Annotated in this window: 44 protein-coding genes; 10 read left to right on the plus strand and 34 right to left on the minus strand. The window is 65.9% G+C overall.

From position 1 onward, the window contains the following. Together CQZ88_RS31080 and CQZ88_RS14440 are read right to left on the minus strand one after the other, a co-directional pair. A partial coding sequence (locus CQZ88_RS31080) for a helix-turn-helix domain-containing protein (RefSeq protein WP_258008604.1) occupies positions 1 to 186 on the minus strand: 186 nt, incomplete at its 3' end. A gap of 73 nt (positions 187 to 259) precedes the next feature. Next, a complete protein-coding gene (locus tag CQZ88_RS14440; RefSeq protein WP_102799934.1) occupies positions 260 to 1,483 on the minus strand; it encodes a cytochrome P450 in 1,224 nt (407 codons plus the stop codon). A gap of 86 nt (positions 1,484 to 1,569) precedes the next feature. Between CQZ88_RS14440 and CQZ88_RS14445 the strand changes: the two genes are divergently transcribed. Next, complete coding sequence (locus CQZ88_RS14445; RefSeq protein WP_050034675.1) at positions 1,570 to 2,163, plus strand: TetR/AcrR family transcriptional regulator; 594 nt, start codon at positions 1,570 to 1,572, stop codon at positions 2,161 to 2,163. A 50-nt stretch (positions 2,164 to 2,213) separates the two neighbouring features. On the opposite strand, the gene CQZ88_RS14450 is transcribed toward CQZ88_RS14445, so the two are convergent. From CQZ88_RS14450 to CQZ88_RS14470, 5 genes are all read right to left on the minus strand, one after another. Further along, positions 2,214 to 2,870 (minus strand): TetR/AcrR family transcriptional regulator, encoded by a 657-nt coding sequence (locus CQZ88_RS14450; protein ID WP_006936256.1) that lies wholly within the window; start codon positions 2,868 to 2,870, stop codon positions 2,214 to 2,216. A 114-nt stretch (positions 2,871 to 2,984) separates the two neighbouring features. Continuing rightward, positions 2,985 to 3,827: an enoyl-CoA hydratase-related protein gene (locus CQZ88_RS14455; protein WP_029541682.1), complete on the minus strand. Its 843-nt coding sequence runs from the start codon at positions 3,825 to 3,827 to the stop codon at positions 2,985 to 2,987. 28 nt (positions 3,828 to 3,855) lie between these two features. Then, complete coding sequence (locus CQZ88_RS14460) at positions 3,856 to 5,373, minus strand: class I adenylate-forming enzyme family protein (RefSeq protein ID WP_102799935.1); 1,518 nt, start codon at positions 5,371 to 5,373, stop codon at positions 3,856 to 3,858. Positions 5,374 to 5,497: 124 nt separating this feature from the next. Then, entirely contained in the window at positions 5,498 to 6,874 is a 1,377-nt protein-coding gene (locus CQZ88_RS14465) for an MFS transporter (RefSeq protein WP_239010500.1), read from the minus strand. Between the two features lie 71 nt (positions 6,875 to 6,945). Next, complete coding sequence (locus CQZ88_RS14470) at positions 6,946 to 7,908, minus strand: PDR/VanB family oxidoreductase (RefSeq protein ID WP_102799936.1); 963 nt, start codon at positions 7,906 to 7,908, stop codon at positions 6,946 to 6,948. Positions 7,909 to 8,020: 112 nt separating this feature from the next. Between CQZ88_RS14470 and CQZ88_RS14475 the strand changes: the two genes are divergently transcribed. The 3 genes from CQZ88_RS14475 to CQZ88_RS14485 all read left to right on the plus strand — a co-directional run bounded on the left by CQZ88_RS14475 (position 8,021) and on the right by CQZ88_RS14485 (position 10,448). Further along, positions 8,021 to 8,812, plus strand: a complete 792-nt coding sequence (locus CQZ88_RS14475; protein WP_029541674.1) for an SDR family NAD(P)-dependent oxidoreductase — start codon at positions 8,021 to 8,023, stop codon at positions 8,810 to 8,812. Positions 8,813 to 8,835: 23 nt separating this feature from the next. Further along, positions 8,836 to 9,699: an alpha/beta fold hydrolase gene (locus CQZ88_RS14480; protein ID WP_006936263.1), complete on the plus strand. Its 864-nt coding sequence runs from the start codon at positions 8,836 to 8,838 to the stop codon at positions 9,697 to 9,699. Between the two features lie 86 nt (positions 9,700 to 9,785). After that, positions 9,786 to 10,448 (plus strand): TetR family transcriptional regulator, encoded by a 663-nt coding sequence (locus tag CQZ88_RS14485; RefSeq protein ID WP_044475956.1) that lies wholly within the window; start codon positions 9,786 to 9,788, stop codon positions 10,446 to 10,448. Positions 10,449 to 10,544: 96 nt separating this feature from the next. Here the strand turns inward: CQZ88_RS14485 and CQZ88_RS14490 are convergent, their stop codons facing one another. The 3 genes from CQZ88_RS14490 to CQZ88_RS14500 form a co-directional block, all read right to left on the minus strand. After that, on the minus strand, positions 10,545 to 12,041 hold the full coding sequence (locus CQZ88_RS14490) for an aldehyde dehydrogenase (protein ID WP_072634461.1): 1,497 nt from the start codon (positions 12,039 to 12,041) through the stop codon (positions 10,545 to 10,547). A 19-nt stretch (positions 12,042 to 12,060) separates the two neighbouring features. After that, the gene (locus CQZ88_RS14495; protein ID WP_006936270.1) at positions 12,061 to 12,885 is read right to left on the minus strand and encodes a mycofactocin-coupled SDR family oxidoreductase; all 825 of its coding nucleotides are present in this window, start codon (positions 12,883 to 12,885) and stop codon (positions 12,061 to 12,063) included. Positions 12,886 to 13,011: 126 nt separating this feature from the next. After that, positions 13,012 to 14,046 carry a GNAT family N-acetyltransferase gene (locus CQZ88_RS14500; RefSeq protein WP_102799937.1) on the minus strand — a complete coding sequence of 345 codons (1,035 nt, stop codon included), beginning with the start codon at positions 14,044 to 14,046 and terminating at the stop codon, positions 13,012 to 13,014. Between the two features lie 164 nt (positions 14,047 to 14,210). Here CQZ88_RS14500 and CQZ88_RS14505 point away from each other — a divergent pair, with 164 nt between their 5' ends. Both CQZ88_RS14505 and CQZ88_RS14510 read left to right on the plus strand, forming a co-directional pair. After that, a complete protein-coding gene (locus CQZ88_RS14505) occupies positions 14,211 to 15,380 on the plus strand; it encodes an aromatic ring-hydroxylating dioxygenase subunit alpha (RefSeq protein WP_102799938.1) in 1,170 nt (389 codons plus the stop codon). A gap of 52 nt (positions 15,381 to 15,432) precedes the next feature. Continuing rightward, positions 15,433 to 16,584: an acyl-CoA dehydrogenase family protein gene (locus CQZ88_RS14510; protein ID WP_029541658.1), complete on the plus strand. Its 1,152-nt coding sequence runs from the start codon at positions 15,433 to 15,435 to the stop codon at positions 16,582 to 16,584. Between the two features lie 52 nt (positions 16,585 to 16,636). On the opposite strand, the gene CQZ88_RS14515 is transcribed toward CQZ88_RS14510, so the two are convergent. The 16 genes from CQZ88_RS14515 to CQZ88_RS14590 all read right to left on the minus strand — a co-directional run bounded on the left by CQZ88_RS14515 (position 16,637) and on the right by CQZ88_RS14590 (position 31,390). Then, the gene (locus CQZ88_RS14515) at positions 16,637 to 17,896 is read right to left on the minus strand and encodes a cytochrome P450 (protein ID WP_102799939.1); all 1,260 of its coding nucleotides are present in this window, start codon (positions 17,894 to 17,896) and stop codon (positions 16,637 to 16,639) included. Between the two features lie 20 nt (positions 17,897 to 17,916). Then, entirely contained in the window at positions 17,917 to 19,140 is a 1,224-nt protein-coding gene (locus tag CQZ88_RS14520; protein ID WP_006936278.1) for a cytochrome P450, read from the minus strand. Positions 19,141 to 19,180: 40 nt separating this feature from the next. Further along, positions 19,181 to 19,414 carry a ferredoxin gene (locus tag CQZ88_RS14525; protein ID WP_006936280.1) on the minus strand — a complete coding sequence of 78 codons (234 nt, stop codon included), beginning with the start codon at positions 19,412 to 19,414 and terminating at the stop codon, positions 19,181 to 19,183. Positions 19,415 to 19,416: 2 nt separating this feature from the next. Continuing rightward, entirely contained in the window at positions 19,417 to 20,298 is an 882-nt protein-coding gene (locus CQZ88_RS14530; protein ID WP_029541648.1) for an SDR family NAD(P)-dependent oxidoreductase, read from the minus strand. Between the two features lie 254 nt (positions 20,299 to 20,552). Beyond that, on the minus strand, positions 20,553 to 20,705 hold the full coding sequence (locus tag CQZ88_RS14535; RefSeq protein WP_373867490.1) for a DUF1059 domain-containing protein: 153 nt from the start codon (positions 20,703 to 20,705) through the stop codon (positions 20,553 to 20,555). Between the two features lie 274 nt (positions 20,706 to 20,979). Beyond that, entirely contained in the window at positions 20,980 to 22,329 is a 1,350-nt protein-coding gene (locus CQZ88_RS14540; RefSeq protein WP_102799940.1) for an MFS transporter, read from the minus strand. Between the two features lie 236 nt (positions 22,330 to 22,565). After that, on the minus strand, positions 22,566 to 23,756 hold the full coding sequence (locus tag CQZ88_RS14545; protein WP_029541646.1) for an SRPBCC family protein: 1,191 nt from the start codon (positions 23,754 to 23,756) through the stop codon (positions 22,566 to 22,568). A gap of 47 nt (positions 23,757 to 23,803) precedes the next feature. After that, complete coding sequence (locus CQZ88_RS14550; protein WP_102799941.1) at positions 23,804 to 25,219, minus strand: aldehyde dehydrogenase family protein; 1,416 nt, start codon at positions 25,217 to 25,219, stop codon at positions 23,804 to 23,806. A 93-nt stretch (positions 25,220 to 25,312) separates the two neighbouring features. After that, a complete protein-coding gene (locus CQZ88_RS14555; protein ID WP_043799821.1) occupies positions 25,313 to 25,975 on the minus strand; it encodes a TetR/AcrR family transcriptional regulator in 663 nt (220 codons plus the stop codon). After that, positions 25,975 to 26,511: a flavin reductase family protein gene (locus tag CQZ88_RS14560; RefSeq protein ID WP_102799942.1), complete on the minus strand. Its 537-nt coding sequence runs from the start codon at positions 26,509 to 26,511 to the stop codon at positions 25,975 to 25,977. Before CQZ88_RS14560 ends, CQZ88_RS14555 begins: the two co-directional genes overlap by 1 nt. A gap of 70 nt (positions 26,512 to 26,581) precedes the next feature. After that, positions 26,582 to 27,076: a lipocalin-like domain-containing protein gene (locus CQZ88_RS14565; RefSeq protein WP_102799943.1), complete on the minus strand. Its 495-nt coding sequence runs from the start codon at positions 27,074 to 27,076 to the stop codon at positions 26,582 to 26,584. Positions 27,077 to 27,094: 18 nt separating this feature from the next. Continuing rightward, entirely contained in the window at positions 27,095 to 28,270 is a 1,176-nt protein-coding gene (locus CQZ88_RS14570) for a transporter (RefSeq protein ID WP_102799944.1), read from the minus strand. Continuing rightward, positions 28,267 to 28,749, minus strand: a complete 483-nt coding sequence (locus tag CQZ88_RS14575; RefSeq protein WP_029541633.1) for a Zn-ribbon domain-containing OB-fold protein — start codon at positions 28,747 to 28,749, stop codon at positions 28,267 to 28,269. The genes CQZ88_RS14570 and CQZ88_RS14575 overlap by 4 nt, the downstream gene beginning before the upstream one ends. A 75-nt stretch (positions 28,750 to 28,824) precedes the next feature. Next, entirely contained in the window at positions 28,825 to 29,637 is an 813-nt protein-coding gene (locus tag CQZ88_RS14580) for a mycofactocin-coupled SDR family oxidoreductase (protein WP_006936302.1), read from the minus strand. 51 nt (positions 29,638 to 29,688) lie between these two features. Next, complete coding sequence (locus CQZ88_RS14585) at positions 29,689 to 30,912, minus strand: LLM class flavin-dependent oxidoreductase (protein WP_006936303.1); 1,224 nt, start codon at positions 30,910 to 30,912, stop codon at positions 29,689 to 29,691. Position 30,913: 1 nt separating this feature from the next. Further along, complete coding sequence (locus tag CQZ88_RS14590) at positions 30,914 to 31,390, minus strand: cupin domain-containing protein (protein WP_006936304.1); 477 nt, start codon at positions 31,388 to 31,390, stop codon at positions 30,914 to 30,916. A gap of 418 nt (positions 31,391 to 31,808) precedes the next feature. On the opposite strand from CQZ88_RS14590, the gene CQZ88_RS14595 reads away from it, so the two are divergent. Next, complete coding sequence (locus CQZ88_RS14595) at positions 31,809 to 33,047, plus strand: cytochrome P450 (RefSeq protein WP_050034668.1); 1,239 nt, start codon at positions 31,809 to 31,811, stop codon at positions 33,045 to 33,047. 82 nt (positions 33,048 to 33,129) lie between these two features. Here CQZ88_RS14595 and CQZ88_RS14600 read toward each other — a convergent pair whose 3' ends face one another. The 8 genes from CQZ88_RS14600 to CQZ88_RS14635 form a co-directional block, all read right to left on the minus strand. After that, positions 33,130 to 35,556: a CaiB/BaiF CoA-transferase family protein gene (locus CQZ88_RS14600; RefSeq protein ID WP_102799946.1), complete on the minus strand. Its 2,427-nt coding sequence runs from the start codon at positions 35,554 to 35,556 to the stop codon at positions 33,130 to 33,132. A gap of 44 nt (positions 35,557 to 35,600) precedes the next feature. After that, the gene (locus CQZ88_RS14605) at positions 35,601 to 37,061 is read right to left on the minus strand and encodes an aldehyde dehydrogenase (protein WP_065922960.1); all 1,461 of its coding nucleotides are present in this window, start codon (positions 37,059 to 37,061) and stop codon (positions 35,601 to 35,603) included. A 23-nt stretch (positions 37,062 to 37,084) separates the two neighbouring features. Then, positions 37,085 to 38,278, minus strand: coding sequence for a hypothetical protein (locus CQZ88_RS14610; RefSeq protein WP_006936315.1), 1,194 nt, complete (start codon positions 38,276 to 38,278; stop codon positions 37,085 to 37,087). Then, positions 38,275 to 38,730 carry a Zn-ribbon domain-containing OB-fold protein gene (locus CQZ88_RS14615; RefSeq protein ID WP_006936317.1) on the minus strand — a complete coding sequence of 152 codons (456 nt, stop codon included), beginning with the start codon at positions 38,728 to 38,730 and terminating at the stop codon, positions 38,275 to 38,277. Before CQZ88_RS14615 ends, CQZ88_RS14610 begins: the two co-directional genes overlap by 4 nt. Beyond that, the gene (locus CQZ88_RS14620; RefSeq protein WP_029541620.1) at positions 38,727 to 39,044 is read right to left on the minus strand and encodes a hypothetical protein; all 318 of its coding nucleotides are present in this window, start codon (positions 39,042 to 39,044) and stop codon (positions 38,727 to 38,729) included. The genes CQZ88_RS14615 and CQZ88_RS14620 overlap by 4 nt, the downstream gene beginning before the upstream one ends. 77 nt (positions 39,045 to 39,121) lie before the next feature. Next, the gene (locus CQZ88_RS14625) at positions 39,122 to 40,609 is read right to left on the minus strand and encodes an acetyl-CoA acetyltransferase (RefSeq protein WP_006936321.1); all 1,488 of its coding nucleotides are present in this window, start codon (positions 40,607 to 40,609) and stop codon (positions 39,122 to 39,124) included. Continuing rightward, entirely contained in the window at positions 40,606 to 41,643 is a 1,038-nt protein-coding gene (locus CQZ88_RS14630; protein WP_050034664.1) for an LLM class F420-dependent oxidoreductase, read from the minus strand. Before CQZ88_RS14630 ends, CQZ88_RS14625 begins: the two co-directional genes overlap by 4 nt. Positions 41,644 to 41,691: 48 nt before the next feature. Further along, the gene (locus CQZ88_RS14635; protein ID WP_006936325.1) at positions 41,692 to 42,507 is read right to left on the minus strand and encodes an enoyl-CoA hydratase/isomerase family protein; all 816 of its coding nucleotides are present in this window, start codon (positions 42,505 to 42,507) and stop codon (positions 41,692 to 41,694) included. Positions 42,508 to 42,603: 96 nt separating this feature from the next. Between CQZ88_RS14635 and CQZ88_RS14640 the strand changes: the two genes are divergently transcribed. From CQZ88_RS14640 to CQZ88_RS14650, 3 genes are all read left to right on the plus strand, one after another. After that, positions 42,604 to 43,482: a glucose 1-dehydrogenase gene (locus CQZ88_RS14640; RefSeq protein WP_029541613.1), complete on the plus strand. Its 879-nt coding sequence runs from the start codon at positions 42,604 to 42,606 to the stop codon at positions 43,480 to 43,482. After that, positions 43,479 to 45,620 (plus strand): molybdopterin-dependent oxidoreductase, encoded by a 2,142-nt coding sequence (locus CQZ88_RS14645; RefSeq protein WP_102799947.1) that lies wholly within the window; start codon positions 43,479 to 43,481, stop codon positions 45,618 to 45,620. The genes CQZ88_RS14640 and CQZ88_RS14645 overlap by 4 nt, the downstream gene beginning before the upstream one ends. An 84-nt stretch (positions 45,621 to 45,704) precedes the next feature. Next, positions 45,705 to 47,066, plus strand: a complete 1,362-nt coding sequence (locus tag CQZ88_RS14650) for an MFS transporter (protein ID WP_029541610.1) — start codon at positions 45,705 to 45,707, stop codon at positions 47,064 to 47,066. Positions 47,067 to 47,093 lie beyond the last annotated feature (27 nt).

Consider the following 47,093-nt stretch of genomic DNA (forward strand, 5'->3'; position numbering starts at 1 on the left):
GTGCTCCTTGGACGAGAAGTAGGTGTAGGCGGTGGCCGGTGCGACACCGGCCCGAGCGGCGACGTTGCGTACGGTCAGTCCTGCGAACCCCTCTTCCCGCAGGACCTCGACGGCAGCGCGCGTCAGACGGTCCACGGTGTCGGCCTGCTTCTCGGTGAGACGGCGGCGGGTGGATTCGAGATTCACATTTCTGGACACGTGTCTGGACATTACTACGGTCGCCTGTCCGAGGCAATGGTCCCACCCACCCGAATTCGCTTCAGACCTTCGGATACACCCGTACGGGCATGGATTTGATGCCGTTGATGAAGTTCGAGCGCAGCCGCCGGACCGGCCCTGCGGGCTCGATGCGCTCGATCCGGCGCGCCAGGGTCTCGAACAGGATGCGCAGTTCCAGGCGCGCCAGGTGGGCGCCCAGGCAGAAGTGCACCCCGGTGCCCCCGAACGCCACGTGCGGGTTGTGGGTCCGGCCGATGTCGAAGACGTGCGGGTCCTCGAAGACGTCCTCGTCCCGGTTCGCGCTCGGGTAGTAGACCACCACCTTGTCCCCCGCCTCGACGGGCTGGTCACCGATCGTCGCCGGACACGTCGGCGTGCGGCGGAACCCGATCACCGGGGTGACCCAGCGGAGGATCTCCTCGACCGCGCCGGCGGCGAGTTCCGGCTCGGCCTGCAGGCGGCGCCACTGATCCGGATGGTCGATGAAGGCCTGCATGCCGCCGGCGGTGGCGTTGCGCGTCGTCTCGTTCCCGGCCACCACCAGCAGCACGAAGAACATGTCGAACTCCATCTCGGTCAGCGTGTCACCGTTCTCGTCCGGCCGGACGAGCCGGGAGACGATGTCGTCGCGCGGCTCCACCCTGCGCGCCGCGGCGATCTCGTTGGCGTACAAGAAGATCTCCGCGGCGGCGAGTTCCCCGTCGGCCTGGGTGTTGCCGTACTCCGGGTCGTCGAACCCGATCATCCGGTTGGACCAGTCGTAGAGCCTGCCGACGTCCTCCGTGGGTGCGCCGAGCAGGGCGGCGATCACCTCGAGCGGAAGCGGGGCGGCGGCCACCGGCACGAAGTCGACGACCGCGCCGTTGCGGCCCCGCTCGATCAGATCGTCGACGATGCGGTTGCAGATGTCCCGGATGCGCCCTTCGAGCGTCCGGACCATCCGGGGCGTGAAGCCGCGGCTGACGAGCTGGCGCAGCCGGGTGTGCGCGGGCGGATCGAGGTTGACGAGCATCGCCGCCTGCTTGAGGCGGGTCTCGCCGTCGAACTCGTCGATCTGGGTCGTGCCGAGCGCCGACGAGAACGTCGCGCTGTCGCGGGAGACCGCGGTGACGTCCGCATGGCGCGTCACCGCCCAGTAGCCGGGTCCGTCCTCCTCGTCCTGCCGGTAGACCGGGCAGCCGTGCCGCAGCTCGGCGAAGAAGTCGTGGGGTACCCCCTCGGTGTAGAGATCGGGGTTCTTCAGGTCGATACGTGATGCCGTCACGGGACCACCTCGCACTTGTTTACGAATGATCGTCGTTTATAAGCTACACACATTCGTTTGAAATGGAAGACCCGTAGGATGGGCGGATGGAAACCGAGAAGAAGAGGCCGATGCGCCGTCGAAACCTCAGCCGCGAGAAGGTGATCGAGGCGGCACTGGAGGCGGTGGACGAGTCGGGCTGGGAGCAGCTGACAATGAGCACCCTCGCCGGCCGCCTCGGCATCGTCACCGCCTCGCTCTACAACCACGTCCGTGGTCTCGACGACGTCCGCGGCGAGATCCAGGTGCGGACGATGGCCGACCTCGGTGAGCGGCTGCGCGAGGTGGCGATGGGGCGCAGCGGGCCGGAGGGCCTGCGCACCCTGATCGATGCGCATCGTGCGTGGGCCGCCGAGCATCCGCACCGCTACCAGACGCTGACGACGGAACCGATCGAGCGCAGCGCCCTGATCGCGGCGGCCCTCGACGCGAACAGGGCGCTCCGCTCGATGCTCGCCTCCTGCGGGGTGCCGGAGGAGGACACGCTCGAGGCCGCGGTGAGCCTGTTCACCGCGATGCACGGGTTCGCCACGATCGTGCGCAGCGGCTTCCTCGGCGACGAACTCGACCTCGACCGCATCTACGAGAACGTGGTCGCGGGAGCCTTCGCGGCGGCGGGGGTGACTCCGCTGCCGCGCTGAGCCATTACCCGGTTCGGCGTCCGGGGTCTACCACTCCGTACCCGCGATCTTCAGTGGGTCGGAGTAGCAGCTGCCCCACCGGACCGCAGCTGTTCTGCCGCCTCCTCCGTCACGATTCCCGGAAGCAGGAAGTTGGTGAGCATCCGTCTGTTTTCCGGGTCCCCCTCGGAGCCGAAATCCATCCGCCCGACCAGGATGAGCTGCACCAGCGCGATCCACTGGCAGATCTCCTCGTCGGTGAGGCCTTCGCGGATCTCACCTCGTTCGCGGGCCTCGTCGAGCAGCGGCGCCCACATCTCCTGGGTCAGCCGGACCGCCAGTCCGGTGCTGCCGATCAGAGCCGTCGCCATGTCCATGTGTTCGGGACTGACGATCAAGCGGACGATCGGATCGTGGCGACCACGGTCGACGAGAAAGATCAGGCCGTCGACGATCTGCTCCGCGAACGTCGTCCGTTCCCTCAGGAACGCACGAGCCTTGTCGAACAGCCGGCGCGACCGCAACTCGATCAAGGCCGTGATCAGCGTGTCACGGTCACCGAAGTAGCGGTAGACGGTCGGCCGCGAAACGCCGGCCTCCTTGGCGATGTCGTCCATCGTGGTCTTCGAGAGCCCGTACCGCTGGAACATCGACTCGGCAGCCTTCAGTATCTGCCCTCGCGCCACCTCTGCGTTCTCACTGAGGACGTTCGCCCGCCGTCGCGCCATGTCGCACCCCCGAACTCGTCCTCACCGACTCCTACGGGCAATGATACAAGTAATGACCATTGTCAAGCATCGGGCCCGCGACTGTGGCACGGAGCGTCCGACGCGGCACCAGTGTCACTCGAACAGATCCGGCAGTCCATCCGAGACGCGATCAGGAAACTTCGGATCACGTTTTTCGAGGAAGGCGTCGACACCTTCGCGCACGTCGTCGGAGGAGCCCCGGACATAGATGCCGATCGACTCGGCGCGGTGCGCAACCTCGGGTTCCGACGCGCCGAGCATCCGCCACATCAGCTGACGGGTCAGTGCCGCCGATACCGGCGACGTGCCCGAAACCAGTTCCCGGGCGACCTCGAGTGCGCGATCCAGTACCTGATCGGCGGGCACGACCTCACGTACCAGACCCCGGTCGAGAGCTTCGGTGACCGGCACCATCTTCCCGCCGACCGTCCATTCGACGGCGGTGGAGATTCCGACCGCCCGCGGGAGGAACCACGTCGAGCATGCCTCCGGCACCAAGCCGCGGCGAGTGAACACGAAACCGAACTTGGCCGTATCCGAGGCGATGCGGATGTCGGCCGGAAGCGTCATCGTGACGCCGACGCCTGCTGCAGGCCCGTTGATCGCCGCGATCACCGGCTTCAGGGAACGGTAGATCCGCAGCGTCACCTGACCACCCGTGTCGGCGGGGGCTCCACCGGTCTCCGGATCGTCGCCGAGGACGAACGTGTCGCCGCCTGCGGCGAGATCGGCGCCCGCGCAGAACGCGCGGCCGGTTCCGGTGAGCACAACCGCGCGTACTTCGTCGTCGGTGTCGGTCTCGTCGAAGATCTCGATGAGCCGGTAGCACATCGCATTGGTGAACGCGTTGAGCCGATCGGGACGGTTCAAGCGCACGACGGCGATCTCTCCGTGCCGCTCGAGGATCACCGCGTCGTCGGTTCCGGTCCGAGCCACGAGGGCTCCTTTCTGCGCGACGGGTGCGTCAGCGCACCTTGTCGAATCGTTCGGAGACGTCCCGGTACTCGGACCGGATCGCCGTCTTCGACAGCTTGCCACTGGGGAGCCGGGGCAGCGGCTCGTCCCGGATCACGACGTAGCGCGGAACCTTGTAGTCGGCGACCAAACGGTCGCAGTATTCCACGATCGTTGCCGCGTCGACCCCGTCCTTCACAGTGACGATCGCCGCGGGCGTCTCGCCGAAACGCTCGTCGGACGCGGCAATGACCGCGACCTCCTCGACACCCGGGATCCCACTGATGACACGCTCGATCTCGACGGGCGAGACGTTGATGCCGCCGGTGATGATGAGGTCCTTGAGGCGGTCGACGAACTTGACGCGCCCGCCCTCGTCGAGGGTGCCCAGGTCCCCGCTGTGCAGCCAGCCGTCGCGCAACGCGGACGCCGTCGACTCCAGATCGTTCCAGTAGCCGGGGGTCACGCCGGGTCCCCGCAGCAGGATCTCCCCCTCTTCGCCGGGCTCTGCGTCGGTGCCGTCGGTGCGGACCACCTTCGTCTCGGTGAAGATCGAGCCGGACCCGCAGGTGTCGGGGTGGTCGAAGGCTTCGGAGACGAGAGTCGCAGTCGCGACCCCGCCGGCTTCGGTCATGCCGTAGATCTGACGCAGCGCGACGCCCTTGTCGGCCCACCGCTTCAACAGGGCCGGTGCGACTGCCGCGCCGCCGACGATCGCGGTGCGCAGCGACGACAGGTCGGCCTTCTCGAATTCGGGCGACCGCGAGATCGCTTCGAAGATCAGCGGAACCCCGAACAGAGCCTGCACCTTGTGCTCACCGAGCAGTGCCGCGGCACGACCGGGATCGAGTTCCTTCTCGATGATGAGCGTGCCACCGAGCACCGTGGACATGACCAGCCCCCACACGAGGCCCGGGGTGAACACGAGCGGCAACACCAGCAGCGACGTGGAACCCGGACGGAAGCCTTCCTCGGTGAGGGTGGCCTCGAACACGATGTTGAGCAGAGTCCGATTGGTGCAGATGACGCCCTTCGACAACCCCGTGGAGCCACTGGTGAACAGAAGTGCTGTGGGGTCGTCGGGCGCGAGGTCGACGCGGAAGTCGTCGCGCTCCCCTTCCCGCAGCGCCGCGATGTCGGTGAACCCGAACGTGTCGAAGGGATCGCCGAGGTCACGCGCCTGGGCGACCGTTGCGGAGAACTGTTCCGGCGCGATGACCAGGACGGCACCCGCGTCATCGACGACCTTGCGTAGTTCCGCCGGCTTGAACCGGGGATTCAGCGGGACGAGCACCGCACCGGCCTTGAGTACGCCGAGTGCCACCACGGGCCACGTCACCGAATTCGGGCCGAGCACTCCGACACGCTCACCCGGCTTGATGCCCCGGTCGACGATCTCACGAGCGACGCGGCTGGACCAGTCCTGGAGTTCACGGTAGGTCAGAGCCTCACCGGCAACGATGATCGCGTTCTGTTCCCCCTTGGTCTTCGCCCACCAATACAGGGCCGAGCCGACGGTGGCAGCCATGTGTCCCTTGCCTTCCTTGACCGAGAGAATACGAATCTGTTTTGTGTACAAGAATTTTCAGCGCGAGAGGAGCGCGGGTCCTCATATCGCGTACACCTCAGGCTATAGGCTCACTCATGAGACGTCAATCAAATTTTGTAAATTGCAAAGGGCGGCTCGCACCGGCGACGAACCCGGCGGCAAGCGCGGCCACACCGCCGATCACGAATGCGGCCACAAACGCACGCTCGGAGGGAATGTCGGCACCCGCGATCGTGATCGTCGCGAGGAGCATCCCCACCAGCGCGCTCGCCAGCGAACTGCCGAATGTCCGTGCGATGGCGTTGATGCCGTTCGCAACACCGGTGTCGTGCAGCGACACATGCTCGACGAGCATTGCCGGCAGGGCGCCGTAGGCAACGCTGACGAAAACATTGAGGACCGCCACCGCAACGATCACCTGCCACGGGCGGTCGTGGGCGAACCCGACAAATGCGAACCCACACACGCCGATAGCGCACGCCACCATCAGCACCCGCTCGGCGCGGAACCTCCGCACGAGAAACCCGCTCACCGCAGCCGCGGAGATGCCGACAACCTGCCCGGGCAGCAGGTACAGCAGGCTCGTCTCGAGCACCGAAGCACCGAACCCGTACCCCGCTTCCTCCGGGGCGGCCTGCACGAACACGGCTGTGGCCAGGAACTGCACGAACATCGCGATTCCCACGAGGAACGCGGCAAGGTGGGCGGGCGCCACCGCACGTGCGGTCAGGAGGGCTGGGGCCACCAGCGGCGCATCGGATCGCCGCTCGTGCCGGTACCAGGCGGCAAGCACGAGCACACCCGCGACGACACAACCGATCGTCGGCACGGACACCCAGCCCCACGTCCCGCCCTGCGCGAGCGCCAGAAGCAGTGCGGACAGGCCGACCGCGAGCCCGACCGCACCCCAGAGATCGGATCCGGATCCGGTCCCGGAACCGGGCGAACCGGGAACGACCGCCCACGCAAGTGCAGCTGCAATCACCGCGAGCGCCACCAGCAGCCAGAACACGCGACGATAGTCGTCGCCGTCGCTGTACAGCAGTCCGGCGGCGATCATTCCCGCACCGCCGCCGACGCTCATCGTTCCCGACATGATGCCGAGCGCCGCCGTGAGCCGATACGGCCCGAGAGCGCTGCGCAGCACAGCGACGCCGATCGGAAACAGCGCGAACGACGTCCCCTGCAGCGCTCGCCCGGCGATGAGTACCGGCAACGAGTCCCACGCGACACACAGCAACGAACCGACGAGCACCACTCCCAGGATGCCCAGCAGCACTTTTCGTGGTCCACGTCGGTCGGCGAGCCTGCCCAGCAGCGGCGTACAGACTGTGGCCGTCAGAAGATTCCCGGTGACGATCCATCCCACCGCATTCGTACCCACCCCGAGCTGCGCCGCGATATCGGGCATCAGCGGCACGACGGCGGTCTGCATGACCGAGGTGATCATCACGACGAAGCAGAGCGCCGGGATCAGCACACCGGGCGAGACGGCAGGTGTGCGCACACGCGTTCGCGCAGTGGCGAGACGGAGGGTCACCATGGGCCGATCTACAGATCCAGAGTGAGCTTGGGGGTGCAGCTGCGGGATACGCAGATCATCATGCAGTCGTTCTCCGCCTGCTCGTCCTCGGTGAGGACGGAGTCGCGATGATCCGGAATTCCTTCCAGCACAGTGGCTTCGCACGTACCGCAGGTTCCCTCGCGGCACGAGAACGGCGAATCGACGCCCGAGCGGAGCACCGCGTCGAGCAGTGTTTCGCCCGAGTCGACAGTGATCGTCTTGCCCGATTGCCGGAGTTCCACCTCGAATGCCCCGTCGACGGCGTCGGCCGGCCGCTCCTTCGCGGCGAACCGTTCGACGTGCAAGGTGACACCCGAGCGGTTGCGGCACTCGTTCTCGATGGCGTGCAGCAGTGGTTCCGGCCCGCAGCAGTAGACACCGGTGCCGTACCCGAGGGCGTCGAGCGCTGCCGCCAGGTCGAGGAGCCCGCATTCGTCCTGAGGCCGGAGCTCGACCCGGCCGGGATACCGGGCGACGAGGTCGTCCGCGAAAGCCATGCTCGCGCGGGTACGTCCGCCGTACAGGAGCCTCCAGTCGGCGCCGGCCGCGTCGGCCGCCCGCACCATCGGAAGTATCGGCGTGATGCCGATTCCGCCCGCGACGAAGAGATACGACTGCGCGGGCTCGAGGCTGAAGTTGTTGCGGGGGCCGGCGATGCTGACGAGGTCGCCGACCTGCAGCGAGTCGTGGATCCACCGCGATCCGCCGCGTCCGTTCTCCTCACGGAGGACCGCCACAGTCAGGCAGGTGTCGTCGGCCGGGTCGCCGCACAGCGAGTACTGCCGGACCGTCGACTCGTCGATGATGACGTCGATGTGCGATCCGGGTTCCCATGCGGGGACGGTCCCCCCGTCGGGATCGGCGAACCGCACCGCCACGACGCCGTCTGCAAGTGCGTCCTTGCCGATCACCTGCATCTTGCCCTGCTCCACATCGGTGCTTCCGGCCATCAGCGTTTCCGTTCCCCTGGACATCACCTACGCTCTAATCTTAAGTAATTAGTTTTAAGGGACGCAAGGCCCGCAGACGAACCTCATGACACGCAGCACCGGGAGCAGCCACATGACCTCGACAGATACCGCACACGACACCGGCTCGATCCTCGACCTCTTCAGGCTCGACGGGTCCGTCGCCGTCGTCACGGGCGCCGGCAGCGGCCTCGGAGCAGGGTTCGCGCGCGCCCTCGCGGAGGCCGGGGCGGACGTGGTGATCGCCGCACGCCGTCGCGAGAAGCTGGACGCCGTCGGCCCCACGATCGAGGCCACCGGCCGACGCTGCCTCATCGTCCCCACCGACGTCACCGACCCCGAGCAGTGCGACGCCCTCGCCCGGGCCACGGTCGCCGAGTTCGGTCGGCTCGACATCCTGATCAACAACGCCGGCGTCACCCATTCCGCACCCGCGACGCGCGAGCGACCCGAGGATTTCCGTTCCGTGCTGGACGTGAATCTGCTCGGCGCGTATTGGGCAGCGCAAGCATGCGGACGCGTGATGAAGCCGGGCTCGAGCATCGTCAACATCGCGAGCATGCTCGGGCTGGTCAAGTCGGTGCTCCCCCAGGCCGCCTACGCCGCGAGCAAGGCCGGTCTCGTCGGCCTCACCCGCGATCTGTCCCATCAGTGGTCGCAGCGAAAAGGGATCCGTGTGAACGCGATCGCGCCGGGTTTCGTCGAGACCGACCTGATCGCCGAGATGTCGTCGGATACCCTCGAGGAGTTCCTGCGCGGCTGCTCGCTCGGTCGCACCGCCACGCAGCGCGAGATCGACGCCGCCGTCGTGTTCCTCGCCAGCCGTGCTTCCGGCTACATCACCGGGTCGACGCTCGCCGTCGACGGTGGGACTTCCGGACACTGACTCCGACGACGAAGGGCGAAACGATGACGATCTCCAGCACCGTGACCACACTTCGGGGCGACGGCGTTTCCCTGGTCGCCGATGTCTGGGAGCCCGCGTCCGAGCGGAAGGGGACCGTCCTGCTGTTGCACGGCGGCGGGCAGACGAGGCACTCGTGGCAGCGCACCGGAATCCGCCTCTCGGAACAAGGATGGCGCTCATACGCGATCGACGCGCGCGGGCACGGCCACAGCGGATGGGCCGACGACGGCGACTACAGCTCCGACGCACACGCGCGCGACATCTGCACGATCGTCGACGAACTCGGTGAGCCACCGGTGCTCGTGGGAGCGTCGATGGGCGGTATGGCCGCACTCGTCGCCGAAGGAGACAATCCGGGGCTCTCCCGCGCGCTGGTGCTGGTGGATATCACCCCGAAGGCCGAACCCGAGGGGTTGGCCAAGATCACCGGATTCATGCGCGCGGGACTGGCGGGCTTCGACAGCCTGCACGACGCGCTCGACGCCGTGATCGCGTACAACCCGCACCGGAGCCGTCCGCCGCGGGTGGAGGGGTTGCGTAAGAACATGCGCGAGCGAGACGGTCGCTGGTACTGGCACTGGGATCCGCGGATGCTGTCGCATCGGACGAACCTTCCGGATGCTGCCGCGGAGCGCGAGGAGCGGGCCCGGGCCGCGGCGCGCGCCGTCGCGGTTCCGACCCTCCTGATTCGTGGTGCCCAGTCCGACGTCGTCAGCATCGAAGGTGCGCGCGAACTCCTGGAACTGATCCCCGGGGCGCGGTACATCGACGTGGGCGGTGCCGGGCACATGGTGGGCGGCGACGACAACGACGTGTTGAGCCGCGGCCTGGTCGAGTTCCTCGACGAGGCCGTCCTCACGGCGTAACCACCGGCCGGACCGGAACAGATAGCATCTATAGGTCACCCGCCGGGCAGACCCGCCCGGTGGACCGCACGAGCTGAAAGTAGATGATGGCCCGACCCTCGAAGCCTCTCATCAGTCGCGCGTCCGCGGTGGCGGCTTCCATCGAGATCATCGACTCCGAGGGACTCGATGCCTTCAGCCTGCCGCGGCTGGCGAAGCACCTCGGGGTACGGGCGCCCTCCCTCTACCACCACTTCGCCGACAAGTCGGAGATCCTCCAGGCTGTCGCGCGACAGATTGCCGGCGCCGGCACCCTGCCACGCCGCAGGCCCGGCCCGGACTGGCCCGAGTACTTCGTGACGCTGAGCATGAATCTGCGTCAGTCGATCCTCAAGCACCGCAATGCCGCGCCGATCCTGCTCCAGTATCTTCCGCGTGATCTGCTGATCGGCACCTACGAGGACACTGCCCGATTCCTGGAGGAGTCCGGCGTGCCGGCCCGCCTGCACGTCCAGATTCTCGACGGCATGGAGCGTTTGACGCTGGGCGCAGTGCTCACCGAGGCGATGCGCAAGCCGAGTACGAAGAACACGATCTTCCCGAACGTCGACCCGGAGTCGCAGCCGCTGCTGGCGCGGGCTCTCGCCGAGAACGAGATGACCTCCCGGCAGTTGTTCGAGGAGATGATCCGCAGCTTCCTCCACGGCGTGGTGCGCAACGCTCAGGTAGAGATCGCGGACAAGAGCCAACTGAGCGTGTCGACCCACTGAGCGTGTCGGCCCACTGACCTGTTCGGCAGTCGTACGACCACCCACGACGCAACGACGACGCCCCGCGGATCGAATCGCGGGGCGTCGTCGTCGGTCCTACCGGGCCGGAGCGGGCATGTGGACGGTCTTGATCTCGAAGAACTCCTCGAGACCTTCGAGGCCGCCCTCACGGCCCACGCCGGACTGCTTATAGCCGCCGAACGGCAGGGTGAAGTCCATCGTCGCGGTATTCACGCTGATGGTGCCGGTGCGGATGCGCCGCGCAACCTCGAACCCGTGGTCGATGTCCTCCGTGTACACCGCACCCGACAGCCCGTACATCGAGTTGTTGGCGATCGCGATGGCGTCCTCTTCGTCTTCGTAGGTGATCACCGAGATGACCGGACCGAAGACCTCTTCCTGCGCGATCCGGGAGTCGGGGTCGACGTTGTCGAGCAGTGTCGGTGCGACGAAGAAGCCCTTGTCGAATCCCTCCGGTCGACCGCCGCCGAGCACGACCCTCGCGCCGTCCTCCTTCGCGATGTCGATGTATCCCAGGACGCGATCCTGCTGACGCTTCGACGCGAGCGGGCCGAGGAAATTGGTCGGCTCCCACGGGTTGCCGATCGGCAACGCGCCGTACGCGGCCTTCAGGACCTCGAGCACCTCGTCGTGACGCTTGCGGGAGACGAGCACGCGCGAGAGGGCGATGCACGCCTGACCGGACTGCATGCAGCCCCCCATGGGGAGCGTCTGCACCACGTGGTTGATGTCGGCGTCGTCGAGGATGATCGCCGCGGACTTGCCGCCGAGTTCGAGCGAGACACGCGCGATGCGCTCGCCGGCCAGCGACATGATGCGCCGGCCCGCCGCGGTGCTGCCGGTGAAGGTGACGTGGTCGACGTCGGGGTTGGTCACGAGCGTCTCCGACACCTCGCGGTCGGCGCACAGCACGCTGACGACCCCCTCGGGAATGCGACCTTCCGCGACCAGCTCGGCGATGATGTCCGCGAACACCGACGGCGAGAGCGGTGCCTCCGGTGCGGTCTTGAGCACGACCGAGCAGCCCGCGGCCAGCGCCGGGGCGAGCTTGAACGCGATCGTGCCGACCGGGCCGTTCCACGGGATGATCGCGGCAACGACGCCCGTCGGTTCCTTCACGATGCGCGAGACACCGCCCGCTGCGCGCGGACGCTCCTCGGTGGTCTCGAACGTGCGGGCCACCGCGGCCACCGCACGGAACAACCCGCCGACCATCTCCTGGGTCGGCCGGCTGACGCTCACAGGCACGCCGACCTCGATGACCCCGATCGGGGTGAGCTCGTCCACCCGCCGTTCGAGGCGGTCGGCGATGGCGTCGACGACATCGGCGCGCTCTGCCATGCTGCGAGACGACCACTCGCCCTTGTCGAACGATTCACGCGCTGCGGCAACCGCTTTGGCGACGTCTTCGACCGTGGCGGTGCGCACCCGCGCGACCTTCTCCTCGGTGAACGAGTCGACGACGTCGACCCATTCGCCGCCGGTCGAATCGACCCAGCGGCCGCCGATGAAAACCTGTTCTCGGTCGGCGATCGACGGGGTGGTACCCGTCGAGGCTTCGGTGGTGGTCATATGTGAAAGCTCCTTCGCTTCAGCGGATGTTGTAGCCGGCGTCGACCGGGAACGTGACACCGGTGACGTAACGAGCCTCGTCGGAGGCGAGGTAGACGATCGCGTTGCTGATGTCGACGGCCTCGATCAATTCGACCGGCATCGGGTTCTTGTACGACTCGTCGGCGGCAACCTCGGGATGGGAGTTGACGAACTCGCCGTACTCCGCGTTCGCCACCATAGGCGTGTTCACGCCGGTCGGGTGCACAGTGTTCACCCGAATGCTGTGCGGGGCAAGCTGTTTCGCGTAGATCCGCATGAGACCGACAACACCGTGCTTGGCGGCGCTGTACCCGACCTGACCGGGGAGGGTGTTCAGCCCGATGCTCGTCAGGCCGGCCGCAGAACTCGTGATGATGATCGACCCGCCCTCCCCCCGTTCGACGAGGTGCGGCACCGTCACCTCGAGCACGTGCCATACCCCGGTGAGCATGGTGTCGATTGCGTCGTGCCATGCCTGGCGCTGTTCACCGGGACCGATCACCGGCATGATGCCGGCGTTCGGCAGCACGATGTCGACCTTGCCGAACTGTGCGATGCCCGCGTCGTAGGCCCGCTGGACATCCTCGATGTTGCGGACGTCTCCAATGGACGCGACGATCGAGCCTCCGGCCTCCTTGACCAGCCGCTCGGTCTCGGCAAGGTCGTCGCTGGTCGCCATCGGATAGAAGACCGTGGGGATCTGGTCGCAGATGTCCATCGCGATGACGGATGCCCCCTCTTCGGCGAGCCGGACGGCGTGCGAGCGCCCCTGGCCTCGCGCCGCACCGGTGATGAAAGCGACCTTGCCTTCGAGTCGACCCATGAGTGTTCTCCTCCGATTGCACGCCCCAGCTCCGGGCGGGCAAGCGCCCGTGCGTGGGAACGTAGTGAAGTTGGGGACCCACACATCAGTGTGAGGCGCACCACAGACGGTAGTTGCCTAAACCCTTTAGGTCAACGTCGGACAAGATTCGTCGCTCGTCTCACCCGGGCGGACTCGGAAGCTGGGCGCCTCGGCCCACTCGCCGACCTGGTAGCAGGAATGTTCCCCCTCCTGCTCGAATGCCATCAACCGGCACGTGCGCACCGCCCCCGCGTCGTCCGGGTCGATACGAATCAGGGCGATCTGGGCCCCCGCGTCGCGCAGCGCCCCGAGTGCCATCGTGAGGAGCGTCATCCCGAGGCCCGCCCCGCGGGCGGTCTCCGTGAGCACGAGCGCCCGGACCGACGCCGCATCCAACTCGAGGTGGGTGGACAGCGCCGGATCGGACCACACGAACCCCACCTTCGCTCCCGAAGAGTCGGTTGCGACCAGCACATTGCCGGAACCGAGGCGGATCTCGTCGGCGAGGCGCTCGCGTTGCGCGGGTACGAGCGACGCCGCGTCCAGCACCTCGTCGATCGCCCGCGACACCGCCGGATCACCGAGCGGACGCGCCTCGCCCGTCGTGATGCCCTCGGGCGCCGCGACCTCGTCGAGCGGGATCGCGAACGGGCCGGACAGGTGGCGGAACAACGTCCACAGCCTGCCCACCGCCGGGATGCCGAACCGTCGCGCGAGACGTTCGGACGCGGGGTGCGTGCTGTACGCCCAGCAGCGCAGAGCCACCGCACCGGTGCGCTCCCAGCCGCCGTCCGCTGTCGTGCCCAGGCCGATCTCCTCGACCAGCATCGTGGCCACACCGCGCGACCGGTAGTCCGGATGGACGACGAACTGCACGGTACCCAGCCCCTCGCCGTCCACCTGCAGGTGCAGGTACGCCACAATCACCAGCGGCGCGTCGTCGCGCGCGCTCAGGTCCTTGCGCGCCTTGATCGGCAGATGGGAGACGCGGACGCCGTCGCGACTCGTCGAGGTCACATCACCGGGGTGGATCCGCGAGAACCCGGCTTCCTCGTCGTACTCGGCGGCCGCGGCGACAAGAGCCAGCACCTCGTCCCGATCGCCGGAATCCAGTTCCGAACACCACTGATACGAGATCATCCTGTTCGCTCCTCATCTGCGGGTCAGTTCTCATAAATCTAATGCCGATCGGTATAGGGCCGCAACGGCCGAAGCGCCACCCGCAACCGGTCCGGGGTTTACACTTAAAACTACTTGAGTTAGATTTAGCGTCATCGATCCGAACCACCGCCTGGAGGGCAGCCATGACAGAGGTCGGAATTCCCCGCGAGGAACGCATTCGCCGCGCTCTCGACCATCTGCGCAACGACACCACCGACGAATTCGAGCACGTCACGTGGTTTGAACCCGTCGAGTTCACCGATCCGGAGATCGCCAAGCTCGAACGCGAGCGTGTCTTCGGCCGGGTTCCGTCGATCATCATCCACGGCTCCGAGATCCCCCGCGCGGGCGATTTCGTCACCCTCCAGTTGCCGCGGAACAATGTCATCGTCGTCCGTCAGCGCGACGGCAGCGTCAAAACCCTGGTGAACCAATGTCGTCACCGCGGCGCGATGGTCGAGAAGGAGGAGAAGGGCCGTTGCCGCCTGTTCTCCTGCCCGTACCATCGCTGGTCCTACGACACCGACGGCGCGCTGCGCACCATCACCCGCGACAACACGTTCGGTGACGCCGACCGTTCCGAACGGAACCTCGTGCAACTCCCGACCGAGGAACGTCACGGATTCGTCTGGGTTGTCGACGACGCCGACGCCACCATCGATGTCGCAGACTGGCTCGGCCCCGAAATGGACTCGATCATGGGGGCATACGGCATGGACAAAATGGTGACTACCCGAGTTCAGCGCTTCGACGAGCCCGTCAACTGGAAGCTGATGCAGGACGCGTTCCTCGACGGCTACCACATCCAGTACGCGCACCCGAACACCGCCGCCAAGCACATCCACACCAACGTCATGGCCTTCGAGGACTTCGGACATCACTGCCGGTTCCTCAATCTCCGCAAGACCATCGACCGGTGGATCGAGGAAGACCCCGGCGATCGCAGCCTCGCCGAGCACGTGACGGAAAGCCACCTGGTGGGTCCCAACAGCACCCTGCTCAAGCAGCCCGACCATTTCCAGCTGCTCACCTTCCGCCCCCACCGGAGCGATCCGCAGCGCTGCCACATGGAGATCCGTCTGATCGCACCGACGCTCGAAGACAGCGGCATGACCGAGGAGCGCTGGAATCGGATCTGGGACAAGAACGTCGAGATCCTGATCGCGGTCCTCCACAACGAGGACTTCCCGATCCTGCGTGGTTCGCAGGTCGCCATGGACAGCGCGAACGCCGGCAACATGCTCCTGGGCCGCAACGAGGTTGCCAACCAGGTCTTCCGCCGCGAGATCCAGAAACTCGTCGGCGAGAACTGACACCGAACACCACAGCGGGGCGCCTGCGGGCGCCCCGCATCAGGAGGATTACATGGAGAGCGATCTCTTCGAACACGACCACGAACTGTTTCGCGACTCCGTGCGGAGCTTCGTCGACAAGCACGTCGTCCCAAATCTCGAGAAGTGGGACGCCGACCGGCTCATCGACCGGGAAACCTGGCTCGCCGCGGGTAAGCAAGGACTGCTGGGCCTGAGCGTCCCTGAGCAGTACGGCGGGCCCGGCGAGCTCGATTACCGCTTTCGCGTCGTGATCCAGTCCGAGATTGCGCGGGTGGGCGCGTCCGCGCTGCAGTCCGGGTTCTCGACCAACGACGACATCGTCCTCAACTACCTGCTCCGCCATGCCACCGATGAGCAGAAGCAGCGGTGGTTGCCCGGATTCGTCACGGGCGAGACGATCGGCGCGATCGCGATGAGCGAACCGGCCGCCGGCAGCGACCTGCGGGGCATCACCACCACCGCAGTGCGCGACGGCGACCATTGGGTCCTCAACGGGTCCAAGACGTTCATCACGAGCGGCATCCTGGCCGACCTCGTCATCGTCTTCGCCAAGACCGACCCCGCAGCCGGTTCGCGAGGGTTCAGCCTCTTCGTGGTCGAAGACGGAACGCCCGGGTTCTCCCGCGGCCGCAAGCTCGACAAGGTCGGTCTGCACGCCCAGGACACGGCCGAGTTGTTCTTCGAGGATGTCCGAGTTCCCAAGGAGAATGTGCTCGGCGAGCTGGGGCAGGGCTTCGGATACCTCATGCAGAGCCTTCCGCTGGAGCGGCTCGGTATCGGCATCGCCGCGCAGGTGTCCGCCGAGGCCGTCATGAGCTGGACACTCGACTACGTCAAGGAACGCACCGCCTTCGGCAAGCGCATCGGCGAGTTCCAGGGAATGGGCTTCACTCTCGCGGAACTGCAGACGGCGGTGGAGGTCTCACGCAGTTACCTCGATCGCTGCGTCCGGGAACACAACAAGGGCACGCTCACCGCGGTCGACGCGTCCAAGGCGAAGCTGTGGGCCACCGAGTTGCAGGGCCGTGTGATCGACGCCGGTGTGCAGTTCCACGGCGGCTACGGCTACATGATGGAATACCCGGTCGCGAAGGCCTTCATCGACGCCCGCATCCAGCGGATCTATGGTGGCACCAACGAGATCATGAAGGAAATCATCCACCGTGATCTGCTGAAGGCCTGAGCCCCGGCACACGAGGAAGGGGACCCGATCGAATCGGGTCCCCTTCCTCGTGTCAGCTTCGCGATTCCGGTGTGAACGTGAGCGGTAGCCGCACGCACCCACGCACCGACGTGCCGTGCATCAACGGCGGATCACTGTCGACCAGCGCGTAGTCGGGGATTCTCCGATGTATCTCCTCCATCGCCAAGGTGAGCTCGAGGCGGGCGAGGTGAGACCCGAGGCACCTATGCGGCCCTGCGCCGAACGACAGATGCCTGTTCGGGCCACGATCGATCACGAACGCGTCCGGATTGTCGAACTCGGCTTCGTCGCGGTTGGCCGCACACAGCAGGAGCAACAATTGATCGTCGGCCTTGATGTTGACGCCGGCGATCTCGACATCGCGGGTGGCCCGCCGGCCCATGCTGACGGCGGCTTCGATGCGGAGGATCTCCTCGACTGCGTCCGGCACCAGGCTGCTGTCGTCGATGAGCGCCTGCCGTTGCACCGGGTTGTTCGCAAGGTGCACCATGGCCCAACCGAGTGAACCCTGCACCGTGTGCAGTCCGGCAATGAGCAGCAGGAAGAACATGCGGCGCAGTTCCTCGTCAGTGAGGTGCCGCTCGACTCCGTCCATCCGGATCGGGGTATCGATGATCTGTGCGGTGACGCTCTCCGAGTCCTCCTGCCCGGAACGCACCCGATCCACGAATGCACCGAAGTACTCGAACACGTTCGTTGCCGCTTCTGCCCGGGCACGGGCGGATTCCTCCTCGCCGGCTCCCGGAATCCCCTGGAGCGCAATATCCGTCCACTCCGTGAACTGTTCGGCATCGTCGAGAGGCCAGCCCATGAGACTGAGGAAGACACGAGTCGGCAGCGCATGCGCGAACTCGGCAACGAATTCGCACCGGCCGGAGTCCGCGAAGCCGTCGATCAGTTGGTTGATGATCTCGCGGATCCTCGGCTCGAGCTCTTTCATCCGCGCCGGACCGAACAGTGGCTGGAGCGCCTGACGATACTGCGTGTGCTCGGGCGGATCGATCTCGACCGGGATGAACTTGCCCTGGCCGGCATCGACCAGGTTGTTCGGATAGCTGGAGAACGTCTCGGCATCGCGCAGGATGCGGAAGATGTCCGCGTACCGCGTGACGATCCAGTGCCCACCGTGGTGCGGGGAGTAGACGATCGGTCCGCGGGCACGGAGTTCGGCGGCCTTTTTCTGGAAGACATCGACCGGAGCGGCGAGAGCTGGGTCGTACACGTCGAAGTCGACGAGCAGATCCTCGGATACGTTACTGGCAGTCAACGCGTTGCACCCTTCTGAATCCATGGAACCTGCCGATCCGACGCTCAGGTCGTCGGTGTGAACCTGATCGGAAGCCGCAAGCAGCCCCGCACCTGCGTTGCGTGCAGGATCGGCGGATCGGATTCGACGAGTTCGTAGTCCGGAATCCGGCGGTGCAGTTCCTCGAGCGCGATCGACAGTTCGATGCGGGCCAGATGTGAGCCCAGGCACCGGTGCGGACCGGCACCGAATGTCAGGTGCCGGTTCGGTGACCGGTCGATCACGAACTCGTCGGGATCCTCGAATTCGCTTCCGTCGCGGTTGGCCGAACAGAGCACCAGCAGCAACTGGTCGCCGGCCTTGATCTTCGCCCCGCCGAGTTCGACGTCGCGGGTCGCACGGCGGCCCATACTCACTGCAGCCTCGATCCGCAGGACCTCCTCGACGGCGTTCGGGATCAGCGAGTCGTCCTCGATGAGCGCGGCGCGCTGACGAGGATTGTTCACCAGGTGGATCACGGCCCAGGCCAGCGATCCCTGAACGGTGTGCAGACCTGCGATGAGCAGGAGGAAGAACATGCGGGTCAGCTCTTCGTCGGTGAGCAGTCGCTTGCCGTCCTCGAGGTCGACCTCGGTGCGGATGAGTGCGGAGGTGACATCCTCACCGGGGTTCGCGCGACGCTCGTCGACGATCTTCTGGAAGTAGGCGAACATCTGCTGGGCTGCCTCGGCGCGTGCCTTCGCCGACTCGTCCTCGCTGGCGCCGGGCTTGCCCATCAGGGCGGTGTCGGTGGCCTCGGTGAGTATCGGGGCGTCCTCGAGTGGCCAGTCCATCAACGCGAGGAAGACGCGGGTGGGCAGCTCGTGCGCGAAGTCGGCGATGAACTCCGCCTCACCCTTGCCCGCGAAACTGTCGATCAGTTCGTTGACCACGCCCCGGATCTGCTCGGACAGCGCCTTCATCCGGTTCGGGGAGAACAGCGGCTGCAGGGCCACCCGATATCCGGTGTGCTCCGGCGGGTCGAGCTCGAGCGGCAGAAACTTGCCGTCCCCGGCATTGACGAGGTTGTTCGGGTAACTCGAGAAGGTTTCCGGGTCGCGGAGGACCTCGTGGAGCTCCTTGTACCGGGTGACGATCCAGTGGCCGCCGTGCGCGGTCGAGTAGACGACAGGGCCTTTGGCCGCGAGTTCGGCGACCTTCTCCTGCACGGTGTCCACCGGGTCCGTGAGCGACGGGTCGTAGATGTCGAAGTCGACGACAGGTGTCGACATTTCGTCGGTGATGGTCATGCTGATCGCCCCGTTCGAAGGGTCTGTGTTGCTCGAGAAGTCAGAGTGTTTCGAGGCTCAGGGCTCGTTCGGGGCACATCGCGACGGCCTCCTCGGCCGCCACGATGTGCTCCTCGGTCCTGAGCGTTTCCTGCACGAGCACCGGGTATCCGGCATCGTCGCAGTCGATGATTTCGGGGGCGCGGCCGTAACAGAGGCCGTGCCCGGCGCACGCCGACCGATCCACGACGAGTCGGCGCGTGCCTGACTGCGCTTCCGTGTCGTGGGCAGTCATCGTCATTCCTCGCCGGTGACCATCGGCGGCGGGTTGTTCCCGTCTTCGGGGAACATCATCGCCACACGAGACAAGGTGCCGCCGTCGGTGGTCGGCAGGGTGACACCGGATATGTATGCCGACTCGTCCGACACGAGGAACAACGCAGCCCGCGCATTGTCCTTCAGCGACGGCGGACGATTGAGCTTGAGCGGAATCGGCGAGACACTCGGGTCCCACGGACCGGCGACCTCCTCGTACGACTGCCCCACCACCGGAGCACCGGCCGGCGCCAGGAAGTTCGGCGACATCCCGTGCGTCGGGGCGATCGCATTCACCCGGATCCCGTACTTGCCCAGATCCAGGCTCAGACCGCGAACCATCCCGTTCACACCGGCCTTCGTCGCCGAATACGCTGCGATGCTGTGGTACGCCACGAACGACGCCGCCGACGAGGTCGCCAGGATGACACCGCCACCATTGGCCCGCAACGCCGGCACCGCCGCCTTCGCGGTGTAGAACACGCCGGACAGGTTCACCCCGATGACGTCCTGCCAGTCCGCGTCCGTCAGATCCTGGAACTCGACCTGCTCACCGCCCGCAACGGACGGCACACCACCGCGCGAGACGATCCCGGCATTGGCCCACGCGATGTCGAGCTTGCCGAACGCCGCCACCGTCGCCGCCACCGCATCGACCACCTGCTGCTCGACGCGTACATCGGCGGTGACCGCGATCGCCGAACCACCCTGCTGCTCGACCAACTCGACCGTGCCCTTCGCACGCTCCGGATCGATATCGACCACCGCGATCTTCGCGCCCTCCGACGCGAACAACTGCGACGCCTCGCGTCCCAACCCGGACCCGGCACCGGTGATCAGCGCGACCTTACCTTCGAGTTTCATCAAAGCTCCTCAGCTCGAACATGTAACAGAGGGATGGAAGATGCTGGAGGACGGCGACTTCCCTACAGAGTTCGCACCGTCATGTGATTCAGCTTACATACATGAGAAGTGATACGTCAATCGTTCTTTGTAAATCAGCCGAGCCGGATCGACGTGTCGAGGACCCTTGCGCGGGAATCGACTCCTCACCGCATCGATGTCGTTGATGAACAGCCGCTTGACCATTGGCGAAACACTGCCGGTACGCGACACTGCTAGTACGCGATGAAGAGAATCTCATCGCGCGAGTACTCCATTCCGGGATGTGACTCGCTCAGGTGCGACCGGGCCTTCGCAACCAGGTCGTCTTCATCCGTGCCCGTGACCACGGCTCCACACGGGCAGGTCAATCTCGTCTTCATCCTCATAGCGGTCGGCCCTTCTGCGCCATCGGTACGGTCGGTGACACCCCTGTCCGCCCTCGTCGACCGAGAGGCTCGGGAGCGCCGGGCCGGATGTGGGCGACATCACACCACAATATCTAACGTACGTAGGTTACACAACCGCCGGAGCCCTGATGCCGGCCCTCTGCTGTCGATAGAGCCGCCAGTGCGACACAGCAGGAACGTCGCGAAGCTCGGGTCGCAGATGAAGGCTACGTGCGCGCCTCCGTCTCCCAGCCCCCTCACGTTTCGGAATCGATCAGGCAGGCTCCGCGGCCTTTTCGACAGGCGCGTCCGTCCGATGCATGGCATTGGTCCTTCGGGGAACCAACGACACCAGCACTGCGGCAGCCACTCCAGCGAACGCGAAGGCGTAGTAGGCCCAGTCCGCTCCGAGCGCAGAGCTCATGATCATTCCGGTGAGAATGGGCCCGCAGACACCACCCAACCTGCCCAGCCCCACCGCCAGTCCGAGCGCTGTGCCACGCGCAGCGGCCGGGTAGAAGACCCCGACGAATCCGTAAACGCCCGTCGTGGAGGACGCACAGAAGCCGATCAGCAGAACCAACCCGAACACGAGCGCCTGTGCCGGCTGCAGGGTCAGGGCGGACACTGCGATCGCTCCCCCGACAAAGCTCACCGAGATCACCGGACGCGATCCCAGTCGATCCGCCAGACCGGTGATGACCACCATGCCGAACCCGCTACCGATGTTGAAGGCGAGCAGGAACGTCAACGCGGACCCGAGATCGTAGCCGGAGGCCCTCAGCATCTGAGGAATCCAGGTGTTCATGCCGTACGAGACGAGAAGGCCGAAGAAGGTGATGAGCGGGAACATGATCGTCGCGATCCTGTATCCGGGTGCGAACAGGAGCTTGAGACCCGACTTGGAACCGGCATTCGCGGTTTTCGACTCCTCCAGGGCCAGGCCGGATTCGGCACCGTGATCAACCGAGTAACGCTGCGTCAACGCGCGGGCCTCATCGTGCCGGCCCTTGCTCACTAGGAAAGCGATCGATTCGGGCAGGCTTCGGTATGCGATGACGAACAACACGACCCCAAGGAGGCCACCCACTGCGAACATCGATTCCCAGCCGAAGGCAGGGATCATGAAGATGGCGGCGATGGCGACCACGCACCCGCCGATGGGAAAACCGGTTTGGATGACGCCGTTGTAGAACTGCCGTCGGTCGACCTTGACGTATTCCTGGGTGAGCGCAATCAGGGTGGGGAGGGCTCCGCCGAAGCCGAGGCCGGCAAGCAACCGGAAGAGGCCGAAGGTCTCGAGATTCGGCGCAATGGCACATAACCCGGTGAACAGACTGAAGCTCACAATGCAGGCGAGCACGATCGGTCGCCGGCCGACGAGGTCCGTGAGGTAGCCGGCCAGCATTGCGCCGGCCATCATTCCGAACAGCGACAAGCTGCCGATCAACCCTGCCGAGGCGGTGGTGATCCCCCACTGTTCGATTTCCAGCAACGTCGGAAGCACCGCGCCGAACATGATGAGGTCGACACCATCGAGGATGGTGATGGCCAAGCAGGTGAGGACCACGGATCGGGCACCCGAGACGGCCCTTTCCTTCCCCGGGCCGGAGATCTGCGACATGTTGGGTTCCTTCGGGTTGTGGGGTATCTGGGTTCGATGCCGACGAACGCGCGAGTGGCGGTTGTCGACGTGTGTCGACAACGGGGCAGAATCGTTCGATTGCAAGCCCATCGCGACCGTCGAGGTGCGGGGCTGCGGGAGACGCTCTTTACCACCGCGGTATGCCCTGCATCACACGGGCAATAATCTAATGTCTATCGGTACTGGCGACAAGCCCGGAATGAGCACTTCGGAGCTCAGCCCCACTTCCTCGAATCCTCGAACGCACGCGCCATCCACTGATGAAAATGCTGATTGGCAATCTCGTTTCGCCCGAAGTAGATCGGTCCGATGTCCGTGTTCGTAACGGCCTTCTGCAGACCCTCGTTGACGACGAGGTCCTCCTCTCGAAGTACCGCCATCAGAATGTTCCAGTTCTTGTCCCACCGCGCCTTCTGCTCGTCCGTCACGGCAGGTTCCCGAGTGAGAAGACGCATCTGCATCCGAGTCCCGACGGGCGTGCCCGGAGCAGGGACGAAGTTGAGCACCTCCAGATGATCCGGTTGACGCAGCACCGACATATTGGGCATCAGAAAGTGCGCAACGGTGATGTGCCGGTCGATCGGGGCGTCCGCGGGCGCGACACCTCGCACCGTGTCGATGCTCTTGCGTGCCGTGACCATTCGTCCGTGCCTGCCCATGGGTTCCCAGGATTGCGCGTTGTTGTAGAAGTACGGCGCAACAGTTCCGGCGTGGGTCGAGGTGATGTGGTAGCCGTCGAGGAAGGCATCCATCAAGACCTTCCAGTTGATGTCCACATCGAAGTTCTGGGCGATATGGCAGTGGTACTTGTCCATCTCCATGGCGGCGAGGGACTCGTCGAACTCCCGGCCGAGCCACTCCGCGATGTCGATCGTTCGATCACCCGCGGCGGAGTCGACGACCCAGACGAAACCATGTCGCTCCTCGACCGGAACCTCCAGCAGGCTCATGCAGCGACGATCGACCCTCCCGAACGTCGGCTCGTCCGCGATCGACCGCAGACTGCCATCGCTCCCATACGCCCACCCGTGGTAGCGGCACGAAAAGATGCGCTTCGAACCCCTCTCCTCGGGAACGAGCCGGGCGCCTCGATGCCGGCAGGTGTTCACGAACCCACGAACCCCACCGTCCGCCTGCCGAACGAGAACAATCTCGTTGTTCGGCAACTGGACCGTCGCAAAGTCGTGGTTGCCGGGCAATTCGGTGCTGTGCGCCGCGATGATCGGCACATATCCGAACAGCTCTCTGCGCTCGCGGGCCGCCAGTTCCGGATCGGTGTAGACGCGCGGATCGACCTCGAGGATCTCCGGCGCCATATCGGTGGTGTCGTGGTCGAGGTGATCGAACAACGCCCGGGCAAAACCCGCTTTCGTCGCCTCGTCGTACGGAAGATCGGTGTAGACCATCGTGCTCACTCCTTCGCGGGACCGCGGCGGTCCCCGCAAGAACGTCGCTACAGCTGCAGACTCTTGATTTCGACAAACTCCTCGAGGCCGAATGCCCCGCCCTCACGCCCATGGCCGGATTGCTTGAATCCGCCGAAAGGCGCAGCGCCGTTGAACTTTCCACCGTTGACCTCGATCTGCGTCGCACGCATCCTGCGCGCAACCGACTTCGCGCGCTCGGGGTCGCCGGACCACACAGCGCCGGCGATACCGAAGATCGTGCCGTTCGCGATCTCGATCGCTTGCTCGGGTGTGTCGTACGCGATGATCGACAGCACCGGACCGAAGATCTCCTCCTGAGCGATCGTGCTGTCCGGGTCCACCTCCGAGAACACGGTCGGTTCGACGAAGAATCCGGTACGGGCCGGTGCGTCGACCGACCCGGCGACGAGCTTTGCGCCCTCCTTGACGCCGGCACGGATGTAGTCGAGGACCCGCTCACGCTGAGATGCGGTAACCATGGGTCCGAGCTTCGTGTCGCCGTCGGCGGGATCGCCGGGCGCATATGCCGCGGCCGCCTTCGCGGCGAGCTTCTCCGCCTCGGCCAGGCGGGAGCGCGGTACGACCAAACGAGTCTGCGCATTGCAGGACTGTCCGCCGTTCATGTAGCAGGCACGCACGGTGTGCGGCACGGCCTTACCGAACTCCTCGTCGCTGAGGTCGTCGAGCAGCACAGCGGCGCTCTTTCCACCCAGTTCGACCGACACCCGCTTCACTGTCCCGGCGGCCAGTTCGAGGACTCGCTTGCCGACCGAGTTCGATCCCGTGAAGCTGACCATATCGATGTCCGGATGAATGGCGATGGCCTCGCCGACGATCGGACCGTACCCGTGAACCAGATTGAATACGCCGGCCGGAACTCCGGCAGCGTCGACCGCTTCCGCCAGGGCGTGGGCGGTGAACGGGGCAACCTCGCTGGCCTTGACGACCACCGTGCACCCGGTCACGAGCGCAGCCCCGATTTTGGCGGTGATCTGGTGCAACGGGTAGTTCCAGGGCGTGATACACCCGATCACCCCGACAGGCTCACGCACGATCAGGGAGTTGCGGAGCTGTTCTTCCCACGGGAAGTCCCTCGCTGCGGTCACGGCCTCACGCAGGTCGACGATACCCAGTCCGACCTGGGCCCAACGCGCCACCCTGCGTGGGGTGCCGACCTCGGCGACGACGATATCGGTGATCTCCTCCTGTCGCCGCTCCAGTTCGTCGGCCAGACGCGAGACGAACTCCGCCCGCGTGTGCGGCGCGGTCTGTGACCACTGCTCCAAGGCCCGCCGCGCAGCAGCCACCGCCACATCGACATCTGCGGCAGCCCCGGCGGGGACATCCCCTATGCGTTCCTCGGTGGTCGGGTTGACGACGTCGATACGCTCCGCGCTCGTGGAGGCACTCCACGTGCCGTCCACGTACAGATCAAGGGTCACGATGGCTTACTCCGTATCATCGAGTTGACAGAATTCACCGGTACACCGAGCTGCTCGGTCACCGAGAAGGCATAAGAAGCAACGGCTTACCGCTTACGATCCGACGAGGTCCCGCAGACCTTCGTCGCTCACCGGTGCGGTGGCCACACCCATCACACCGGCGAGGAATCCTCGGATCGCTACCACGAAGAGCTCGCGCGACGACCATCGGTTGGCTGCCAGCGCGCGGGTGAGCGTCGGGTGTCTCCGCTCGTCGACATTCGGGAAGACCTCCGTGCTGCCGACCGGGTCGCGCATGAGATCGCTCAGAGTGGTGGCGAGTGCCAGTTTCTCCAGTCCGTCCAGGATCACCACGTGCAGGCGCGCCGGTACGCCCCCGTCCTCGAGGATTCGGGCACACATTTCGTACGTTCTCGTGAGGACGTCGCGCGGAAGAAACTGCACCAGCACGAGAGCGGCATTGGGATGGCGGAGAATCGCGTCGCGGTAGTTGAGGCTGAGTTCGACGAACCATTCCACCCAGTCGGTATCCGACGAATACTCGGGCACCGTGGCCCCGGTCATGAGCTCCTTCGCCACCTCTGTCATGAGCTCACGGCGATCGGCGAAGTGGTGATACAGCGAGGAGGTTTTCACGTTCAGGTGTTTGGCCACGCGCGGCAGGCTGAACGCAGCCATACCTTCGGTGTCGATGATCTCGATGCTTGCCGCGATCGTCGAACTCCGGCTGATCAGAGGCTTTGCCGGTCGTCCCATCACGTCCCCCTTTCGATCGACCCGAGACTCAGTTCCACAACCCCGCCGTATCGACTCCGATGGAAAACCAGTGGCTGCGTGGTCGGATCGGACCCGAAGTCGAGGAGGTCGGCAACCGCGATGAGGTGATCGCCACCGTCGTGCTCCGCAGCCAGCGCCACCTCGAACCACGCTGCCACCCCGCCGATGATCGGCGCGCCGCCCTCGGCCGGGCGCCACCGCACTCCGTCGAATTTCCGGCCCCCCGATTTCGCAAAGCGGTCACTGAGAGCGTGTTGGCCCGAGGAAAGTACGTTGACACAGAACGTCTCGACGGTACGAATCGCCGGCCAGCTCGTCGAACGCCGGCTCGGGCACAGCAGGACCTGGGGCGGATCCAGCGACAGCGCCGAGAACGACTGACAGGTGAATCCGGCCGGTTCGTCGCCCACCATCGCCGTCACCACCGTCACACCGGAGCAGAAATGTCCCAAGACGTCGCGGAGCGCCCGAGTGTCCGTTGCCGGGCCGGTGCTGCTGTCCACTCGCGTCGACACGTGTCGTCCTCTCATCTGGCCGGTGCGATGTGCACCCGGATCTCGCCTGCAGGAACGAGCTGCATCGGGCTCATGGCGCCGTCCGTACCGCGCGGGGAGTGATCCGTCGCCAGACCAGTGCCGGAGACAGCGTGGTGGTGCGGAACACGAGCGGATCCGACGACAGGGTCATCACGTCACCCTCGAAGCGCACGTACCGCTTCTGGTCGTCGCCGATCCAGTTCGGATACAGCGATACCGCCATCTCGTGCCAGACAGCGGAGTTGTCCTCGTCGACACGGTAGGGACCCGAATAGGCGAGGTACCCCCCGGCGGCCTCGCTTCGTTCGCCCATCTCGCCGCTGTGCACGTTGCGGGTCCGGTAGAGGGTTCGGCCGGAACGCATGATCTGTGCCGACATGTACCCGTCCGCCGAGTAGATGATCAGTCCGCGAGGCTCGGGACCCAGCGGGTAGTCGACCTTTCCCGTATCGGAGGTTGTCGAGTACTCGACGAGTTCCCAGGCCCCGACGATCCGCTGGGCGATCGAGACGCCATCGATGTCGGTGTCGGTGTCGGTGCTCATGTCCTGCTTCCTTTCAGCTCACAACACGTCGCGCGTGCAGAGAAGGACCGAACTCGAGAGTGCGGCCATGGGCCCGCCGATGAACAGGGACACCTTCGCCCCGGGCACCTGGTTTGCCGAGCGTCCGCGCACCTGGCGCACGGCCTCGACTGCCAGCCCCATCCCGTTGACGAACGAATCTGCGAGATTGCCCCCGCTGGTGTTCACCGGGAGCAGTCCGTGCGGAGCCGTCAGATTCTCGAGGGTCATGACCTTGCCGGCTTCGGCGCCGGGTGGGCACAGCCCGTGATCGATCAGCGCGGCCACCCCGGAACCACTGAAGTTCTCGTAGACCTGGACGACATCGACCTGGTCGGGACCGAGGTCGGCATCTGCCCACAGACTCTCCGCGACCCCCGCCGCCCCGGAGAATCCCGCCGAGGTGTAGTCGAGATCGTTCTCCGTGTCGACGGCGTAGCCCCCTACCGCGCCCTGACTGCCGGCCAGCACGTAGGCCGGATTCGGATGGAGCTTCTCGGCGCGCTCGGCAGCGACGAGGATCAGAGCAACGGCTCCGTCGTTCTCACGAGAACAATCGTAGAGCCGGTACGGCTCGACTATCATCCGCGAGGCTTCGTAGGTCGACTCGTCGAGAGGACGCCCGAACGCCGCGGCACCCGGATTCTGCTGCGCATGTACGTAGTCGGCGAGAACCAGGGACCTCATCGCGGATTCCGGGACCCCGTCGTGCTCGAGCATCCGCTGGGTGCGCAGTGCGCAGGCCTGGGCGGGGGATCCGACTCCGTGCGGGAGCATGTGACCGTCGAAATGGTGCTTGGCATATCCGAGGCGGCCGGAATCCCGCTGTGCCATGGCGCGGTACACGACCACGCACTGTGCTTGGCCCGCTGCGATAGCGACCGCCGCGTTGGTGATCGCCGCGGCGGCACCACCACCGCCACCACCCCAGATCATGGTGGACCAGCGGATCCGGTGCGACATCAGTGACGCACCCACGACGGTCCCGTCGTTGTCACCGCCGCCGTACGAGACGAAGCCGTCGATCTCGCGGGGCGACACCCCGGCCTCGGCAGCAGCCTCGACGATGGCGCGCAACGTCATCCGAAGTTCGCTGTCGGGCGATTCGCCTCGTTTGTAGTGGAATTCGCTGACGCCCACGACGGCTGCGGCACCGCGGAGAAATGAGCCGGTCATCGCTCGTCTCCCCGTTCGGTCCCGTTCGCAGTGCTCGCGAGGCGCCAGCGGAGCACCGGCCAGGGCGAGTCGGCAGGTTGCTGGATGATTCCCGCAGCCGAGTCACCGATGGCGATGTCCGCATCGTCGTTCTCCGCCAGCAGACCGAGCACTCGTCGCCCCCCGGCGTGCGGGAGCTCGACGAGAACCGTGACGTACGGCAGTTCGCCGGCCAGCTCCGGGATGAAGGGGTGCCAGGTCCGCGACCACGAGAAGACCCGTCCGACCGGTTCCACGGCGACCCATGCCGGGTCGAACGCCCGGCACTGTCCGCACATCCAGCGTGGTCCCCAGATCCACAGTCCACACCGGCCGCATCTCTGCAGCCGCAGCTCACCCGCCCGCAGACCTTCCCAATACGGCAGGTCCAGGCCGTCCGCGTACGGACCGGCCAGGACGGTGGCCGGGAACTCGCGGGCCACCCCGGGACCCGGTGTCATCGGATCGCACCGCTTTCGTGAATCGGCATATCGCTCCTTCGCCCTACGGGCGGGTGTCGCAGAAAGTCCGGTCGGTCAGTGCTTGGTCAGGTAGCCCGCGTCGATCGGCAGGTCGATCCCGGTCACGTACTTCGCGCCGTCGGACACGAGCCACAACACGGCGTCGGAGATATCCTGTGGTTCGAGCATCATCACGTCGAGCAGATTCGTGCGGTCGTTGTGCTTCCACTTCCGCACCACGTGTGGCAACACCTTCGACAGTCCCTCCGCCATGGGCGAATTGACCCCTGTGGGGTTGACCGTGTTGACGCGGATGTTGTGATCGGCGAGCTCGAACGCGAGTGTGTCCTTCAAGCCTTGGAGTCCGTGCTTCGCGGCGCCGTAGTGCCCCCACGAGGGAGAAGCGCCGAGTCCGTCGACCGACGAGGTGATCACGATCGATCCGCCTCGACCACCCTCGATCATCACCGGTACGACAGCCTTGCACGCCTTCCACGCTCCGGTGAGGTTGACGTCGAGCATCGTCTGCCACGCGTCGTCTTCGATCTCGATCGTCGACTCGCAGTGATCGTGGATTCCGGCGTTCGCCAGCAGGATGTCGATCCTTCCGAATTGCGATACCGCAAGATCTGCGACAGCCTTCATGTCCGCACTGCTTCGCACATCCGCCTGCATGCCGGCAATCTCACCCCCGGCTTCCTTGACCAGCTGGATCGTCTCCTCGAGGTCCCCCGGTGTCGCGAGTGCATACTGCACATTCTTGATCGGTGCGGCGACGTCACACACCACGATCCTGGCGCCGGCAGCGGCAAGCGTGAGCGCGTGGGCGCGACCCTGGCCGCGAGCTCCGCCGGTGATGATTGCTACTTTTCCGTCGAGTGAGGTCATCGATTCTCCTGCTGTCGGATAACGGTGTTGAGCGGGGTCTTGCCGGATCGACTACCGCGCGCTCTTCACACGCTCGTAGTCCTGCGTCGCTTGGCTGATGCCGGTCGCGAATCGCTCACTGAAGCCGTCCTTGCGCGCTTGGGTCCAGTGATAGGAGTTCAGCAGCGGTTCGCAGGCGCCCGTGAAGCGCGGCATGACGTCGCGCATGAGGATGCGGTACATGCGTGAGGTGGCCTCGGTGTCGGCCCAGTCGTGTGCTGTCGCGAGGAAGGTGCCGAAGCCGCCGGTGCGGTCGATGATCTTCTGGATGTAGTCGATGGCGTCGTTCGCATCGCCGATGCAGCCATATCCGGACTCGTTGACGCGCCGGACCAGTTCCTCGTGCGCGACTTCTTCGCCGGGTTCGATCATTTTCATCGGGGTGACGACGTGGCGGTAATCCATGAAGTCGCGCAGCCCGTACCGGGTGTCCTCGACGGCCTGCTCGAAGGTGTCGGCGATGTGGATGTTGCCGACGATCGCCCAGTCACCGCGGTCGACCGTCCGACCGTGCTCGTTCGCCTCGTGGGTCGTGATACCCCACGTCTGCTCGAGCAATTCGAACGACTTGTCACTGGTGCCACCGATGGAGAGCAGACCGAGTCCGTACTTGCCTGCCAGCTTGGGTCCGGACGGGGACATCGCCGCCGCGACGGTGATCGGCACGCCGGGGTACGAATAGGGGCCCAGCTGCACTCGGGCATCCTCGAGGGAGAACCATTCGGTCTTCCGGTCGACCGGCCCCGGTGTCTCGAGCAGTTCCAGGATGGCGTCGAGGGATTCCTCCATCCGCGGCCGCAGAAGGTTGTAGTCCATGCCCATCATCTGCGAGTCGGCCACGAGCGCGCCCGGCCCGACACCGATCCTGATGCGTCCTCTAGTCATGTGATCCAAGAACGTGATTCGGTCGGCCACCATCAACGGATGGTGGTACGGGAGAGAGATGACACCGCTGCACAGCTCGATGCGCTCGGTGCGCTGTGCAGCTGCCGCGATCATCAGTTCCGGTGACGGACCGACCTCGTATCCACCGCTGTGATGCTCGCCGAACCACACCTGGTGGAAACCGAGCCGATCGAGATCCTCGACATGGCGGAGATCCTGTTCGATCGCCATCGTGGGGTTACGGCGGGGATTGTGGTACGGCGGAAGGAACACTCCGCACCGGAGCGGAGCCTTCCTCGCAGCCGGCGCATAGTTCACGTTCGACCCGGTGTTCTCGGTTGCCGATTCCATTTCAGTTCTCCTGTCGGTCATTGCGTGACGCGCCGCAGATGGTGACGATGGCCCGAGCGGTCCGTTCTCCTCGGTTGTGCCATCGGTGCCTGTTCCCGTTGATCACCACCGTGTCGCCGGGATTCAGTTCGATCTCCACACCGTCGTCGAGTTCGAGCACGAGCGAACCCTCGAGAAGGACGTGCACGTCCACGGAATCCGTCCGATGAAACCCCGGATCCTCGTCGTCCATGACGACGATTCCGTTGTCGCTGTCGCCGATGCGACCAGGCTCGAGCACCCAGCCGATCACCCACACTCCGCCCGGATCCGGAAATCCGACGGCGTCCGGTACTTCACCGGAATTGGGGACCTCGGGATCGGAGTCGGTTCGCCAGATGGGGTCGATTCCGGCGGCGTCCAGCCTCTCGATCTGCTCGTCGGCGACGAGCACGGCCGCGCCCTTGCGTTCGACTGCGATTACGCGACGAAAGCCCATGTTTGCCCCTCCGGGAGACAATTCTGTGACGACGAACGGCGCCGGGATTGCAGACAGTACGTTCTGTCCCACAACAGATTTCAGTTCACGGACACGAACAGGGAAGCACCGCGTGCTACGTGTGATACGCGCCCCACCCGCAGCACGCGAGTGCTGCGCATCACACCGATCAATCTAAATGCTATCGGTTAATCGGTCAAGCGGGCACCGACTGCGCGACAGCAATTCCCCTGCGAAACGCAGACATGAGCACATACGCTGTTGACCGGTCGGAAACGACTGATCTACCGTCGTCCCAAGGCAATCGCCCCTCCCCACGTCAGCCCGCGCTCGTCACAGCGCCACATCACCTGACTCCCCGGAAGACCCCTCCCCGCCGAGGCGCCCTCCGGATCACTCCCCTCGCGAAGGATCGCCGATGATCACGACACAGATCGAAATTCCCGCACATCTGATCACCGACTTCGATGTGTACGACCCGTCCCTGGCCGTGCCGGCCGATGTGTTCCAGGAGCGTGTCGCTGCGTTACGCAAGCAAGGGCCGGTCCTCTACTCCCCACATCACGGCGGACACTGGGTCGTCACCCGATACAGCGAGGCACTCCAGGTGCTCCAGGATCCGGAGACGTTCTCGAGCTTCCCGAACAACCTGCTCAATGCCGCGCAGGGCAAATTCCTTCCACTCGAACTCGACCCGCCCGAACACAGCTACTATCGGCAGGCACTTCAGCCGCTGTTCAGTCCCAAGCAAATGAAGGCGCTCGAGCCCGAGATCCGGGGCATCATCACCGCGCTGATCGACGACTTCGCAGAAAAGGGCGAGTGCGAGTTCATCTCCGAGTTCGCACACGAACTGCCGACGCGGATCTTCCTTGCGCTCATGGGGTGGCCACTGAGTGACGCACCGCAATTCACGGAGTGGACCGACATCACGCTCCAGGGCATCCCCGGCGCGAGCGAGGAGGAATCGGCCGAGGCCCGCGCGAAGGCCGCCGGCGAGATCTACGAGTACTTCGGGCAGGTGGTCGCCCGGGTCCGCTCCGGCGACGACAACTCCGGGAGCCTCACGGCGCAGATCATCAACACCCCACTCGACGTCGAAGGAACACCCAGGCAGCTCACCGACGAGGAACTGTGCCGGATGTTCTTCCTGCTTCTCGTCGCGGGACTCCACACCGTCCAAGGCGCTCTCGCCTGGGGACTCATCCACCTGTCTCGTAATCTCGAGCAGCGCGAGGCGATCCTTGACGACCCGACGCTGATTCCGTCGGCGGTGGAAGAGATCCTGCGGATCGAGACTGCCACGAGCGGCGGCCGGCGTGCGACCCGAGACACCGAGATCGGTGGTGTCTCGATCAAGGCCGGCGACCAACTCTTGGTGTTGATGACCTCCGCCAACCGGGACGACGACGAGTTCGACAACCCTGACGAGCTGCAGATCGAACGGCACCCCAACCGCCACATCGGGTTCGGCGCCGGCCCGCATCGCTGCCTCGGCTCCCATCTCGCGCGGCTCGAGCTGAGGCTCGCCATGGAGGAGATTCACAAGCGGATTCCCGACTACGCGCTCGTTCCGGACAATCCCGCGGTCTTCCATTCGTCCCAGGTCCGTGGATGCGAGAAGCTGCCGATCACGTTCACGCCGTCGACGCGCTGATCCCGCTCGACCCGGTCGCAGGAAGTCGGCCCGAACAGTAGAAGGTCCCCGGAGGAAGCTCCGGGGGACCTTCTCGGCTGTGTCACACAGTGGAGGGAACCGGCGACAGCGCCGGATCGTCGGCGGGCGGTTGCAGCACGCCGTCGCGCACGAGCGAATCGATCTCGACTGTGCTCAGCCCGAGCACTCTCTCGCAGATCTCACGTGTCTGCTGACCGGCCAGGGGCGCCTGCCGCAGCGGCCAGTCCGGCAACGTCGCGAAGTGCGCCACCTGCTTCGCGGTCGGGAGCGGCGCCGGAAGCAGCTCGTGTTCGAGCTCGGTGTACGCACCGCGCGCGATCAGCTGAGGGTTGGTGAGCAGCTCCGGCAACCGGATCATGGCCCCGGCCGGTATTCCAGCCGCCTGCAGAGTCACCATCGCCTCGGTCGGCGTGTGCCGCAGCAGCCACTCCGTCAGCACCTCGTCGGCCTCGGCGCGGTGGTCGATCCTGAGCTCGGCGGTGGCGAAACGAGGGTCGTCGGCGAGGTCGGGCCGGCCGACTACACCGCACAGCCTCGCCCAGTCCGTGTCGTCGCGGACGGTGACGACACACCACTCGTCGTCACCTCCACACGGGTACACCCCGGAGGGCGCCGAGTACGGATCGGAATTTCCCGGTGCGCCGATCGACCCAGGCTCGAGATGTTCCGCGACGAGCTGGCTACCCAGTTGCACGATCGCGGTGTCGGCCTGAGCGACCTCGATCGCGGCGCCACGCCCGGTCCGCAGCCGGTGGATCAGCGTGGCGAGAATCGTGGTTGCGGTGACCTGTCCGGCGATGTGATCGGGGTAGACAGTCGAGCCGTCGCACAGTGCATCAGTGGTGTCCGAGTACCGCCAGAGCGCCGAGACACCACAGGCTGCCCGTACCAGCGGTCCGTAGCCGAGCCGCTTGTTCCACGGGCCGACACTGCCGAAGGCGCTGCTCTCGGACACGATGATGCGCGGATTGATCGCGGCGAGCTCGTCGTACGAGAGCCCCATCGAGGCGAGAGTGCCGGGCTTGAAGTTGGCGAGCACGATGTCCGCTTCGGCGGCCAGCCGCTTGAAGATGCGGATGCCTTCGGGACTGCGCAGGTTCAGTCCGAGGCTGCGGCGGTTACGGTGGCCCCACGCCACGGACGCGGCGAGGGCCGCACCCCGCTTCGACTGGCGCAATCCGTCCGGGAAGTTCGAGTTCTCGATCTTGATGACGTCGGCGCCGTTGTCCGCGAACTGGCGCCCGAGTTCAGCACCGAACACCACGACACCCATATCGAGGACCCGAAGACCCTCGAACGGCCGCCCACCCGGTTCGCGCTGCAGTGCGGGAATCGGATCATGAGCCCCGTCGATGTCGGACCCGAACACCGTGTCGTTGTGCTCACCGAGTTCTGGCGCACGCATGCGCACTCCGGCTCGCTGCCCGTCGACCTTCGCGTACCCGGACGGGACTCGCGCGGTGACGCCGGGTGAGATCTCGGTATCGACGAACGTACCGGCCGCATCGAAATGCTCGGTCGTCAAGACCTCCGACACGGTGTTGAGACCACCGATCGGGATGCCCCGGGCCGCACCTTCGACGACGAGTTCGTCGCGGGTATAGGTGCTGAACAACTGTTCGATGAGCGGATTGAGGCGAGCGGACGCAGCGAATCGCGCGGGAATGGTGTCGTATGTCGGATCCGCGAATTCCTCCGGCTCACCGAGCCATTCGAACATCGCCCGCCACTGCCGCTTCGCGAGCAGGCAGATGCGCACCTGCCCGTCGCCGCAGCGATAGACCGGGTAGAAGTTGGCGGCGTCCGGCCGGCCCCGCGGGAAGTCCTCGGAACGGCCGGCGGCAGCGGAGCCCTGCACACCGAATCCGGGATCGAAGCCGTGCACGATGACCTCGAACGCCGAGATGTCGACGCTCTGGCCACGTCCGGTGTGCAACCGGTCGAAGTAGGCGAGTAGCGCCGACCACGCCGTGTGCACGCCTACCGACTCGTCGATCAGCCCGTCGGGCGGCAGCAGCGGCTGCTCCCCCGGCTCACCGGAGCGCGACAATACACCGCTGAGTGCATACAGGACCGGCTCTGTCGCCGCCCAGTCGCGATACGGACCGTCCTGACCGAAACCGGTGATCGACACGGCCACGAGCGCGGGATTGGCCCGGCACAGGTCCGCAGTACCCACGCCGCGCGCAGCGAGGAAGCCCGGCGGGAACGACTCCAGCAGAATGTCCGAGCGCCGCGCGAGGGCGCGCAACCGGTCCCGGCCTTCGTCCTCCTCGAGATCGAGCGTGACGCCGAGCTTGTTCGCGTTGCGCAGCGCGAACGGAACGCTCACACCGTTCCGGACCGGTTGCGCCGAGCGCGAAGGCGAGCCTCCGGGCAGTTCGACTCGGACGACCTCGGCCCCGAGGTCGGCGAGGAACCGGCCCGCGGTGTCGCCGAATCCGTCCGTCAGTTCCAGTACCCGGACACCATGCAGAGGTAGTGCCATCTTGTGCTCCAATAGTGTGTGCTCGCCGCGAGACCTGGCTCTGGTCAGCGAGTTCCGAAGTACACCGACTTCGCGGTGAAGTACGGTGCCAGTCCCTCCGGGCCGAGCTCGCGGCCCAGCCCCGACGACTTGACGCCGCCGAACGGCGCGTCCAGATCGAGGGCGTAGTAGTTCACTCCGACTGTGCCGCTGTGAATCCGCGCCGCGAGGTCGAGGCCGTGCTGTTCGTCTGTGGTCCAGACAGTACCGCCGAGTCCGTACTCCGAGTCGTTGGCGATGGCAACTGCCTCGTTCTCACCGTCGTACGCGGTGATGGTCAGCACCGGACCGAAGATCTCCTCCTGCGCGATGCGCGCGGAGTTGTCGACGTCGGCGAACACGGTCGGCTCGACGAACCACCCCAGCGGCTGGTCGGCAGGGACGCCGCCGCCGGTGGTGATGCGGTAGCCGTCGGCGCGGCCCGAAGCGATGTAGCCGAGGACGCGGTCGCGCTGCGCGGCCGAGACCAGCGGACCCACGTTGGTGGCCTTGTCGAGCGGATCACCGACGGTCAGTGCCCGCACGGTCTCGGTGACCGCGTCCACGACCTCGTCGTACCGCGAGCGCGGGGCGAGGATCCGGGTGCTCGCGTGGCAGGTCTGGCCGTTGTTGACCAGCGACACCTCGAGCAGGTTCTTCGCGAAGACGTCGAGATCGGCGTGCTCGGTGACGATCGCCGCGGACTTGCCGCCGAGCTCGAGCGTGACCGGCCGCAGCAGCCGACCGCAGACCGCCCCGATCGCGCGACCTGCCGCGGTGGACCCGGTGAACGCCACCTTGTCGACGCCCGGGTGCGAAACCAGGTAGGCACCGGCGTCGCGGTCGGCGGGGACGACGTTGACCACACCGTCGGGCAGACCCGCCTCGAGCGCGGCGTCGGCGAAGGCGAACGCATCGAGTGCGGTCTCGGGGGCGGGCTTGAGCACCACCGTGCATCCCGCCGCGAGCGCGGGAGCGAGCTTCATCGCAGCGAGCGGCTGCGGGTAGTTCCACGGCGTGATTGCCGCGACCACGCCCACGGGCTCGCGGCGCACGACGGTGCGACCGCCGAATGCACTCGGCCGCACGTCCTCGTTGGACGCTTCGCGGATCAGACCTGCGTAGTACGAGAGCATCGCCGCGGGGCCGAAACCGTTCACACCGCCCGACAGCGCGATCGGCATGCCGTTCTCGCGGCTCACCAGCCGGGACGTGTCGCGACCACGTGACTTGAGGGCGGCCGCGAACGTGTCGAGCAGGTCGGCCCGTTCGACGTTGGTCAGCCTGCTCCACGGACCCGTCAGGGCGGTACGCGCGGCCGCGACGGCCGCATCGATGTCGGCGTCGGACGCGAGAGCGGAGGTACCCAGCACCTTCTCGGTGGCCGCCTCGATGACGTCCACGCCGCCACCGGACTTCGGCGCTACCCACCGTCCGCCGATGAACAGCTCGCTCCGGTCCAGACTATTGGTGTCACGGTCGTTCATGTCGTGCCTTTCGGACGTGGCGGTCAGAGGGTGTCTTCGTGGCCGAACAGCACCGAGCTCACCAACGGCGCCATCGGGCCGCCGATGAACAGGGAGGTCTTCGCGCCCTCCACCGGGTTGGTCGAGGTGCCGCGGATCTGCCGGACCGCTTCGACCGCGAGGTTCAGACCGTTGATGAACGAATCGGCGAGGTTGCCGCCGCTGGTGTTGATGGGCAGTTTGCCGTTCGGCGCGGTGAGGTTCTCGACGGTCATGAAGGTGCCGGCAGCTTCCCCCGGCGGACAGAGGCCGTGATCGATCAGTGCCGCGACAGCAGGACCACTGAAGTTCTCGTAGACCTGGACCACGTCGACATCATCCGGTCCGAGACCGGCTGCAGACCAAAGCCTTTCGGCGACACCGGGTTTTCCGTTGTTGGCCGGGCCGAATCCGGCGGTCATGTACTGCTCGCCGAGATCGTTGTCGATCAGTTCCGAGTATCCGCCCGGTGCACCTTGCGCGCCTGCCAGTAGATACGCCGGGTCGGGACGCAAGGTCTTCGCCCGCTCGGCCGAGACGAGCACCAGCGCGACCGCACCGTCGCTTTCACGGGAGCAGTCGAACAGGTGGAACGGCTCTGCGATCAACCGCGAATCCTCGTAGGTCTCCTCGTCGAGTGGGCGTCCGTAACCCTGCGCCGTCGGGTTGCTCTGCGCGTGCTGGTACGACGCGAGGACCAGGGATCGCATGGCCGACCGCGGCACCCCGCCGTGCTCGAGCATCCGCTGGGTGCGCATCGCGCAGATCTGCGCGGGCGAGCCGATGCCGTGCGCGAGGAAGTGACTGCCGTAGTGGTACTTCGCGTATCCGAGCCGACCCGTATCCGCCTGCGTCATCGCGCGATAGACCACAACACACTCGGCTTGACCGGTGGCGATCGCAGTGGCTGCATTCGTGATGGCCGCTGCGACGCTGCCGCCGCCCCCACCCCACATCATGTTCGACCAACGCAGTTCGTCGATCAGCAGTGCGCCGCCGATGATGGCGCCGTCGTTGGCGCCGCCCGCGTAGGAGACGAAGCCGTCGATCTCGCGGGGGTTGATACCCGCGTCGGCACACGCCCGGAGGATGACCTCGAGAGTCATGCGCTTCTCGCTGTGCGGGGCTTCGCCGCGCTTGTAATGCTGTTCGGCGACGCCGACGACGGCCGTCGCGCCGCGCATGATGTTGGCGCTCATCGCATTTCTCCCTCTACGATCGAATCGGCCCGGCGCCAACGCAGCAACGGCCAGGCGGCGCCCTCGGTCCGCTCGAAGACTCCGACGACCCGGTCGCCGATCTCGGGGTTCGCGTCGATGTCGTCTGCGAGAATGCCCAGCACCCGTCGGCCACCGGCGTGCGGCAGTTCGACGAGCACCGTCACGTACGGCAACCGCTCGGCATATTCGTCCATGTACGGGTACCAGCTGCGATTCCAGCTGTAGACGGTGCCGGCCGGCTCGACGGTTTCCCATCCGAGGTCGAAGCTGTGGCAGTGACCGCAAATGGCCTGCGGCCCCCAGATCCACGTGCGGCAATCGCTGCAGCGCTGAAGGCGCAGCTCACCGGCAAGGAGACCGTCCCAGTACGGCTGATCGAGTCCGTCCGGCGCGGGTCCCCAGGGTTCGGTCGCGAGTTCTGTTGCGGTCATGCGTTCGCCTCCGTTCCGGCGGGGAAGTTCTCGAGCTTCGCCGCGAGCCAGCGTCCGTCGTGGAGCTCCCAGATGGAGCGCAGCCCGATCGAACGGTCGCCCATGTCGTAGACGGTCTCGCCCACCATCCGGTCGCCCTCGGCGCGCACGTCCTTGATCTCGAAGCCTTTCGTGGCCTCGCGGGGGGTGTCGATTCCGTCGAAGACCTGCGGAATGTTCTCTCGCACCATGTCGGCGAGAGCGGCCTTCATGTTTCCGGCGACAACGTAGCCGACATGCTGTTCGTACAGTGCACGAAAGTCTTCGACAGACATCTGTGAACTCCTCGATTCGTGACACGAGCCTGTCGTGTCCGTCAGTGCAATAACCTTATGTCGTTAGATAAATGCCGTCAACGTCGCGCGAAGTGGAACTGCCCGTCCTCCGTGATCGAAACGTGCTGACCTGCAACATCGCCCTCCGTGAGGCGCGCGAGATCCTCGGCGTCCGTGGTCGCCGCGAGGGTTCGCTCCCCTGCGGCAGTGCGTGCCGCGAGGAAACCACGCTCCGGCGAACCGTCGCGGCCGTACACCACGGTCCACGACTCCGCCGACGCCGTGCCCGCGTAGGACATGAGCGCGGCGGTCGTGGGCTGCCCCGCCACCTCGGCCTGCACGTCCAGCCTCCGGAATCCTCCGGCGGGAGGTTCCGTCCGGTACACGCCCATGGCGTGCTTCGTGAGATAGCCGCTGTTGGCGGTCACCAGACCGTACGAACCCGGGGACTCACGCACCCGTTTCGCCATGGTCGCGATCGAATGGCTCACGTAGTTGTTCCACGGGCCACCCCCGAACGTCAGACCACCGGTCACGGTCAGCGGCCGACCCGGATCATCCAGCGCCAACCCCAGCTCGTTCGCCGCAACCTGTACCGCCGACGGAAAACACGAGTACACATCGACGTGCGCGACATCGTCCAGCCCGATACCCGCGAGCTCGAGAGCCCGCGCCCCCGCAATGCGAATCGCCGGTGACCCGTCGAGGGCACCCCGTTCGGCGATCGCATACGTATCGTGCGATTCGGTGCCGGACTGCGGAAAGACCCAGTTCTCCCGCGGGATACCGAGCCGGGCGGCCGTCTCGACCGAGCACATCAGCAGCACCGCGCCCTGATCGACCATGTTGTTCGAGTTCAGCAGCTTGGTGTAGGGCGTGGAGATCATCCGGTTCTCGGGCGACGGTGTCGCGATCTCCGCCGCGGTGTACTCCCGTTGCACCCACGCATTCGGGTTCGTTGCCGCGATCTTGCTGAACCGCGACCACAGGCCCCCGATGAACTCGCGGTGCTCCTCGAGGGAGCGTCCCGCCGAGACCCGCAGCGCCTGCTCGAACAGCGGATAGACGTACGAGGGCCGGTCCAGACCGATCCGGCGTTCGCTCTCGTCCGCCATCGGCACATCGGTGACCATGATCTCGGCGGCGGGCACCGACTCGTCCTGCACGCTCCACTCGGGTCGCTGCTTCTGCGCCCGCAGCTTCATGCGGGTCCGCCAGGATTCGGCGCCACCGATGAGCACGACGTCGGCGCGGCCAGCGGCGATGTCCTCGGCGGCACCGTTGACCAGCACCTGCGGCGTGCTCCCACCGTTTCCGGAGTAACCGGTGTGCCGTACGGTCGCGCCGATGCGCTCGCCGACGAGTGCGCCCGGGTCGCGGTAACGCCAGGACAGGAGCCCGACCACGCGGACGGAGTCGACCAGTTCGAGCAGGCGCGCGGACCCGGCATCGGCAGCGGCCTCGCGCGCCGCGCGCACCATGAGATCGACGGGCTCCACGCCGCCGCCGCGTTCGTCGACCTGGCCGGTGCCGACCAGGATCGGGGTTCTCGGATCGAGGGTCACGACTGCACTGCCTCCAGAATGCGCTCGCGGTTCTCCGGCTTCGGCCACCCACCGAGGATGAGGGTGGTCAGGCACGTGGACTTCCACTTGGTTTCGATCTCTTCGATGATCTTGTCCGCGGGACCGACCAGGGCGACGTCCTCGACCATCTCGGTGGGCACGGCCTGTGCGGCGAGCTCGGGCCGCCCGCTCAGGTACAGCTCCTGGATCTCGGCGCACACCTCGCCCCACCCCATGCGGGCGAACACGTCGTTGTGGAAGTTGGCACCCTTGGCCCCCATACCGCCGGCGTAGAGCGCGACCGTCGGCTTGAGCCGGGCGGCGGCCTTCTCCACGTCGTCGTTCTCGAGGAGCCAGCACACGTTCGCAACCTCGAAGTCATCGGCGGTGCGGCGCGCTCCCTCACGCGAAAAGCCTTCGGCGAGTGCCGTGCGGTAGAACTCGTCGCTCTTGGGCGAGAACCACAGCGGCGTCCAGCCGTCGGCGATCTCGGCGGCGAGCGCCACGTTCTTCGGGCCCTCGGCGCCCATGTAGACGGGGACGTCGTCACGCAGGGGGTGGACGATCGACTTGAGCGGCTTCCCCAGTCCGGAGCCGCCCTGGAGCGGCAGCTGGTAGTGCCGTCCCGAGTAGGTCACCGGCTCCTCACGCGCCCACACCTGCCGCATGATCTCGATGTACTCGCGGGTGCGTTCGAGAGGTCGCGGGTAGGGCTGCCCGTACCAGCCCTCGACGACCTGCGGCCCGGACGCGCCGATGCCGATGATCACGCGACCACCGCTGAGGTGATCGAGGGTCTGCGCGGCCATCGCCAGCGCCGTCGGTGTGCGCGCCGACATCTGGCACACCGACGTCCCCAGCTTGATCCTCGACGTCTGCGCACCCCACCACGCGAGAGGTGTCAGCGCGTCGGACCCGTAGGTCTCGGCGGTCCAGAAGCTGTCGACCCCGAGCGCTTCGGCCTCGGCGAGCATCCGTTCGACATTGCGCGGCGGGCCCGAACCCCAATACCCTGCGGCGATTCCAACTCTCATGCTGCTTTCACTGCCTCTTCGGTGTGTCGTCGAATCAATCGGTGCCGGTCAGTGATTCTGGAACGCCGGCGGCCGCTTCTCGAGGAACGAGACGACGGCTTCCTTGTGATCGCGCGTCAACGAGCTGAGGATCTGCGTACGGTTCTCGAGGTCGATTGCAGCGCGCATGCTGGGCGCCTCCAGGTTCGACCACATCACTTCCTTGGTCATCCAGACGCCGAACGGGCTGTTCTGCGCGATGGCCCCGGCGGTGTCCAGCGCGACGTCGAGCAGCTTGTCGGCGGGTTCGACGGACGAGACGAGCCCGATCCGTTCGGCTTCGGCGGCGTCGATGGACCTGCCGGTGAGCATGATCTGCGCAGCCCGGGAGAAGCCGATCATGCGGGGCAGGAGCCAGCTCATTCCGATGTCGCAGTTGGACAGGCCGCGGCGAATGAACGCGGCATGGAACACCGCGGATTCGGACACGATGCGTATGTCGGACATGAGGGCGAGCGACATTCCGCCGCCCGCCGCGGCCCCGTTGACGGCCGCGATGATCGGTGGCCGCGCACCGCGGAATGCATCGACGAGACCCGCGATGTGCTTCTGCACCCGCAGTCCGAGTTGCGCGCGACCCTCCCCCTCGGTCGCACCCTGCGGGATTCCGTATCCGCGCAGATCCAGACCTGCGCAGAAGGCACGTCCTTCACCGGTGAGCACAATCGCGCGGGTGGTCGAATCGTCCCGCACCTCGGCGAGCACCTCGTGCAGCGCGTCGATGAGGTCGACGTTCATGGCATTGAGCTCGTCCGGGCGATTGAGGCGAATCAGGAGAATGCCCGGCCGCGGCCGCTCGGTCAGGATCGGTGTCGCATCGGACATATGGCTCTCCCCAGGGACGAAGGATTCGACAGAAGAAGACTAATGGCTTTAGATTAAAGCTCGAGGAACCGGCGAGCACAACCGAAGGAGTCCACCATGACGAACCTCGACGGCAAGGTTGCCGTGGTGACGGGAGCCGCGAGCGGAATCGGCGCAGCCACTGCTCACGTGTTCGTCGAGCGCGGGGCGCGTGTGATCGTCGCGGATATCGACGACGCTCGCGGGGAGACCGTTGCTGCCGCCCTCGGTCCCCGCGGCGCCTACCTGCACACCGATGTACGCACCGAATCCGAGGTCGAGGCCGCCGTCGCGCTGGCGGTCGACCGGTTCGGACGGCTCGACTGCATGGTCAACAACGCGGGCCGCGTCGGTGCCTGGACATTCCTCGAGGACACCTCCCTCGAGGAATGGGAAGACGGGTTCGCCGTGCTCGCACGCAGCGTGTTCCTCGGAACCAAGCATGCCGCGCGCGTGATGCGCGACCAGGGCTCCGGCAGCATCGTCAACGTCTCGAGCGTCGCGGGCGTGCGCACCGGATTCGGACCGCATCCCTACAGCGCCGCGAAGGCCGCCGTGCTCCAACTGACCCGGACCGCGGCCGTGGAGCTGGCCGAATTCCGGATCCGCGTCAATGCACTGGTCCCCGGAGGAGTCGCCACCCGCATCGTAGGCCACGGTGCGGGACTCGAGGACGAAGCACTCGACCGCAGCGTCGACGCCGTACGGGGCAGCCTGACGACGTTCCAGCCCATCCCGCGAGCCGGCGAACCCGAGGACCTTGCGCACGCCGCGGCGTTCCTCGCCTCGGACGACTCCGAGTTCGTCACGGGCCAGGCCCTCGGAGTCGACGGGGGACTGACCCTGGGCAAGAAGTGGCCGTCCAACTATCGGGACGAGGCGCAGGCGGCATCGACTCGCGCAGCCGCCGTGGGCGGCATCGACTTGCGCAGCCGCCGTGGGCGGTTGACCAGGTGACGACGCGCCGGGTCCACACGTTCTGCCGCATCTGCGAACCGGGGTGCGGTCTCGTCGCAGACGTCCGGGACGACCAGGTAGTCTCACTGCAGCCGGACAAGGATCACCCGATCCACCAGGGATTCGCCTGCCACAAGGGTGTGCACTTCCTCCAGGTCCACGACGATCCGAACCGCCTCGACCGCCCGCTCAAGCGCACGAATCCTCGCCACGAGGAGGTCGGCGACTTCGTACCGATCGACTGGGACGATGCGGTACGCGAGATCGCCGACAAGCTCGGGGACATCCGCCGGCGGTACGGGCGCAACGCGCTCGCCGTCTACCAAGGCAACCCGTCGGCGTTCAACGGCACCTACTACGCCAACGCGGCGGCACTCGCGCGTGGTTTCGACACCAGGATGCGTTTCAGCGCCGGCACCCAGGATACCTCTGCAAAATACGCTGCAAGCGAGGCGATCTACGGGGCGTCGATGGCGCATCCGATCCCGGATCTGCTGCACACCGACTATTTCCTGTGTCTCGGCAGCAACCCCCTCGTCTCGCACATGACCCTCATGCACATCTCGAACCCGATGGCCAAGATCAAGGCGGTCAAGCAGCGCGGAGGGACCGTCCTGTTCGTCAACCCGCGGCGGATCGAGTCGTCGGGACCGGACACCGGTGACGTGCTGCTGATCAAACCCGATTCCGACTTCTACTTCCTCGCGGCGATCCTGCACGAGATCGTGTTCCGGATCGGGTACGACCGCACCGCGGTGGAGAAGCATGCACGCAACATCGACGGGCTGCTCGATTTCCTCCGGGCGTATCCCGTCGAGCGAGTAACGGCGGCGACCGGCATCGAGGCCGACGTCATCAGGAAGGTCGCCGAGGACTTCTGCACCGCCCCCACCGCCAGCATCTACATGGCGACCGGCGTGAACCAGGGACGCCAGGGCACGCTGGCGTACTGGATGCTCAACATGATCAGTCTCTTCACCGGCAACCTCGGCCGCCGAGGCGGCAACATCTACTCCCGCGGCATGACCGACGTCGTGCAGAATTCGAAGCGCAAGCGCGAGAATCCGTTCTTCCATAACAGCGTGGGCGAGGTCCGCACTGTCAGTGGGGATCTGCCCGCAGCAATGCTGTCGGAGTACATCGAGACTCGGGATGATCCGATCAGAGCGTTGATCGTCATCTCCGGTAACCCGCTGTTGTCGGTAGGCGGAGAAGAGCGCCTGCGCCGCGCCCTGAAAGACCTGGAACTGATCGTGACGATCGACCTGTACCGCACGGTCACCGGCGAGATGGCGGATTACGTTCTCCCCGCCACGGATTGGCTCGAACACGAGGACCTCAACTTCCTGAACACGATGGGCGTCGCGATGGAGCCCTACGTGCAGTACACCCCCGCGGTGGTACCGCCGAGGGGCGACCGGCGCGACGACTGGTGGATCCTGTCACGAATCCAGCAGGAGATGGGCGTGGAGACGCTGCTCGACAGTCCCGATCCCGACCCCCTCGCCAACGCGGATGCCGCCATGCGCGACTCGGGCCTGAGTATCGAGCGGCTGAAGGAAATGCCTTGCCAGACCGCGGTGTTGCCCGAGGCGGACCCGTCGCACGTGTTCACCATCGCAGTGCAGCACGACGACGGCCTGATCGACTGCTGCCCGGCAGTTTTCCGGCGCGCATACCGCACCGCCGAGGACATTCTCGAGGAGTTGTCCACCGAGAGTGCCGACCAGCTCAAGCTCATCACACGCCGCACCCTGTACATGGTGAACAGCTGGCTGCACAACCTTCCGGTACTGAAACAAGGAGTGCACCAGAATAATCCCCTGTGGATGAACCCGGCCGACGCGGAGCGGCGCGGACTGGTCGCCGGTGACGACGTCACCGTCCACAACCGTTACGGGTCGGTCGACGCGGTACTGGCATACGACGAGGCCCTCAAGCCGGGCGTAGTCGCGATGACACACGGATGGGGTCAGAGCTCCGCTCGCAGCCTCGAGGTGGCGCGGCGCCAGCCCGGTGCGAACGTGAACAGACTCTCCCCCATCGGGAAAGACGGATACGACGTCCTCAGCAATCAGTCGCACCTCACCGGCATCAACGTCGATGTCACACGGCGCGGGCACAACGGACCCCGATAGACAAATCTAATGCCTATAGCTTAATGTGGTTTCCGTCACTGCATCATTCGGGCAGATCGCCCATCACTCACATCGAGGTTTCGCATGACCGAACGTACGACCGCGGCTGCAGGCCCTCCCCCGAACACGACCTCCGGGCCCTCCCGCGCGGACTCACGACGCGCAAGCCGTGCCGCCTTCGTAGGAACCCTGCTCGAGTACTACGACTTCAGCCTCTACGCCTCGGCGGCGTCGATTGTTTTCGCCAGCGTGTTCTTCACCGGCTCGAGCCCGTTCCTGGGAACACTACAGGCGGTCGCCACGTTCGCGGTCGGCTTCCTCGTCCGCCCGGTAGGTGGGGTGATTCTCGGCAGCCTCGGTGACCGCATCGGACGCAAGAAGATCCTGGTCTTCACGATGCTGCTGATGGGAGGGGCAACCCTCCTCGTCGGGCTTCTGCCCAGTTACGCGCAGATCGGATGGGCTGCACCGGCTCTGCTGGTCTTCCTGCGCATTCTCCAGGGCATCGGGGCCAGCGGTGAGTACGGCGGTGCCGCCCTCGTCGCCGTCGAGTTCGCACCCGAGAAGAAGCGCGGGTTGCTCGGCTCCCTCCCCGGCATGGGCGCGGCACTCGGTGGCGTGCTCGGAACCTTGTCGCTCCTCCTGGTGTCCGCCCTGATGTCCCAAGAGGCCTTCCTCGCGTGGGGCTGGCGCATTCCGTTCCTGCTCAGCGTCGTGATCCTCGCCTACGGCCTGTGGCTCCGTCGTGCCCTGCCCGAGACGCCCGCGTTCCGCGAGATCAAGGAATCCGACGCCCTGTCGAAGAGTCCCATTCTCGATGTGATCCGACAGCAGCCGCGCGCCCTTCTGACCGTCCTTGTGATGACCATCGGACAGACCGGTATCGGCTACTTCTACATCGTGTTCATGGGCACCTTCGGCACCAACCAGCTCGGTTTCGGTAGAACCGAAGTGCTGGTCGGTCTGATCGCTGCGCAACTCACGAATACCGTTCTGATCCCGCTCTTCGGAGCACTGTCGGATCGTGTCGGACGACAGCCTGTGATCATGTTCGGCTTCCTCTACAGCGCCGTATTCGCGTGGGTGGGCATTTCACTCCTGTCGGGGGCAGCAACTCCTCCGTTGCTGTACTGGGTGGTCATGGCACTGGGCAACGGGGTCGGAGTCGCCGCCATCTTCGGTCCGATGGGCGCATACGTCATCGAGTTGTTCCACACGCAGCACGCCTACAGTGGCCTCGGTCTCGGTCGTGAGGCCGGCAACGCGCTCGGCGCGGCAATCGTCCCGGTCATCGCAGTCGCCTTGGCGTTCGACGACACGACGGTGTGGCTCAGCCTCCTGGTCTGCGTCGTCTCGCTGCTCGGTTTCGCAGCAACCGTCCTGTCCCGTACCCGGTCGTCGTCCGTCCTGAAGCAGGACGACGACCGAGCCCCGGTGTCGGTGTAACACCTACCCAACACCGTGCGCGTTTCT

It is taken from the genome of Rhodococcus sp. ENV425, from assembly GCF_002887785.1.
Classification (GTDB): Bacteria; Actinomycetota; Actinomycetes; order Mycobacteriales; family Mycobacteriaceae; genus Rhodococcus; species Rhodococcus aetherivorans.

What these genes read in the sequence shown, in the direction of transcription:
- CQZ88_RS14445 (WP_050034675.1), top strand. Translation starts at nt 1,570, where the DNA reads ATGGAAACCGAGAAGAAGAGGCCGATGCGCCGTCGAAACCTCAGCCGC.
- CQZ88_RS14510 (WP_029541658.1), top strand. Translation starts at nt 15,433, where the DNA reads ATGGAGAGCGATCTCTTCGAACACGACCACGAACTGTTTCGCGACTCC.
- CQZ88_RS14575 (WP_029541633.1), bottom strand. Translation starts at nt 28,749, where the DNA reads ATGACACCGGGTCCCGGGGTGGCCCGCGAGTTCCCGGCCACCGTCCTG.
- CQZ88_RS14555 (WP_043799821.1), bottom strand. Translation starts at nt 25,975, where the DNA reads ATGGGACGACCGGCAAAGCCTCTGATCAGCCGGAGTTCGACGATCGCG.
- CQZ88_RS14540 (WP_102799940.1), bottom strand. Translation starts at nt 22,329, where the DNA reads ATGTCGCAGATCTCCGGCCCGGGGAAGGAAAGGGCCGTCTCGGGTGCC.
- CQZ88_RS14600 (WP_102799946.1), bottom strand. Translation starts at nt 35,556, where the DNA reads ATGGCACTACCTCTGCATGGTGTCCGGGTACTGGAACTGACGGACGGA.
- CQZ88_RS14615 (WP_006936317.1), bottom strand. Translation starts at nt 38,730, where the DNA reads ATGACCGCAACAGAACTCGCGACCGAACCCTGGGGACCCGCGCCGGAC.
- CQZ88_RS14590 (WP_006936304.1), bottom strand. Translation starts at nt 31,390, where the DNA reads ATGGGCTTTCGTCGCGTAATCGCAGTCGAACGCAAGGGCGCGGCCGTG.
- CQZ88_RS14640 (WP_029541613.1), top strand. Translation starts at nt 42,604, where the DNA reads ATGACGAACCTCGACGGCAAGGTTGCCGTGGTGACGGGAGCCGCGAGC.
- CQZ88_RS14500 (WP_102799937.1), bottom strand. Translation starts at nt 14,046, where the DNA reads ATGATCTCGTATCAGTGGTGTTCGGAACTGGATTCCGGCGATCGGGAC.
- CQZ88_RS14585 (WP_006936303.1), bottom strand. Translation starts at nt 30,912, where the DNA reads ATGGAATCGGCAACCGAGAACACCGGGTCGAACGTGAACTATGCGCCG.
- CQZ88_RS14505 (WP_102799938.1), top strand. Translation starts at nt 14,211, where the DNA reads ATGACAGAGGTCGGAATTCCCCGCGAGGAACGCATTCGCCGCGCTCTC.
- CQZ88_RS14530 (WP_029541648.1), bottom strand. Translation starts at nt 20,298, where the DNA reads ATGAAACTCGAAGGTAAGGTCGCGCTGATCACCGGTGCCGGGTCCGGG.
- CQZ88_RS14535 (WP_373867490.1), bottom strand. Translation starts at nt 20,705, where the DNA reads ATGAGGATGAAGACGAGATTGACCTGCCCGTGTGGAGCCGTGGTCACG.
- CQZ88_RS14620 (WP_029541620.1), bottom strand. Translation starts at nt 39,044, where the DNA reads ATGTCTGTCGAAGACTTTCGTGCACTGTACGAACAGCATGTCGGCTAC.
- CQZ88_RS14490 (WP_072634461.1), bottom strand. Translation starts at nt 12,041, where the DNA reads ATGACCACCACCGAAGCCTCGACGGGTACCACCCCGTCGATCGCCGAC.
- CQZ88_RS14595 (WP_050034668.1), top strand. Translation starts at nt 31,809, where the DNA reads ATGATCACGACACAGATCGAAATTCCCGCACATCTGATCACCGACTTC.
- CQZ88_RS14450 (WP_006936256.1), bottom strand. Translation starts at nt 2,870, where the DNA reads ATGGCGCGACGGCGGGCGAACGTCCTCAGTGAGAACGCAGAGGTGGCG.
- CQZ88_RS14495 (WP_006936270.1), bottom strand. Translation starts at nt 12,885, where the DNA reads ATGGGTCGACTCGAAGGCAAGGTCGCTTTCATCACCGGTGCGGCGCGA.
- CQZ88_RS14635 (WP_006936325.1), bottom strand. Translation starts at nt 42,507, where the DNA reads ATGTCCGATGCGACACCGATCCTGACCGAGCGGCCGCGGCCGGGCATT.
- CQZ88_RS14565 (WP_102799943.1), bottom strand. Translation starts at nt 27,076, where the DNA reads ATGAGCACCGACACCGACACCGACATCGATGGCGTCTCGATCGCCCAG.
- CQZ88_RS14485 (WP_044475956.1), top strand. Translation starts at nt 9,786, where the DNA reads ATGGCCCGACCCTCGAAGCCTCTCATCAGTCGCGCGTCCGCGGTGGCG.
- CQZ88_RS14570 (WP_102799944.1), bottom strand. Translation starts at nt 28,270, where the DNA reads ATGACCGGCTCATTTCTCCGCGGTGCCGCAGCCGTCGTGGGCGTCAGC.
- CQZ88_RS14605 (WP_065922960.1), bottom strand. Translation starts at nt 37,061, where the DNA reads ATGAACGACCGTGACACCAATAGTCTGGACCGGAGCGAGCTGTTCATC.
- CQZ88_RS14525 (WP_006936280.1), bottom strand. Translation starts at nt 19,414, where the DNA reads ATGACTGCCCACGACACGGAAGCGCAGTCAGGCACGCGCCGACTCGTC.
- CQZ88_RS14610 (WP_006936315.1), bottom strand. Translation starts at nt 38,278, where the DNA reads ATGAGCGCCAACATCATGCGCGGCGCGACGGCCGTCGTCGGCGTCGCC.
- CQZ88_RS14460 (WP_102799935.1), bottom strand. Translation starts at nt 5,373, where the DNA reads ATGGCTGCCACCGTCGGCTCGGCCCTGTATTGGTGGGCGAAGACCAAG.
- CQZ88_RS14580 (WP_006936302.1), bottom strand. Translation starts at nt 29,637, where the DNA reads ATGACCTCACTCGACGGAAAAGTAGCAATCATCACCGGCGGAGCTCGC.
- CQZ88_RS14475 (WP_029541674.1), top strand. Translation starts at nt 8,021, where the DNA reads ATGACCTCGACAGATACCGCACACGACACCGGCTCGATCCTCGACCTC.
- CQZ88_RS14470 (WP_102799936.1), bottom strand. Translation starts at nt 7,908, where the DNA reads ATGGCCGGAAGCACCGATGTGGAGCAGGGCAAGATGCAGGTGATCGGC.
- CQZ88_RS14515 (WP_102799939.1), bottom strand. Translation starts at nt 17,896, where the DNA reads ATGGATTCAGAAGGGTGCAACGCGTTGACTGCCAGTAACGTATCCGAG.
- CQZ88_RS14520 (WP_006936278.1), bottom strand. Translation starts at nt 19,140, where the DNA reads ATGACCATCACCGACGAAATGTCGACACCTGTCGTCGACTTCGACATC.
- CQZ88_RS14480 (WP_006936263.1), top strand. Translation starts at nt 8,836, where the DNA reads ATGACGATCTCCAGCACCGTGACCACACTTCGGGGCGACGGCGTTTCC.
- CQZ88_RS14630 (WP_050034664.1), bottom strand. Translation starts at nt 41,643, where the DNA reads ATGAGAGTTGGAATCGCCGCAGGGTATTGGGGTTCGGGCCCGCCGCGC.
- CQZ88_RS14650 (WP_029541610.1), top strand. Translation starts at nt 45,705, where the DNA reads ATGACCGAACGTACGACCGCGGCTGCAGGCCCTCCCCCGAACACGACC.
- CQZ88_RS14545 (WP_029541646.1), bottom strand. Translation starts at nt 23,756, where the DNA reads ATGGTCTACACCGATCTTCCGTACGACGAGGCGACGAAAGCGGGTTTT.